Genomic DNA, 56799 nt, shown 5'->3' with positions numbered 1-56799 from the left:
TCGGCACCCGCGGCCCCCACTCGGTGTGGGCGTACTCCAACGGCTCGGCGGTGGTGACGATCATCTGCGGCGCGCGGCGCAGCACCTGATCGAAGTCTTCCAGCGGCGGCAGGCCGGCGACCGCGGCGCGCAGCGCGTTGATCTTGGGCATCGAGACGCGGGTCGCCGCGTCGAGCACGGTGCGGGTGACCGAGGCGTCGCGCATCCGCCCGAGTGGCCCCCGCATCGGCCGCAGCCCCGGCCCGAACGGCGGCCAGCCGCGCGAGCGCAGCACCGGCGTGTAGGGCGAGATCGCCGCCCACGGCAGCCCAGAGGCCTCGGCGACCGCTGCCGCGCCCCAGGTGTTGACGTCGGTGAGCACCAGGTCGGGGCGCTCGCGCTCGAGCAGCGCGCGCAGGTCGGGGCCGTCGAGCCGGCCGCGCGCGCAGTACAGCTCGCTCAGCCGCACGAGGCTGTCGAAGGGCCTCGCGGCACGCCAGTCGTCGAAGTCGATCTCGCCGATGGCCGGGTCGATGGCGTCGGCGTCGAAGCCGAGCATGCGCATGCGGTCGACCTCCGCCGGGAGCGTGCGCATGCGGATGCGGTGGCCGCGGCGCTGCAGCTCGAGCAGGATGCCGGCGAACGGGAAGGCGTGCGCGAGCGCCGGGCTCGTATAGGCCGCGATGAGGGCCACGCGGTGCCTCCTTGCAATGCCACGGCGGATGCAGTGGCTGGGGACCGTGCATGCCGGGGCTGGGATTCGTGCCGCGAGCGTCGATCGCGGCCAAGGGTCAACGCTAGTGCTCTCGCGCCCGCGACGGAACCACCGAGCGTGCGGATGTGCTGCGGCTACACGGGCGCGCTCGCCTGCAGCCGCTCCTCGATCAGGTCGGCCGCTCTGGGCGCTCCGCCGGCCGCCTCGAGACCGGCGGCGACGGCCGCGACCCCCGCGCGCATCCCGCGGGCGCGGTGCACCGCTCCGCGCAGCCGCTCGGGCGTCAGGCGGGAGCGGTGCAGCCGCACGCCCGCGCCTGCGTGCTGCACGCGTGCGGCGATCTCCAACTGGTCGCGGCCGTAGGGCACCGCCACCACCGGCACGCCGTGCGCGAGCGCCTTCTGCGTCACGCCCAGCCCGCCGTGCGTGACGGCGACCGTCGCGCGCTCGAGCAGCACGCTGTGCGGCACGAAGCGCTCGATGCGCGCGTTGCGGGGCAGCGGGGCACCGAGCCGCGCGCCGTGCGCCATGGTGGCGACGACCGTGACCGGCTCGTCGGCGAGCGCGTCGAGCGCCACGCGCACGATGTCGGTGTCGCCCTGGTATTCGGTGGCGGTCGCCACGAGCACGATCGGCCGGTCGACCTCGGCGAGCCACGCGGGAGCGGGCGCGGGCGGCTCCCAGGCGGTCGGACCGACGAGCTGCAGGCGCGGCGCCCAGTCGTCGTGCCGGTACTCGAGCGGCTCGGCGGTGGTGACGAGCGTGAGCGGCGCGCGGCGCACCATCGCGTCGTAGGAGTCGACCGGCGGCAGCCGCGCGATCTCGGCGCGCAGCGCGTTGAGCATCGGCGTGGTCGTGCGCATCGCCGGCCGATAGATGAGGCGATCGATCAGCGCGTCGCGCAGCCGGCCGCCGAGCCCGTTCGCGGGCGTCAGGCCGGGGCCGTAGGGCGGGCAGCCGCGCGATCGCATCGCCGGCGGGTAGGTCGCGAGCGACACCCACGGCAGCCCCGTGCTCTCGGCGACGGCTGCGGCGCCCCACGTGTTGACGTCGGTGAGCAGCAGGTCGGGCTGCGCCTGCCCGATGAGCGCGCGCATGTCGGGCGCCTCGTGCCGGGCTCGCTCGCTGAAGGTCTCGCACATGCGCCGGTAGTTGTCGAGCACGCGACGCGAGCGCCAGTCGTCGAACTCCACGGCCGCCACGCTCGCGTCGACCGCGTCCGCCTCGAAGCCGAGGTCGCGCATCCGCCCGACCTCGCTCGAGAGCGTGCGGATGCGGATGCGGTGGCCGCGCCGCTGCAGCTCGAGCAGCACGCCGGCGAAGGGCAGCACGTGGCCCAGCGCGGGACTCGTGTAGGCCGCGATGGTCGCCATGGCGTGACTCCAGACGGGGCAGCGACGCTGCGTGAGTGCCCCGCCGCTCACTGTACGTCGGCGGGGCAGCGCTCGCTAGGCGGTCTCGGCGGTGATGCCGGCGGTGGAGGCGATCGTCTCGCGCATCTTCTTCTCGAACGCCTCGTAGAACATCGACAGCGGGAACTCGTCGTCCATCACCAGGTCGGTCAGCTGGCGGGGCACACCGTCGAGCGGCAGGTCTCCGGCCTTCCACGCGGATGCGGGGTGCGGCTCGACCACGGAGGAGACCAGCTCGTAGGCGGCCAGCCAGTGCGCGACCTTCGGGCGGTCGATCGACTTCCAGTACAGCAGCTCGATGGCCTCGCCGAGCTTGTTGACGACGTCGGGCACCTCGTCCCAGTCGAAGGCGAGCTGCGTGTCGGTCCAGTGCAGCACGCGGTGCTGGTGCAGCCAGGCGAACAGCAGCTGGCCGCCGAGACCGTCGTAGTTGCGCACGCGCGAGCCGGTGATCGCGAAGCGGAAGATGCGGTCGAAGATGACGGCGTACTGCACGTGCTTGGCGTGCTTCGCCAGCGCGAGGTCGGCATCCGTCGCCTTCTCGTCCGCGGCGATGCGGCGCTCGATCGCGACCGACTCGCGGAATGCGGTCAGGTCGCAGCGCAGCTCCTCGAGGGAGTAGAGGAAGAACGGCATGCGCTGCTTGATCATGAACGGGTCGAAGGGCAGGTCGCCGCGCATGTGCGTGCGGTCGTGGATGAGATCCCACATGACGAAGGTCTCCTCCGCCGTGCGCTGGTCGGCGATGAGCTCGGCGGCGTCGGCGGGCAGCTCGAGCTTCGTCACCTCGCACGCGGCGTCGACCACGCGGCGGAAGCGCGCGGCCTCGCGGTCCTGGAAGATGGCGCCCCACGTGAACGAGGGGATCTCGCGCATCGCGACCGTCTCGGGGAAGAGCACCGCCGAGTTGGTGTCGTAGCCGGCGGTGAAGTCGATGAAGCGCAGCGGCACGAACAGCGCGTTCGAGTAGTCGCCGGCCTCGAGCTCGGCGATGAACTCGGGCCAGATGACCTCGACCAGCACGGCCTCGACGAGGCGCTTGGCCGAGCCGTTCTGCGTGTACATCGGGAAGATCACCAGGTGCTTGAGGCCGTCGACGCGGTGCTGCTGCGGCTGGAACTGCATGAGCGCGTCGAAGAAGTCGGGCTCGCCGAAGCCCTCGGCCGCCCAGCGCTCGAAGTCGATCGCGGCCTGCTCGAGATAGTCGGCGTCGTGCGGGAACTCGGGGGCGATGTCGCGGATGCCCTGCACCAGCTCGGTCACGTGGGCGCGGGCCGCGTCGTGGTCGCCCGGCTCCTCGATGGAGCCGTTCTTCGACTGCATCGGCTGCAGCGCGGTCGCTGCCGCCTTGATCTGCAGCCAGGCGGCGTGCTGGCGGAGGTCGGCTGCGGTGGCCTGGGTCATCGTCACGGGGAGCCTCCTGGAGGGATTCGCGGGTGGGCGATCGGGGCGCGGTGGCGCTCGATCGGTGCGTGTTTCCAGCGTAGAGGCCCCTTGGCGCAGATATCTTGCGCTCCGGGCCGCCTTTGCCGCCAGTTCTGAGCGTTGCGCGTGAGGCCGCCGTCGCCCGCAAGGGAGTTGCGTCGGGCGGGTGTCAGCGGCCGGGGGCACGCTTCGGCTCAGCGCACCCTCGCCCGATCCGGGGAGCGCTGCAGGATCTGGCGGACACCTCTGGCGCTCTCGCCCGGACGGGCATACCCTCAAGCCTTGGAGCAGCCTTTGGACGTCAACCCCAGCAACGACCACCCGGTGCTCGCAACCGGAATACCGGTCGCGATCGTCGTGGGGCTGCACGTCGCCATCAGCACGGCCATCATCGCTCGGGTCGATCCGGACGTGCCCGAGCTGATGCCCTACTGGTTGGCCTCTGTGCTCACGCCCTCCCTGGCCTGGGCACTGCTCGTGATCGGGCGCGCGGCGGTCTGGCGGCGGCCCTCCGCCTTCTGGCTCGGCGCCTCCGCCGGCGTCGTCGTCGTCCTGGCCTTCACGACGTCGCTCGGGCTCTTCCTCGGCAACGCGCGGCTCGGCGACATCAGTGCGCGGGGTGTGCCGCTCGCGCTGGTCTTCTCCTCGTGGGTGCTGCTGGGCTGCGCCGTGCTGGTCGCGATCGTGCTGCGGGTGCTCGGCAAGCACGCCGATGCGCCGATCGACGCTGCTGCTGAGGCGCCGCGCCCGCTGCCCAGCGTCGCTGGCGCCAGCGTCGCCGATCGCGCCAGCGTCGCCGATCGCGCCAGCGTCGCCGATCGCGACAGCGTCGCCGATGGTGACAGCGCCGCCGATGGCGATGCTGCGCCGGTCGGGCAGTCGCGCGCCGACGCCCGCTAGCTCAGACCAGCGCCTGCGCGATGAGGAAGCCGGCCCAGCAGCCGGCGGCCGCCAGGATCGGCGGCACGATCGCCCAGCGCTGCCGCGTGGCGGCGGCCGCGGCGCCGATCCCATTGCCCACCAGCGCGCAGCCGAGCAGCGAGATCCAGTAGGTGAGCCGCGCGGGCTGGACATCCGAGCCGGCGGCCTCGGCCGCCTGCATGAGCCCGCCGTCGCCGATCGGCGCGGCCAGCAGCAGCACCAGCACGTTGACGAAGATGAGCACCCACGCGGCCATCCGCCAGCGGTCGGCGGTCGTCCACTCGCGCTGCGGCTCGAGCTCCTCCCACTCCTCGTGACTGAGGCCCTCTGGCCCGCCCGACGCATCCGTCATCAGAAGATCATCGGCCGGTCGTCGTCGAGCTCGGTGTCGAGATCGAGGTCGACGACCACCGGCACGTGGTCGCTGGGGGCGTCGCCGGAGCGCTCATCGCGGTCGATCGACGCGCGGCCGACCAGCTCGGCCAGCTCGGGCGTGCCGAGCACGAAGTCGATGCGCATGCCCTCGTCCTTGTTCCAGCGGCCGGCCTTGTAGTCCCAGTAGGTGTAGCCGGGGGCCCGGTCGCGCACGACGTCGACGAGACCCGCCTCGAGCAACCCATTGAACGCATCCCGCTCGGGCTGCGACACGTGCGTGGCGCCGTCGAAGACGCCGATGTCCCACACGTCGTGGTCGAGCGGGGCGATGTTGAAGTCGCCCATCAGCGCCAGCGGCTGCCCGCGCCACTGATCGAGCAGCCCCGTCAGCACCCGCAGCCACTCGAGCTTGTAGCCGTAGTGCGCGTGCGTGAGCTCGCGGCCGTTGGGCACGTAGAGGCTCCACAGCCGCACGCCCTCGACGGTCGCAGCCATCGCGCGCGCCTCGACCACCGGGTCGCCGGTGTTGGCGTAGCCGGGCTGGCCGGGGAAGTCGCGCTCGACATCGGTCATCGGCAGCCGCGAGGCGATCGCGACGCCGTTCCACTGGCTGAAGCCGTGCGCCTGCACCTCATACCCGGCGGACTCGAAGGCCGCGTAGGGGAACTGCTCGGTCTTGCACTTGATCTCCTGCATGGCGAGCACGTCGACGTCGCTGCGCTCGAGCCAGTCGACGATGCGGGCCGAGCGGGCACGCACGGAGTTCACGTTCCAGGTGGCGATGCGCATGCTCCGAGCCTACGGGCGCAGCGGAGGATTCCGCATCGTGGGCGGGCCGTCGGTGGCCTGGCATGCGAAGGGGTACAGACTGGGACGATGGGACACGCGCGCGACCGCTACCTCCAGGCCCTCGACCTGTTCTCGGCAGAGGCGCGGGCGTCGGCTGATCGACTCGGGCTGCCGTCGGCGTGCGACGAGTGGTCGATCGCCGACGTCATCCGCCACACGACCGGCGTCCAGGGCGAGTACGGCGGCTCGGCGCTGCTGGGCCGGGCGCTCGGCGCGAACGACGTGACGGCCGATCACGCCTCGATCACGGCACCCTCGACCGACTGGGATTCGGTGACTGTCTGGGAGCAGCTCGCGACGCAGCTGCGCGGCGCCGCCCACGAGGCGGGCGAGGATTCCTTCCGCGCGCTGCCGCTCGCGACGCTCGACATGGCCCTGCACGCGTGGGACATCCGCTGGGGCGCGGTGCGTGTGGGGCTGGCGGCCAACCTCGAGTTCCCCGCCCAGCTGCTGGAGTGGATGGAGGACTATCGCGATCGCGCCGACGAGTCGGCGATCCGCAGGCCCGGCATCTTCGGCGACCCCGTCGAGCCGCCGGCCGACGCGACCCGGTCCGAGCGCTTCGCCGCCTGGACCGGCCGGCACCCGCGCGTCAGCTTCGTGCCGCTGCGCGACCACCCGGCGACCCCCAGCTCGGCGAGCGCGGCGAGCGCCGCCGGCGCGACGGAGGCGGCCGCCGGCTGATGCATCCCGGCACGCGCGCCCAGTAGCCTTGTCGCCGTGACCGCGCGCGACCAGCTCATCCAGCTCATCCGTGACGAGGCCGTCTTCCACGGCGACTTCGTCCTCACCAGCGGCAAGCGCGCCAGCTACTACATCGATCTGCGCAAGCTCTCGCTCGACCACCGCGCGGCGCCGCTGATCGGCGACGTGCTGCTCGACCTGATGGCGGACCTGCCCGACATCTCGGCCGTCGGCGGCCTCACGATGGGCGCCGACCCGCTCGCCAATGCCGTGCTGCACCGCGGCCTCGCGCGCGATCTGGCCGTGGACGCGTTCGTGGTGCGCAAGCAGCCGAAGGACCACGGCCGCGGCCGCCAGGTCGAGGGCCCCGAGCTGGCCGGCAAGCGCGTGGTCGTGCTCGAGGACACCTCGACCACCGGTGGCAGCCCGATCGCGGCGATCGAGGCGCTGCGCAAGGTGGGGGCAGAGGTGGTGGCGGTCGCGGTGATCGTCGACCGGGCGACCGGTGCGCAGGCGGCGATCGAGGCGACGGGCGTCGAGTACCGCGCGGCGATCACGCTCGACGACCTCGGCCTCACGCCCCAGTAGTCGACTCTCAACGTGTCAGGTGTGTGTTCGCCGCACCGTGTGCGGCGAACCGCTGCCTGACACGTTGAGATCTGCGGATCGACAGCCGCGACCGTGCCAGAATTGGCTATCTGACAAGCGGATGCGGGGGGTCACGTGGGCGGAGTGCTGATCGGCTTCGCCATCATCGGCTTCGTCATCCTGGTCGGCTGGCTGCTCGCTCGCTTCCGCATCGTCTCGCAAGAGGGCCGCCTGGTCCTCAACAAGACCTCCTTCTTCGCGGCCAGCCCCGCGCTGCTGTTCACGGTGCTGGCGGAGTCCGACGTGCAGCTGCTCTTCTCGAGCGTGCTCGCCGTCGCGCTGCTCGCCTTCGTCGCCGTCGCGCTCATCTACATCGCCGTTGCCCGCATCTGGCTGACGAAGGACGCGAGCCGCATCGCGCTCGCCGCAGCCGCCTCCGGCTACAGCAACGTCAACAACATCGGCCTGCCGGTGGCGATCTACGTGATCGGCGATGCCAGCTTCGTCGGCCCGATGCTGTTGCTGCAGCTGCTGGTGATCGCCCCCGTGCTCCTGCTGACCCTCGACATCCTCACCAGTGGTCGCGCATCCGTCGCCGGCATCCTCACGCAGCCGCTGCGCAACCCGATGCTGATCGGCTCGCTGCTGGGAGCGCTGGTCGCCGCCTTCGACATCCAGCTGCCTGCTCCGGTGCTGGCGCCGCTCGAGATTCTCGGCGGGGCGGCGGTGCCGCTGATGCTGCTCGCCTTCGGCATCTCGCTCGGCGGTGAGCGGCCCCTGCAGCCGGGCACCGGCCGGCGTGAGGTGTGGCTGGCGGTCGCGCTGAAGAACGCGGTCATGCCGGCGGCGGCGTTCCTGCTCGCGCGCTTCGTCTTCGGCATGGACGATCAGCTCGTCTACGCCTGCACCGTGATGGCGGCGCTGCCGAGCGCGCAGAACATGTACCAGTACGCGCTGCGCTACGACCGCGCGACCGTCATCACGCGCGACATCGTGCTGCTGACGACCGTGCTGGCGCTGCCGGTGATGCTGCTCATCGCCTGGCTCGTGAAGCCCGCGTAGGGGTGATCCGTCCGCGCTCCGAACGCAGATGCGTCAGGGCGCGCTCAGCACGCGCGCATAGGTTGGGCGGATGACGCAGCCCGCACCGCAGCCCGAGTACGCGCAGCCCCAGCAGGCGCCGATCCAGCACGCGTCGCACCAGCAGGCGCCGGGCCAGTACCCGCAGCGGTACGTTCCGCATGCGTCGATGCGGCCGGCGGCCGATCGCCCGCGCAAGGCGCTCGCCATGGTGGCGCTCGCCCTCGCCGTGCTCGTCGCACTGATGGGGCCGATCCAGGCGCTCATCACGATGGCGCTCATCCGCAGCGGCACGGCTCCGTCCATGATCGGCATGGCCGGCGGAGTGATGGGGCTCGTCGTCGGCGCGCTCTCGCTGGGCGCGCTCGGCTTGGGCATCGGCTCGGTGCTCCGCCGCGAGCGACCCCGCGTGCTCGCCGGGGTCGCCATCGGTGTCGGCGCCCTCGGGCTCGTCGGCCTGCTCTCCGCCGGTCTGCAGACGCTCGTCTTCGCCTTCTGACCGTCCGCCGCGCTCGATCGCCCTCGCGCGTGGGGAATCTTCGCGCTCGCCCGCCTGTTGTCCCTATCGTTGGAATTTGAACAAGTGGAGGGGCGATGGCCGACAGGACCGCGACGATCGTCGTCATCGGCGCCGGCCAGGCCGGCCTCTCCGCTGGCCACCACCTGCAGCGGCGCGGCTACCTGAGCGCCATCCAGCATCCGCACGCCGAGCGCAGCTTCGTGATGCTCGACGCCGATGCGGCACCGGGCGGCGCCTGGCAGCACCGCTGGGAGTCGCTGCGCATGGCGACCGTCAACGGCATCTTCGACCTGCCCGGCTTCGAGCAGCCGCCCGCCGATCCGGCCGAACCCAGCCGCACCGCCGTGCCCCGCTACTTCGCCGCCTTCGAGCGCGAGCGGCAGCTGCCCATCCTGCGCCCCGTCATCGTCACCGCGGTCGAGCGCACCGACGACGAGCCCGACGGCGAGCTGCTGGTGACCACCGCCGACGGTACCTGGCGCACCCGGGCCGTCATCAACGCATCCGGCACCTGGAACAGCCCGCGGCTGCCCGTCTACCCGGGGGCGGATGCCTTCCGCGGCCGCCAGCTGCACACCCGCGACTACGTGTCGGCGGATGCGTTCCGCGGCCAGCGCGTGGCGGTGGTCGGTGGCGGCATCTCGGCCGTGCAGCTGCTGGAGGAGCTCTCGGCGGTCACCGACACGCGCTGGTACACCCGCCGCGAGCCGGTCTTCCTCGAGGGTGACTTCGAGCCGGAGACGATCGGCCGCGACGTGATCGAGCGGGTCACCGCCGACGCAGAAGCGGGCCGCCCCACCGGCAGCGTCGTCTCGTACACGGGCCTGCTCTGGACGGACTACGCGCGCCGCGCCGAGGCCCGCGGGGCGCTCGAGCGGCGGCCGATGTTCTTGGCTCTCGAGCCGCACGGCGTGCGCGAGGCCGACGGCAGCTTCACGAGCGTCGACGCGATCCTGTGGGCGACGGGCTTCACGGCCAACCTCGCCCATCTCGATCCGTTGTCGCTGCGCAACGAGCTGGGCGCCGTGCAGGTGCGGGGCACGCGCGTGGTCGTCGAGCCGCGCGTGCACCTGATCGGCTTCGGGCCGAGCCAGTCGACCGTCGGTGCCAACCGCGCCGGCCGGGCGGCGGTCGCCGAGCTCGACCGGCTGCTGGGCCGCGAGCGCGTGCTCGCCGCATCCGCCTGACTCCGCCGCCGGAGGCAGTCGCTGCCGCATTCGCCGACGCCGGCCGTGCGCGCGCGGCGTAGCGTGGCAGGCATGAGCTGGTCGTCGCGCTTCTTCAAGCCGCCGCCGTTCATCGTCGCCGGCGATCGCTTCACGGCCTGGCTCGGCCTGCTGGTCGGATGGGTTGCCGTCGGCTTCGGGGCGAGTTCGGCATCGCGGGCGGCCGGCCTGCTGCTCTCATACCGCGACGGCGCGTGCGGCATCCACTCCGACACCGTCTGCCAGGTGGCCGGCTGGGGCGGGCTCGCGATGGGCGTGGTGGCGCTCGCGGGCGGGACCGCGCTGTGGATGCTGATGGCGCGCGGCTTCGGCCCGCCCACCACCTGGTGGGTACTGACGCTGCTGCTCGCGGCGCTCGCCTTCGCGCCGTTCTTCGCCGCCGAGGGCGCCGAACTACCGCAGTGGTGGCTGCCGATCTCAGTGGTCGCGGCGGTGCTGGCGATCGCACTCGCCGTGCTCGCCGGGCGCCGTGGGAAGGCAGCCCGCTACGGCTGGATCCGGCTCGACGGACTCGACGCGCGGGAGGTCCCGCACCGCCCCGTCGACAAGGTGGTCATCCCGCTGGCCGGAGCGGCAGCCGCGCTCGCCGGCGCCGCGTTCGGCGCGCACGTGATCAGCCTGCTCGCGGAAGCCTGAGAGCGCTCGCGTCGAACTGGCGGCGGTCGGCCACCTCAAGCCGTTTGCGTGACGGTTGGTGCTCCCGCTGTGCCAAAACGCGGGATTCCAACCCGCTGTTGAGGAAAACTTCAGCCCGCGAGGCCGGGCTCCTGAGCCTGTCGTGATTCGCTAACGCTGTTAGCAAACGTTGTTCAACAACGGTCGGCCGAGAACCCCAGCTCGCTTCCGACGATGCGATTCAAGGACGGTAGTCATGTCGTTGCGGATCAATGCCTCACGAGCGGTCGCCAATCTGATGGCGCTGTTCCTGGTCCTCGCGCTCGCAGCCGCGATGCTGCTTGCACCGGCGGCGACGGCCATGGCGGCAGACGACGCGCCGACTGGTGACCCGGCTGTCACTGAGCCAGCCTCCGGGTCGGCCGAGCCGGCTCCGGCGGATCCTCCCGCGGGCACATCGGCCGTGACCGAGCCGGCGATGGAACCCGTAGTCCAAACCGACACCGCGCTTGCGGCCGAAACCGCTCCTCCGGCCGAGACTGCGCCCCTCGCTGAGACCGCTTCTCCGGCTGAGACCGTGCCTCCCGCTGAGAGTGTCCCGCTGGCTGAGTCTGCTGCAACTGAGGCCGATCCCGTACTCACAGAGTCGGTACCATCCGTGCCGCTTCCGTCTGCACCGATGCAGTTAGTGCAAGCTTCGGTCGCGCCGCTCGCAGCATCGCTCATCACACCGATGGCTGCGCCTGACGGGGCGGCAGCTCTCGGCTACTACACGTCAGATTTTGACAACAATGATCCGACGGGCTGGTACGAGGCCGGCAGCGCAGCTCAGGCTTCAGAGATCTATTCCTTCACTACCGCGTATACACAGAGTGGCGGGGTTTGGACACTTGGCGCGACGTGGACGAGGCCGAACAGCACCGGCAACAAAGGGTGGTCCATCGAGTACACCGTGGCGCCGGAACGGTGGGGCACGACATCTTCAGGGGCGGCTCTCGTGCCGCAGCCCGATCGCTCGCAGGGCGGCGTCGTGTTCATCATCAAAAATCAGGGCTACACGACCGAGCGTTGCGTTTACACGGCGACAATCTACCCTCTCGGGTCGACAAACTATCCGGGTACATGCGAATCAGTCGGGAGCGTCGTGACGGCGCTGGACGGTGGCAACACGATGGTCCTGAGCCTCCCGCTCCCGGCGGAGCTCGTCGGCGCGCAGGGGTGCCCATCCACGCTCGGCTCCACTGGCTATATCCGTTCCTGGACCGGTGAGTCGCGCCAGATCCAAGCTTGGGCCGCGCCCGTGTCCGTCGATCCACCATCGACCTGCGGCTCGATCAGCATCACGAAGGCGTCGGATGTCGTCGCGACCAGCTCCCACCAGTTCGGGTACACCCTCGACCGCAGCAGCGACCTTCCTGTCATCGGCACGCCCGTGGGTACCCCACAGACGCTCACCGTCAACGGCACCGTGGCGATCGGCGAGACCGACACCATCACGACCGTGCCGGCAGGCACGGACTTCACGCTGGTGGAGACCGCGATCCCGGCGAACGTCCCGTGGTCGCACCTGTCGACCGTCTGCACGGTGGAGGGTGGCCAACGCTACGAGTTGACGGTCTCCGCTCCCACGTTCAAGGTTGAGCCGAACACGAGGACGAGCTGCGTGATCACGAACACGACGTCGAAGCTCACGGTCACGAAGATCGCGATCGGCCAGCAGGATCAGGCCTTCGGCTTCGACCTCGATGGGGTTGCCGGGTCCGATCTCAGCATCGTCGGCACGTCTGCACCTGGCACGAGGTCGACAGCGGTCCTCTTCAAGCCGAATACCCCGGTGACGGTCACCGAACTGCTAGACGACGTCAACGCCGGCAGCGATGCGGCTTGGACGCTGACGCGCGTCACTGTCAACGGAGTTGAGGTCACACCCGCGGCGCGGAGCGCCGTGGTGACCACCCAAGCAGGCGCGACCGTCAACGTGACGTTCACGAACATCCAGACCGCATCGGTCGTCGTCGACAAGCAGTGGGTCGTCAATCAGGTCACCTACGACCACGGTGCGCAACCCGACGGCCTCGATGCCGCGCTCAAGCTGACCGGGCCGGGCAACGAGCCCGCCTCCGAGCAGGCCTGGTCGGAGGAGCGGACCGGCTACGTCGTCGGTGACACCGTGGTGATCAGTGAGACGACGACGATCGATCCGCTGATGATCGGGTGCACCCTGACATCGTCCACGATCACCGACCCGTTGGGTCAGACCGTGCCGGCGGCCGGCTACACGCTCACGCAGGGCAAGCAGACCTTCACGGTGACGAACACCGTCGACTGCGACACCGACCTCACACTCGTCAAGAAGGTCGAGGGTGGGCCCGCCACAGCGGTCGACTGGACGCTGACGGCGACCGGACCGGGCACCGCGACTGCCGGACCGACGGGGCCGGGCACTGCAACCGGGCCGGTCGATCCTGAAGTGACCTACAACCTGTCGGAGACTCCCGGCGCGAATACGGCCGCGCGCACCGCGCTCTATCGGCAGCAGGGCACATGGGCTTGCTTGGCGCTCGACGCGGTCGGCGCCCCGCTTGATCCGCAGCCCACTGGTTGGACTGACGCGCCGGATGCGTCGGTGACAGTGCTGCTCGGCATGCACGTGCGGTGCACCGTCACCAACGCGACCGCGCAACTGACGATCTTCAAGGCGATCGAAGGCGGTGTGCTGACGCCCGACATGTTCGAGCTGACGGCGACACCGGCAGTCATGGAGGGTCTGGCGGCCGAGTCCGTGGACGGCGGCGCTCCCGACGACGGCGCTGTTGCAGATGCGGACGGATCCAGCACGTTCGACGTGCGGCCCGCCCACGACTACGTGCTCAGCGAGGCGACTCCTGGCAACGTCAACCTCGCCTACATCGGCCTGCGGCTCGAGCGATGGGTGAACAACCAGTGGCAAGAGGTTCAAGATCCCTCGGCAGCGATCCAGGTGGCGATCGGCGGCCACGACTTCTACCGATTCGTCAACGCAGCGCCCACACCGCTCGCGCTACCGCTGACCGGCGGCATCGGCGCCGACCTGTTCGGCTACGGCGGCGGCGCGCTCCTGCTCGCCACGCTGCTCGCGGCGGTCGCCGTCGTCCGCAGATCCACCTCGACGACTGCCCGTCCAGGAGGCCGTCATGTCTGAACAACTTCTCTCCACATCCCGGTCGCAGTCCTCTGCGCATCACCCGAAAGGAAACGCCGCCATGGCAACCACCAAGAGGAGCCTGACGGCGCGAGTCGCCGCCGGGCTCGGAGCGGCCGCGTTCGCGACCCTCACCGTCCTCGGAGGGGCACTGCCCGCATCCGCCGCACCGAACATCGTCGCTCCGACGGACCCACCGCCGTCGATCACTATCCACAAGCACGAGCAGCCAGCGGTCCCCGGTCCGGTCGGCACCGGCAGCCCCACGGATCCTGTCGCCGGCGACCCGATCGACGGCGTTGTGTTCACCATCGAACGCGTTGAGAGCCTCGATGTGTTCGACAACGCGGACTGGGCGATGCTCCCGACGCTGACGGCCACCGATGTCATCGACGACGACGTTGCGTACCCGCTCGGTGCTCCGGTCACCGCGACCACGGGCGCGGATGGCGTCGGCACGGGCGCGGTCACGACGGTCGTCGAGCTCGGGGTGTACCTCGTGAGGGAGTTTTCAACTCCCGCCGGGGCAGGCATCGTCATCGAGTCGGCGCCGTTCCTCGTCGTCGTGCCTCAGCCACAGGTCGTCGGGAATGTGACGGACTGGAACTACAACGTTCACGTCTACCCGAAGAACACGGTCGCGAACGTGGTGAAGAGCACGCCGCCGGCGGTGCAGCAAGGTCTGGGCAGCACGGTTCCGTGGACGATCACCACGAACGCGCCGATCGCCTCGCAGGGCACGGCCGTCACCTCGTACGCGATCCAGGATGTCCTGGACCCGCGGCTCGACTATGTCGAGGACTCGGCAGTCGTGACCGTCGGTGGCAGCACCCTCACCACGCCCACTGACTACACGATCACGCCGCTCGCTGGGGCCGGTGGCACGCTCGTCGTCAACTTCACCGATCCCGCTGGCTTGCAAGCACTCGAGGACGCGAACGGCGGCCAGGTCGTGCTCACGTTCGACACGACCGTCGTCTCGCTGACGGCTCCTGGCGAGCCGACCGGTGTGATCGACAACATCGGTTCGGTGTTCGTCAACGACTCGCAGATCGACTCGAACACCGTGACCGACTACTGGGGCGGCATCGAGATCAAGAAGGTCGACGACGACGCTCAGAACCCTGAGGCACTGGCGGGAGCGAAGTTCCGCGTCTATCTCACGACGGATCTGCTGTTCGAGCACCCGATCGCCATCAACGGCGTCTCGGAGTGGACGAGCGACGCGAACGGCATCGTGACGATCCACGGTCTCCGCACCAACCAGGCGGGAACGCTGGAGTACGTCTTCCGCGAGGTCGCGGCGCCCGCCGGCTACACGCTCGGCGGAACGACCTCCTGGACGCTCCCGGTTGTTTCGGGCACGGACGCCGAGATCGAGCTGCAGGTCGTCAACCCGCAGGTGCGGCCATACGAGCTGCCCCTGACGGGTGGCTCGGGTGAGGCAGCCTTCATGATCGGCGGCTTCGGCCTCCTGACCATCGCGATCGGCACGGCGCTGATCCGACGCCGCAAGGCGCAGGCCGAGCACTGATTCCATTCGGCTCCGTGGCAGAGGCACCCACCTCTGCCACGGAGCCGAACCCGTCGCGCGAAGGGCGATGATGACCCGCACGATCGAGACGCCACCGGGCGAGCGGCGCGCGCAGCGCGCACGAGCCGGGGTGGCGTCGTTGGTGATCGCGGTCATGGGGATGCTCGGCACGAGCATCGCGCTCTACCCAGCGGGAGCCGGCTGGTTCTCGCAGCTCGAGCAGTCGTTCCAGGTCGAGGACTACAGCGAGGTGATGACCGAGCTCGGCCCAGTCGGGCGTGAAGAGGAGCTCGCGTCGGCCCGCGCCTACAACGCGACCCTGAGCGGCGGCGCGCTGATCGACCCCTACGGCGGGACGCCGCTCGCCGACCAGCAGGCGATCGTGCGCGCGTACCAGGAGCAGCTCGATCTGGGACCTGCTGACGTGATGGCTCGCATCCGCATCCCCTCCATCGCGGTCGACCTGCCGATCTACCACGGCACCGACGAGGCCACGCTACGGCGCGGCGTCGGCCACCTGCTCGGCTCGGCGATGCCGGTCGGGGGCGACGGCAACCACACCGTGCTCACCGCGCACCGGGGCCTGCCCGAGGCCGTGCTGTTCAGCGATCTCGACAAGGTCGAGACCGGCGATGTCTTCGAGCTCGAGGTCTACGGCGAGGTGCTCGTCTATCGGGTGCGCGAGGTGCAGGTGATCGAGCCGGGCAACACCGATCTGCTGCTGCCGGAATCCGGCGGCGACCTCGTGAGCCTCGTCACCTGCACGCCGCTGGGCATCAACAGCCACCGCATCATCGTCACGGGTGAGCGCATCGCCACCCCCGCCGCCGACACCGCCGCAGCCGAGGAGCTTGTGATGCCCGAGGTCCCTGGCGCGCCCTGGTGGTCGGTGCTGCTCGCTGGCGGCTGGGCCCTGTCGGTCGGCTACCGCAGCCTCGTCACGCCCCGGCTGCCCACGCCGCGCCGCTGAGCGCGCGGCCTCGACGCATCCGCCGTCAAAGTGCGGCGGGCAACAGCCGCCAAGGCTCAGACGTCGGCGTGCGGCTCGTCGAGCTCGGAGACGACCGGCTTCGGGTCGACCAGGTCCTGCACGCTCTCGAGCATCTCGTCGGGGCGGAAGGGGTAGGTCTCAACGAGCGCCGGGTTCGAGATGCCGGTCATCACGAGCACCGTGTGCAGGCCCGCCTCCATGCCGGCGATGATGTCGGTGTCCATGCGGTCGCCGATCATGCCGGTTACCTCGCTGTGCGCACCGATCTTGTTGAGCGCCGAGCGGAACATCATCGGGTTCGGCTTGCCGACGATGTAGGGCACGCGACCGGTCGCCTTCGTGATGAGCGCGTTGATCGCGCCGGTGGCCGGCAGGATGCCGTCGGCGCTCGGGCCCGTCGCATCGGGGTTGGTGGAGATGAAGCGGGCGCCGGCGGCGATCAGGCGGATGGCCTTCGTGATCGCCTCGAACGAGTAGGAGCGGGTCTCGCCGATCACCACGAAGTCGGGATCGGTGTCGGTCATGGTGAACCCGATCTCGTGCAGCGCGGTGATGATGCCCGCCTCACCGATCACGTAGGCCGAGCCGCCGGGCGCCTGGTCGCGCAGGAAGTCCGCGGTGGCGAGCGCGCTCGTCCAGATGCGCTCCTCGGGCACATGGAGGCCGGATGCGCGCAGTCGCGCCGCGAGGTCGCGGGGCGTGAAGATCGAGTTGTTCGTGAGCACCAGGAACTCGGTGCCGGCGTCCTTCCACTGCTGCAGCAGCTCCTTGGCGCCGGGGAGCGGGCGGTCCTCGTGTACCAGGACGCCGTCCATGTCGGTCAGCCAGCATTCGATGTCAGCGCGCGTGCGGTTGGGCATGAGGCCAGGCTACGCGTGGCGGATGTCCGTCGCGTCAGCGGGCCGACATTCCGATCTTGAGCAAGTCTCAAGCAAGTTTGAGGAAACCTCTAGTCGAACACTGTTTCATGTCGTTCGGTTTTGAATCTCTGGCGGAGCCTTGAGCCTCCACTGTGCACTCCGCCCTTCCGTCCTGAGGTTCGCTCAATACGTTCGTAGACGAAGCGATCAGCACCGGAGACCACCGACGGCCCGCCCTCGAAGCGCCCAGCGCGATCGCCCCACTCACGACTCTCCAGGGATGGAACCTCATTGGTCACGCACACCTCTGCACGCTGCCGGCGCTCGTTGCGAGCGACGGCAGTGCTTGGTGCTGTTGTGGTTGCGCTGAGCCTTCCCTACCTTCACGCGGTGCCGACGGCCCTCGCATCGATCGCCGACGCTGCAGAGGCTGAGGCGAGCTCGACCCCCGAACCGACCGCGACAGATTCCGCGGCTGATTCCGTGGCGGCAGAGACGCCGGAACCTACGGCGCCCGCAGAACACACTGCCCCACCTGTGCCGGCGGTCGCTCCTACGCAGACGCCAGCGCAGTCGCCGTCTGCAGAGCCGACCTCGCTGCCGTCGCCTCCGACGGCAGCTGCACCCGCCCCGACCGTCGGCACTTTGGCTGTCAACTCCGCCGAAACCGGCGTAGACCCGCCCTACCTGCATTGGCGAGTGTCGCCGACACAGGCAGGAACGACATTCGAGATCGAGCAGCAGATCGTCGAACGGCGGTGGATCATCATCTGGCCGAGGTGGGTTGAGCAAGGCTGGACCAGCACAACGACGATCACCGACTGCGTTGTTGCGGGCCAGTGCTCGCCCACGGGTGATCTCGATCCGGATCCCGGTGAGTTTCAGGTGGCGTATGTGGGATCCGCCAATCGTGTCCAGGCGGATACGAGCAACCGGCGGCACGAGTACCGGGTGCGGCCCGTGGGCGAGCCGGCCGGAACGTTTTGGGAGAGCACCGAGTGGAGGTACTCCCGATACGGAGACCGCCCCAACGGCATCGGTGACCTCGAGACGTTCCACCTCGGCACCTACCCGGCGGCCTCATGCGTTTCGGGGACAATCTATGCCCTGTCGTCCGCTGGAGTGGTGACTCAGATCAGCCGGCCGTCCGGTCACGGGGACGCGGTGCTATCGCGATTCGACACGATCCCGCAGGTCTCTGGCGGAGGCGGCCTGAATGCCCTGGGCATCGGCCCCGGCGGCACGTCGATGTTCGTGGCTGAGCGCACCGGTAACGCCTACGGCGTACAAGCGATCCACACCTACAGCGTGGCCAGCGGCTGGCAGCGGGTCACGTTCTCGGCCGTTGCCTCGGGCACGGTGGTAGTCGGTGGTGCGACGAACCTGATGGATGGTCGCTACTACTTCGGTGGATACCGTCAGGTCGGCAACTCCACGTTCTTCGACGTTTGGGTGTTCGACCCTCAGAGCAACGCCCGCCCGGTACTGCGAGGAACCGTCTCGGTCCCCCTGAACGCCACCAGCAATGGTGACATCGCGTTCGACGCCGCGGGCAACCTGTTCATGCTGCAGAACCAGCAGTCCACTGCGACCACGCGGATATACACGATTCCAGCCAGCATTCTCACGGCTGGCGACGCAATGGTCGCACAGACCGTCTCTTCGTTTACCGGCATCCGAGATGTCAACGGGTTCGCTTTCGAAGCGGATGGGCACAGCTATCTCAGCAACGGGACTGACGTCCGCATCTACGACCCCTCAAGTGGGTTGCAGCCGGGAGCAGTCACAACCGAGCTTTCGGGCACGGTCGACCTAGCGGGATGTCTATCCCCGGTGACGCTCACGGTCCGGAAGGACGTCGTCTCGCGCTTCGCCAGTTCCGACCAATTCACCCTGACCGTTGCGCGCGGCAGCACGACGCTCGGAAGCGTCAGAACGACTGGCAACCAGTCGGGCGTTCAGCAAGAGCAGGTCGGTCCGATCACGGTGGCGAGCGGCCAGGCGTACTCCATCCGCGAGTCCGTTTTGGCTAACGGCGACAGGTACAGCTCGACGTACACCTGTGTCGATGAGCGAGGCACGGTCATCGCGTCAGGCGAGGGAAGATTCGACACCATCACAATGCCGCCACGCGGTGGTGCCAGCGTCGTTTGCACGTTCCGGAATGCGCCTTTGATCGCTGGCGTCGTTGTGCGCAAGATTGTCGAGGACACCTCAGGTGTTCAGCGCCCCGACGATGGCTGGATCCTTGCTGCGGCGAGCACTGCCACTGCCGGAACTGTCACAGCCAGTCCGGTCGCTGGTCAGGTATCGGACGCAAACGGCGAGGTTTCGTGGGTACTGAACTTCGGAAGCGCGAGCGCACGTGCCCTTGTCGCGATCTCAGAGGTGCAGCAGCCAGGCTTCGAATTTGCCTCCGGCTCCTGCGTTGTCACGACTGCTGCTGGCGTCACCAACACGGTCACGCTCAACGCCGCTCAAGGCACCCAAGATGACGTCGTCGCCGGAATAGCTCCGGGTTGGAGCGTTGAGTGCGAGATTACCAACCGTGTGCTGCCGACGACGCTCGCACTGGTGAAGTCGATCTCGTTCGGCGATTCGACGCTCGCATCCGCCTGGCAACTGTCTGCCATCGCCGTCGACGGCGCGGCCGCGCTGCCGGGGCCTTCTGGATCGTCGGGCGTCAGTGCGCCGATTAGCCCAGGCGCCACCTACGAGCTCGCTGAAGATGCTGGCCTCGCCACCTACATCGCGGATCCGACAATTGGTTGGTTTTGTGAGACGACTAACGGAACAAGAATCGAGGTAGTCAACGACCGAGTCGTTGTGCCGACAGCTGGTCTGAACGTCGTCTGCACTGTCACGAACACGACAGCCCGACTTTCGCTACTGAAGCTCGTCGAAAATGACCTCGGCGGTGGCTTGGACGCCAGCGCGTTCGAATTGTCCGCCACACCGTTTGCGCTCGCGGCCGGCACGCTACCGGTGCTAGCCGACATCCCCGGCAGCGCCAGTGTGTCACGTGACAACACGATGTATGTACGCCCCGGTCACCGCTACACCCTCACGGAGGACATGGGCGACTACGCCTACCTCGGTACCGAACTGCAACGGTGGGATGGTGAGCCGGCTCAGGTCGACCATGCGAGTCCCCACTGGACGACGGTCGATGAGGTGGTGACCGTCGAAGCCGGCGATCACGCGATCTATCGCTTCGTCAACCGCCCGGCACCCGCGCTCGCACTTCCCCTCACCGGCGGCATCGGCGCCGACACTTATCTCTTCGGCGGCGCAGGCGTGCTCCTGCTCGGTCTGCTCACCGCCGCAGTTCTCTTCGCGCAAACGAGGATCCGTTCCAGTCGCAAAGGCAGCTGACATGAACTCCACCAGACCCCAGTCCACCTATCTCTCTGCACCACTCATTCAGGAAGGAACTGCCGCCATGGCATCCACCAAGAAGAGCCTGACGGCGCGTGTCGCCATCAGTTTCGGAGCCGTCGCACTCGCCACGGCCACCGCCCTCGGCGGGGCCCTGCCCGCCTCTGCCGCAACACCGCCGAACGTCGACACTGCGATGCAAGACCAGGCTGAGTTGACAATCCACAAGTTTGCGGAGCCGGTCGTGCCGCTTGCGACGGAGTCAAACGGCTTGCCGGCCGCGGCAGGTGTCCTCGACGGACTCACCGCACTCGACAACGTCGTGTTCACGGCGACGTTGGTTCCCGGCACCGACCTGACGACTGCTGCAGGCTGGGCTCTCGCGGACACCATCGCCGAGCAGGACGATCCCGTTGCCTATGCAGATGGACTCGTCGATTCCCTTCCCGCAACCCGTTCGGGCATGACGGTCGACGGCCAGATCCACTGGAAAGGCCTGCGGCTCGGTGTGTACCTGGTGGAAGAGGCAACATCGCTCACCGATAACATCACTCGCGCGTCCGAGCCGTTCCTGGTCTCCTTGCCGATGGCGAATCCCAACGACGACACGTGGCTGTACTCCGTACACGTCTACCCGAAGAACTCGGTCGCAGCGATCACAAAGGATGTCGACGAAACCGGCGCGCACGAGCTCGGTGAAACGGTGAGGTGGACGATCGATGTCAGCGTGCCCGAGATGCCTTCCGGCGAGATGATCTCGACCTTCATCGTGACCGACCAACTCGACTCCCGACTGAGGTACCAGAGCGCGACGCCGCGCGCCACGGAGATGGTTGCCGGTGTCGTCACCGACGTGGCGTTGGCCTCCAGCCACTTCAAGACGACCCACGCAGACGGTCTCGTCACTGTGGAGTTCACTGAAGCTGGCCGCGGTGTTCTGTCTGGGCTCAACGAGGGGCACGTCTACGTCGACGTTGTCACCGCCGTCACGCGTCTCGAGGCCGACGCGCCTGATCAGCACGGCATCATCGAGAACGTTGGCTCGGTTCGGATCGATGACGCTGTCATCGCGTCCGACCCCGTCGAGACTCGCTGGGGCATCCTCACCATTCACAAGGCGGAGACCGACAATTCGGGGTCGGCGCTCGAGGGTGCCGTGTTCGAGCTCTACACGGTCAACCCCGCATTGGCGGAGAACGCAGCTGCTGCTCCGATTGAGACCCTCACGACCGGTGCAGCTGGCAACATCATGTTCCCAGGCCTTCTCGAGGGCACCTACTGGGTGAAGGAGACGGTCGCGCCGCTCGGCTACCAACTTCCGGTCGACCCCGTCACCGAGGTTTCTGTTGTCGCTGGTAATGCGGCCGGTGTCACGGTGATCGTCGAGAACACCAAGGTCCCGGCCTATGAGCTGCCCATCACGGGTGGCACCGGCCAGGCCGCGTTCATGATCGGCGGCTTCGGTCTGCTCGCGGGCGCGCTGGGCTTCATGCTCGTGCGTCGCCGCAAGGCGAAGGCTGACGCCTAAGCCGCATCAAGACCGCCCCGCGGCAGAGGCTCATCCCTCCTCTGCCGCGGGGCTTCCCCTTCCACGGCCAGCACGCAGGAGACACCGTGAGCACTCTCGTCGCACCAGCACCGGAACGCCCGGTCGCTGCACCGACCGCGCGCACTCGCCGCCGCCGCGGCACCGGCTCATCGCTTGTTGTCGCGCTGATGGTGACGCTCGGCGTCAGCGTGCTGCTCTACCCCGCGGCCGCCGGATGGTTCAGCCAGCTCGAGCAGTCGCAGCGCGTCGACGACTACGCCGAGGTGATGACAGAGCTCGGGCCCGAGGGGCGCGAGCAGGAGCTCGCCGACGCCCACGCCTACAACGACACCCTCACCGGCGGCGCCCTCATCGACCCCTACGGCCAGACGCCGCTCAGCGACCAGCGGGCGATCGTCGCCGCCTACGAGCAGCAGCTCGACCTCGGCCCCGCCGACGTGATGGCGCGCATCCGCATCCCCTCCATCGCCGTCGACCTGCCGATCTACCACGGCACCGACGAGGCCACGTTGCGCAAGGGCATCGGCCACCTGCTGGGCTCAGCGCTGCCGGTCGGCGGCGCCGGTACCCACAGCGTGCTCACCGGCCACCGGGGCCTGCCTGAGTCGGTGCTCTTCAGCGACCTCGACCGGGTGGCCGTCGGCGACGCCTTCGAGCTCGACGTCTACGGCGAGGTGCTCACCTATGAGGTGCGCGACGTGCAGGTCATCGAGCCGGGCGACACCGACATCCTCACCCCCGCATCCGGCCGCGACCTCGTCAGCCTCGTCACCTGCACGCCGCTGGGCATCAACAGCCACCGCATCATCGTCACCGGCGAGCGCATTCCGACCCCGGCCGCGGAAGCTGCCGAGGTCGCGATGCCCGACATCCCGGGCCCGCCGTGGTGGGCGGTCGGTCTCGCCTGCGGCTTCGCCTTCGCCGCCGCCTATCGATCGCTCACCACACGCCCGGCACAGCAGCCGCGCCTCCCTTCGGTGCGCGTCTCGACCGGCGGCAACCTGATCGTCTGACGCCTACCCTGGAGTCGTGCAGCCAAAGCCCGACGAACCGCAGCTCGAGGTCGGCGTCGGGCCGTGGCAGGGCGAGTGGCCGGCCGACGAGCGCTACGACCCCGAGCTGCTCGAGCACGGCGACCGCCGCAACGTCGTCGACGGCTACCGGTACTGGCGCCTGGAGGCGATCGTCGCCGACCTCGACACCCGCCGCCACGCCTTCCACGTCGCGATCGAGAACTGGCAGCACGACCTCAACATCGGCTCGATCGTGCGCACCGCCAACGCCTTCGCCGCCGCGGCAGTGCACGTCATCGGCAAGCGCCGCTGGAACCGCCGCGGCGCCATGGTCACCGACCGCTACCAGCACGTCGTGCACCACGAGACGACGGATGCGTTCCGCACCTGGGCGCGCGAGGCCGGCCTGGTCGTCGTGGCCGTCGACAACACCGCCGGCAGCGTGCCCGTCGACGCGGCCCCGCTGCCCGAGGCCTGCGTGCTGCTGTTCGGGCAGGAGGGGCCGGGGCTGACCGACGAGGCGATCGCTGCCGCCGATGCGCACGTGGCGATCCGGCAGTTCGGCTCGACCCGCTCGATCAACGCGGCCGCGGCCGCCGCGATCGTGATGCACGAGTGGGTGCGCGAGTGGGCGCTCTGACCGGAGCCCCTTTCGGTCTCCGTGCGCCCAGCTCGCCGAGGCCCGTCCCGGGTCGAGATCGACGTCAGCCGATGAGGCTCGGCTGCAGGTCGCGCAGCGTGCGGTGATCCATCATGCGCGCTACCCCCGCGATCGCCGCCAGCACGCCGATGCCTAGGAAGCCTGCGAGCACGAGCGCGTCGTTCGCCGCGATCGACGCCTGCCCGCCGTACATGGCCTGGCGGATGCCGTCCACGGCGTAGCTCATCGGCAGCAGGTGGTGGAGGGCCGCGAGCGGCGCCGGCAGCGTCTGCCACGGGAAGGTGCCGCCAGCGGTCACCAGCTGCAGCACCATGAGCACCAGCCCCAGGAACTGCCCGACTGAACCCAGCCAGACGTTGAGCGCGACGATGATGGCGGCGAAGGTCACCACCGTGAGCATCATCAGCCCGACGGTGGCCCATGGCCAGGCGATGTCGAACCGCAGCCACAGGGCGATGAGCCCGAACAGCGCCGCCATCTGCGCGACGCCCAGCAGCGCGGGCGTGAGCCAGGCGGCGAGGCCGACCCGCACGGGCGAGCGGAGCGCCGTGATCGCGCGCCGTGACAGCGGCTTGATGATGAGCATCAGCGCGTACATGCCAATCCATGCCGCGAGGCTCAGGAAGAACGGGGCGAGCCCGGCGCCGTAGGTGCCGGCGGAGGTCACCGCATCGGCGTCCGTCGTGACCGGGTCGGCGATCGTCGAGGCCTGGTCGGAGCGCAGCGCCGGTGTCGAGGCGGGCACCTGCGCGACACCGTCGGCCAGGCCGTCGCGCAGCTGCGCAGCCCCGGAACGCAGCTCGTCGACGCCGTCCCGCAGCGCTGCGGCCCCATCGCCGAGCTGGCCGAGACCCGCGACCAGGCGGGTCGCGCCGTCGTCCAATGCGAGCGCGCCATCGTGCGCGGCGGCGGTGCCGTCCGCCAGCCGAGATGCGCCGGAGGATGCCTGCGCGATCCCGTCGGTGAGCGCCGGGGTCGCCGCGGCGAGCTGCGCGGCTCCGTCGGCCAGCTGCGAGCTGCCGCTCGCCAGCTGCTGCAGCTGCGCGTTCGCCTCCTGCACGCGCGCATCGCCGGCGACGATGTCGGCGCCGAGCGCATCGAGCGGCTCGAGCGCGGCCGCGAGCTGCGCCTCGTCGAGGCCAGCGGCGGTGAGCTGCGCGAGGATCTGTGCTCGGGCATCCGGGACATCGCCCGCCAGGCCACCGGTGACGCCCGCGACCCGGTCGCCGAGGGTCGCCACCTGCGCGTTGCCGTCGGCGACCCGCCGCGCTCCATCGGCGAGCTGCTGCGCCTGGGCGGGGAGGTTCGCGGTGCGCTGCTGCAGCGTGCCCAGGCCGTCGGCGAGCTGCGCGGCACCGCTCTGCAGCTGCGTCGTGCCATCCACGAGCGATGCTGTGCCCGACTGCAGCTGCGTCGCGCCGTCCGACGCGGTGGAGGTGCCGGTCGTGAGCTGCGTCGCACCGTCGAGCGCGCTCGTCAGACCATCGGCGAGCTGCCCGGCACCGCCCTCGGCGTCGAGCAGGCCGTCGCGCAGATCGCTGATGGCCAGCAGCATGCGCCCGGCCGCCTCCTCGCCCACGGCCGCCACCACGCTCTGGCGGAACTTCGCGGTCGCCTGCGTGCCGATCGTCGATGCCAGATAGCTGTTCGCGTCGTTCGTCGTGAGCGTGACCGTGGCCCGATGCGGGTCGTCACCCGAGACGCTCTGCAGGTCTGCCGAGAAGGTCGCAGGCAGCGTCAGCGAGAAGTCGAAGGTTCCGTCGGCGACGCCGGCCGCGGCCTCGGCGGCGCTCACCCGATGCCAGTCGAAGGTGGCCTCCGCGATCACGCGGTCGGCCACCTCATCGCCCTGGTTCTCGCCGTCGAACCCGGCATCCTCGACCACCAGGGCGGCCGGCAGCTCATCGAGGTGCGCGTAGGGGTCCTGGTTGGCCCACAGGTAGACGCCGCCGTAGAGCAGCGGCACGATGGCGAGCGCCAGCAGCGCGAGCCTGGCCATCGGCGTCGACACCAGGCGCCGCAGCTCCGCCGCGATGAGCTGGGGGATCTTCACGCGTTGGACTCCTCGTCGTTCGTGAGCGCCGCATCCGCAGCGCTGCCCGCGATCGCCAGCACGGCGTAACCGCGCTCGGCCAGCCGCTGGGCGATCGCCCACCACTGACCGGGCTGCCCGCCGTGCCGGTCTGGACTGACGATCACGATCGCCTCGACGTCGTCGCGCAGGGTGGCGAGCTCGGCCAGCACCCGCACGCGCACGGTGGGGGAGACGTCGGCGATGGGGATCGCCAGGTGCTCGGCGACGCCGAGCTGCTCGGCCCAGCGCCGCACCTGCAGCGGAGTGCCGGGGATGCCGGCGTAGAGCAGCTCCTCGGCGATCGCGCCGCCCAGCGAGACGTTCGGGTCGGGGTCGGAGACGCCCGGCGCATCGACGAGTGCGGTGCGGCGGCGGATCTCGCGCCGTGCGCGGTCGTCGCCGTCGAGCAGCACCCGGCCGGTGTCCGCCTGCATGCGACCGGCGGCGATCAGCCCCAGCACGGTCGGGCGCTGCTCGGTCTCGCAGACGGCGCGCGTGACCTCGCCCGAGGCGAAGGCGCAGCTGGTGGTCGGCAGGGCGATGCCCTTGCCCTTGCTGATGCTCTGGAGCTCGATGCGCATGACGGGGTCCCTCCTTACTGGAGCGGCGGTGCGGATGCTGGGGTCGCGAATGCAACGGAGTCGATGCTAATCTGAACTGACTGGTCAGTACAACTATGTGTGCGGTCGGTCGCCGATCCTGGAGGTGTGCAGTGGCAAGGCCCAACCTGAGTCGCGCCAAGGTGCTCGACGCGGCAGCGGAGCTCGCCGCCAGCGGTGGCGTCAGCGCCACCACGGTCGACGACATCGCGGCCGCCGCGGGCGTCGCCAAGGGCAGCGTCTACTACTCCTTCGCCTCCAAGGAGCAGCTGTTCGAGACGCTCATCGAGGAGTCGGTCACGCGCCTGGCCGAACGGCTCGGTGAGTCGGTGGCGGAGGCTCTGCCCGGCGAGGGGCGCCCGGCCGCCCGAGCGCTGGCCCGGGCGTTCCTGCACGCGGTCGAGGAGCGGCCGCTGCGCACGAAGGTGGTCTTCGCCGAGCTGCTGCGCACCGACCGTCCCTGGAGCGAGACGCTCGGGGGCCATCGCACGACGGTGCTCAGCCGCATCTCGGATGCGCTGCGGCGCGACGGCTCACCGGCGTCGCCGCTGCACGCCTCCGCGTTCTTCGGCGCCCTGGTGATGGTCGCATTCGAACGGCTCGCGTTCGAGCCCGGCCTGACGGTCGAGGCGGCGGTCGACGCGGTGGTCGGGTAGCAGCGGCGCACGCCGCCGCCCGCGCGTGCCGCCGCTACGCAGGCAGCGGCTCTGCGCGCTGCGGTTCTGGCTGGCAGCGCGGGCACCACTGCACCTGCCGCAGCGCGCCGTCCTCGAGCGCGAGCATCGCATCCTCGATGCGGGTGCCGCAGCGCCGGCACGGCTGGCCGCCGCGGCCGTACACCCAGGTGCGCCGGCCGCGGCGGGTGTCGCCGGTGAAGGTGCGCTCGGTGCGGTCGCGGTTGGCGACCATGAGGCGCCGAGCGAGCGCGACGAGCGGCTCGATGGCGACCTCGCCGATGGGCGTCGTCGGGTGCGCGCCGCGCAGGAAGCACAGCTCGCCCCGGTACACATTGCCGAGGCCGGCGACCGCGCGCTGATCGAGCAGCGCCACACCGACCGGCGCACCCGTGGCGCGCAGCCGGGCGGCCGCTTCCGCTGCCAACGCCTCATCCCACGCGGGATCGAGCAGGTCGGGGCCGAGGTGCGCGACGGCGTCGAGGTCGTGCGCGCGCGGCAGCAGCTCGAGCACCGGCAGGCTCGAGCCGACGATCTCGTGGGCGGCGGTCGCGAGCACCGCGCGGATGGTGTGCGCGGGCACGGGCGCGCGCCGGCCGGACTCGAGCACATGCCACAGGCCGTCCATGCCGGCGTGCGAGTGGATCGTCCAGTGCTCGCCCCGCATGAGCAGGTGCTTGCCGACGCTGCGCACCTCGTCGATGCGCTCGCCCGCGAGGTCGGCCGTGGCGAGCGCCGGGATCCGGAAGTCGCTGCGCACCAGCCGCTGGCCCGCCATCGCCGCGCCCAGCCGCACGGCCGCGCGGTAGATGGTGTCGCCCTCGGGCATCAGGGACCCATCCGGAAGCCGCGCGGCGTGCGGTAGAGCCCCGCCTGCTCGAGCAGCGGCGCCAGCGCCGAGTCGAGTGAGCCGTGGTCGTCGATGTGCTCGATCGCGCGGCGGCGGCCGCCCATGCGCGCGACCGCGTCGGCGAGGCTCTCGAGCGCCCGCACGAGCGTCGCCGGGTCGTCGTCGAAGGTCAGCAGCGAGCGCCCGCCCCGCTCGAGGTGCAGCACGGCGCGGCCGGCTGCGATGGTCGTCAGCGCGCCGACGCGGCGCGTGGGGCGGTGGCCCCCGCGTCCATCCGGCCAGGGCAGCGCGGCGCCGAAGGGATTGGCGGGGTCGACGGCCGAGACCGTCGCGACCGCGTCGGAGGGGCCGCTGGACTGCCGCGCGCGCAGGGCGTCGACGACCGGGGTGTCGGCGAACTGCGCCGCGCCGAGCGCGTCGACGAAGTAGCCGCGGCGCGTGTGGCCGGCCTCCTCGAACGCCTTCAGCACCTGGTAGACGCCGTGGAAGCCGCCCGGCACGTCCTCGGCGACCACGCTCCCGCGGGTGACGACGCCGTAGCGCGCGAGCAGCGCATCCGCCGTCTGCGCCGCCCGCTCGGTCGGCGATCCCGCCGGCGCGGAGGCGAGCAGCCAGCGGCCGCCGAGCGTCGGCAGGGCGTCGGCGCGCGACGGCCGCGCGAGCCCGATGCGGCGGCGGTTCGCGGGCGCCGATCGGCGGCTCGGGGCAGGGACGCTGCGGGCGCGCACCCCGACCAGGTGGGCGCGCATCGGGGCGATCGTGTCGTTCGTGACGCGGCCCGCCCAGATGAGCGGCCACAGCACCTCCGACAGGTGGGCGAGATCGAGCGCCGTCGCGTCGCTCAGCTGCCGGGCGAACAGGGCGCCGCCGTCGGCGAGCGCCTGCAGCACCGCGGCCGCGTCGGGGTCGTCATGGTCGAGGTCGCGACGCTGCTCGACGGTGTCGGCGCCGCGCAGCACGATGCGGCCGTCGCGGCCCGAGAGGGCGCCGGCGCCGGCCCAGGTCACCAGGCCGCTCGCGGTCAGCTCGTCGAGCATGCCCTGCCGGTAGCCGCGCACGCGCGCGGGCAGGATGAGCGTCTCGAGCGCGCTGAGCGGCAGCGGCACCCCGTCGAGCCGGTCGAGCGCCTCCAACAGGGCGTCGGGGCCGGTCAAGGGTCGGAGGACGTGCTGGTGCGCGAGCAGCTGGTCGGCGAAGACCGCGTGATCGACCGGCTCGACGTCGCTGCGCAGCGCCTGCAGGCTGCGGCGCTTGAGGCGCGAGAGCACCTGCGCGTCGATCCACTCCTCGCCCGTGCCGTGCGCGCGGTAGGCGCCCGGCGTGACGCGGCCCTGCGCGGCGAGCGCCCGCAGCGCGGAGCGCGCGACCGCGGGCGGCAGCGTCAGTGCGGCCGAGAGCTCCTCGATCGTGAAGGGGCCATGGGTGCGCGCGTAGCGGGAGACCACGTCGCCGATCGGGTCGGCGACCGGCTCCAGGAACGCGGATGGCACACCGGCCGGCGGCGGCACGCCGAGCGCGTCGCGCAGCCGCCCGACATCCTCGATCGCCGCGAGTCGCTCGGCGTCGCCCATGCGCACCCGCACCGCCCGTCGGGCGACGACGAGCTCGTCGGCGATCGCGGCGGCGCCGGCGAGGGTGAGGTGCGCGGCCGGCTCGGCCGACGCATCCGCGCTGGATGTGTCCGACGCGTCTGCGGCGGATGTGTCCGACGCGTCCGCGGTGGGCCCCTCCGGCGCATGCGAGGCGGGCGTCTGCGGCGCGCCGGTGCGCTCGAGCCGGACGGCGAGCTCGTCGACGGTGAGCGGGCCCAGCAGCCGCAGCAGATCGGCGGCGCCCTCGATGCCGCGCGCGCGCCGGTCGGGCGCGAGCCGCTGCAGCTCGAGCTCCGTGCGCTCGAGCACCGCCGGGTCGAGCAGCTCGCGCAGCGCCGTCGAGCCGAGCACCTCGGCCAGCAGCGCCGGATCGAGGGTGAGCGCGGCGGCTCGGCGCTCGGCCAGCGGCGCGTCGCCCTCGTAGAGGAACTGCCCGACGTAGCCGAACAGCAGGTGATGGGCGAAGGGGGAGGGGCTGGGCGTATCGACCTCGACCACACGGATGTCGCCGTGCTGCAGCCGCTCGGCGATGGAACGCAGCGCCGGCAGGTCGTAGACGTCCTGCAGCACCTCGCGCAGCGCCTCGAGCACGATCGGGAAGTCGGGGTAGCGCTTGGCGACGTCGAGCAGCTGCGCCGCCCGCTGCCGCTGCTGCCACAGCGGCGCCCGCCGGGCGGGGTCGCGCTTGGGCAGCAGCAGGGCGCGCGCGGCGCACTCGCGGAAGCGGCTCGCGAACAGCGCCGTGCCGCCCGCCTCCGTCTCGACGAGGGCGACCAGCTCGTCGGGCTCGAAGCGGATGAGCTCCGCCCCGGGCGGCTCGGCGTCGGAGTCGGGGATGCGGATGACGATGCCGTCGTCGGAGGCCATCGCCGCGGCGCCCGTGTCGCGGTCCTCGCGCAGCCGGCGATCGATCGCGAGCGCCCACGGCGCGTGCACGCGGCGGCCCCACGGCGAGTGCACGATGATGCGCCAGTCGCCGAGCTCGTCGCGCGTGCGCTCGATCACGAGCTGCGCGTCGGTCGGCACCGCGCCGGTCGTCGCGAGCTGATCGCGCACGTAGGCGTCGAGGTTGCGCCGGGCGCGCTCGTCGGAGTGCGGCAGCTCGATGCCCTCACCGGCGGCGAGCGCGGCGGTCGCGCGGCCGATCGAGGCGCCCAGGTCGGCGGGCCGGCCCTCGTTGTCGCCGTGCCAGAACGGCAGCTTGCCCGGCTCGCCGAACGCGGGCACGACGAGCACCCGGTCGTGCGTGATGTCGACCACCCGCCAGCTCGTCGCGCCGAGCGCGAATACGTCGCCGGCGCGCGACTCGTAGACCATCTCCTCATCGAGCTCGCCCACGCGCGCGCCGGGCTTGCCCTCCTGCCCGGCGAGGAAGACGCCGAACAGGCCGCGGTCGGGGATCGTGCCGCCGCTCGAGACGGCGATGCGCTGCGCGCTCGGGCGGCCGGCGATCGTGCCCGCCTCCCGATCCCACACCACCCGCGGGCGCAGCTCGGCGAACTCGTCGCTCGGGTACACGCCAGAGACGAGATCGAGCGTCGCGTCGAAGGCGCTGCGCGGCAGCGTCGAGAAGGGTGCGGCGCGCCGCACGGTCTGGAACCAGTCGTCCACACCGAGCTCGTCCATCGCCGCGGCCGCGACGGTCTGCTGCGCGAGCACGTCGAGCGGGTGCCGCGGCGCGCGGATCGGCTCGAGCTCGCCGCGGGCCATCCGGTCGGCGACGACGGTCGCGTGCAGCAGGTCGGCGCGGTGCTTCGGGATGATGACGCCGCGCGAGGCGTCGCCGACGTTGTGCCCGGCGCGGCCGACGCGCTGCAGCCCGCTCGCTGTCGACGGCGGCGCCTCGACCTGCACCACCAGGTCGACCTCGCCCATGTCGATGCCGAGCTCGAGGCTCGAGGTCGCCACCACGCAGCGCAGCCGGCCCGACTTCAGCTGATCCTCGATCTCGGCGCGCTGCTCCTTCGAGACCGAGCCGTGGTGGGCGCGCGCGAGCGGCGGCGCCTCCGCGTCGGTGCCAGCGGCCTCGCGCGCCGCGGCGCGCTCAGCGAGGCGCAGGCGGATGTGCTCGGTCACGTCGCGCAGGACGACGCCGTCGCCGCTCGTGCCGGCTCCCGCATCCGTCGCCGGGCTCTTCGCCGCCGGGGCGCCCGCCGCCCGATCGGCCCCTGCCTGCTCGGCCTCGTCGAGCCGCTCGGCATCGAGCTCGTTGAGTCGTGCCGTCAGCCGCTCGGCGGCCCGGCGCGCGTTGACGAACACGATCGTCGAGCGGTGCCGGTCGATGAGCTCGAGCACCTCGCGCTCGATGTGCGGCCAGATCGAGGGCGTCTCGGGCTTCGTCGAGCCGAAGGCGCTGCCGGTCGGTGCCGCCTCGGCGGCGCGCGAGCCGCGCAGGTCGGTCATGTCGTCGACGGGCACGGTGATCGTGAGCTCGATGCGCTTCTCGCTCGGCGGCGCGACCACCGTCACCGGCGCCGAACCACCGAGGAAGGCCGCCACCTCGTCGATCGGGTTGACCGTCGCCGAGAGGCCGATGCGCTGCGCCGGCTGCGGCAGCTGGGCGTCGAGCCGCTCGAGGCTCAGCGCCAGGTGCGAGCCGCGCTTGGTCGGCACCACCGCGTGCACCTCGTCGACGATGACGGTCTCCACCGTGCGCAGGGTCTCGCGCGCGCGGCTGGTGAGCAGCAGGAACAGCGACTCGGGCGTCGTGATGAGGACGTCGGGCGGATGCTTCGCCTGCTGCCGCCGCTCCTCCTGGGGAGTGTCGCCCGTGCGCAGGCCGATGCGCACCGGCGGCACCTCGGCGCCATCGGCGCGGCTGCGCGCGGCGATGCCGGCGAGCGGTGCGCGCAGGTTGCGATCGACGTCGACGGCGAGCGCCTTGAGGGGCGAGACGTAGAGCACGCGCACGCCCGGCTCGCGCTCGGCGTGCGGCGCCGCGTCCTCGCGATGCAGCCGGTCGATCGCCCAGAGGAACGCCGCGAGCGTCTTGCCGGAGCCCGTCGGCGCGACCACGAGCGTGTGGTCGCCGCGCGCGATCGCGGTCCACGCCTGCTCCTGCGCGGGGGTCGGAGCGGCGAACGCGCCCGCGAACCACGCACGGGTGGCGGGGGAGAACAGCTCGAGCGCGTCGGCCATCCGCTCAGTACAGCACAGCGCGCTGGGGCGCTGCCGGGCGCTCGGCCGATGGCTCGCCGGCGGGAGCGGCGGCGGCCCGTCGCGCGTCGGGGGTCAGTCCGTGCCGAGGTCCATCGCGGCGCGGTCGATCCACTTCTCGACCGCCTCGGGGTCCTCGTCGGTCGAGGCCATGATCTCCTCGGCCCGGCCCGCCTCGAGCGCGCCCAGCAGCTTCGCCGTCTCGCCCTGCACGAGCCCGGCGGCCGCGTAGCCCTCCAGGCGCGAGCGCGAGTCGGCGATGTCGAGGTTGCGCATCGTCAGCTGCCCGATGCGGTCCTCGGGCCCGAACGCGGCGTCGCCGACGCGCTCCATCGAGAGCTTGTCGGGGTGGTACGAGAAGCCCTCGCCGCGGGTGTCGACGATCGTGTAGTCCTCGCCGCGGCGCAGCCGCAGCACGACTTCGCCGGTGACCGACGAGCCCACCCAGCGCTGGATGGATTCCCGCAGCATGAGCGACTGCGGGTCGAGCCAGCGGCCCTCGTACATGAGGCGCCCCAGGCGGCGGCCCTGCTCGTGGTAGGTCGCGATGGTGTCCTCGTTGTGGATGGCGTTCAGCAGCCGCTCGTAGGCGATGTGCAGCAGCGCCATGCCCGGGGCCTCGTAGATGCCGCGGCTCTTGGCCTCGATGATGCGGTTCTCGATCTGGTCGCTCATGCCCAGGCCGTGACGGCCGCCGATGGTGTTGGCCTCCATGACCAGCGCCACCGCATCCGGGAACTCGACGCCGTTGATCGCCACCGGGCGGCCGGCCTCGAAGCGGATCGCGACGTCTTCGGTCGCGATGGCCACCGACTCGTCCCAGAACTTCACGCCCATGATGGGCTCGACGACCTCCAACGACTCGTCCAGGTGCTCGAGCGTCTTCGCCTCGTGCGTCGCGCCCCAGATGTTGGCGTCGGTCGAGTAGGCCTTCTCGGTGGCGTCGCGGTAGGGGTAGCCGTGCTCGACGAGCCACTCCGACATCTCCTTGCGGCCACCCAGCTCGGTGACGAACTGCGCGTCGAGCCACGGCTTGTAGATGCGCAGGCCCGGATTGGCCATCAGGCCGTAGCGGTAGAACCGCTCGATGTCATTGCCCTTGTAGGTCGAGCCGTCGCCCCAGATCTCGACATGGTCCTCCTTCATGGCGCGCACCAGCAGCATGCCGGTGACGGCACGGCCCAGCGGCGTGGTGTTGAAGTAGGTGCGGCCGCCGGAGCGGATGTGGAAGGCGCCGGTGGCGAGCGCGACCAGGCCCTCCTCGACCAGCGCGTCCTTCGCATCCACCAGCCTCGCGCCCTCGGCGCCGTACTCGCCGGCGCGGCCCGCGACCGCCTCGATGTCGGGCTCGTCGTACTGCCCGATGTCGGCGGTGTAGGTGAAGGGGATCGCACCGTTGTGGCGCATCCACGCGACGGCGCAGGAGGTGTCGAGACCGCCCGAGAAGGCGATGCCGACGCGCTCGCCGACGGGCAGGGAGGAGAGGACCTTGGACATGCCCTCAATCCTACGGTCGGGCGGATGCGTCGGGTTCCGCCGGCGGGTTCGGCGGATTCCCAGGACACACCCCTTGCCGGGTGCAGGGCGCCATGTCACGATTGCGTAACGGGGTACAAAGTGATGTGCCCCATTCGGCACTTCTGATCACGGTTGGGGGATGCATGCTGCAGGTGGATGAGCGCATCGAGATCGCGGCTCCGCGCGATCGGGTGTTCGAGATGTGGACCGCCGTCGGGCAGTTCCCCTCGTTCATGACGGGTGTCGACCTGGTGCATCTGGAGACCGAGGAGCGGATGCGCTGGCGCGTCTCCGTCGCGGGCGTCGACCCCGTCTTCTACGCGGTGATCACCGAGCTGGTGCCCGATAGGCGCATCGCCTGGGTGAGCGTCGACCAGACCACGATGGGCTGGTGGATCGACCTCGAGGACGCCGGGCCCGAGCGCACGTGCATGACCGTGCGCGCGATCTGGTCGCCGCGCGGCTCCACCACGTGCGCCACGACCGCGCACGAGCTCGACGAGCGCACCATCCGCTGCGACCTGCAGCGGTTCCGGGCGCTCGTGGAGCGGGCGTTCGTGGAGGGGACGCTCGAAGAGGCGGCGTAGTCTGCCGCGACACCGACGACAGTAGGGAGCACAACCATGGCTGAACTCACCGACCGCATCGACGTCGAGGCACCGATCAGCGCCGTCTACTCGCTCTGGACCCAGTTCGAGCGGTTCCCGGAATTCATGGGCGGCGTCGAGTCCGTCACGCAGCACGGCGACGACATGCTGCACTGGGAGGTGTCCATCGCAGGCATCGAGCGCGAGTTCGACGCGAAGATCACCGAGCAGCACATGGATGAGCGCGTCGCGTGGCAGAGCGTCGACGGCGAGACGCACGCCGGCGTCGTCACGTTCCACCGCATCGATGACGCCCACACCCGCGTGATGCTGCAGATGGACTGGCAGCCGCAGGGCGCCGTCGAGAAGATCGGGCAGATGCTCGGCATCGACGACCTCCAGGTCGGCCGCGACCTGCGGAGGTTCAAGGAGCTCGCCGAGGGCACGTCCCCCGACGCGGCCGTCGACGCCGGCTGGGAGGGCGACATCGAGCGCCCCACCGACGCCTCCGGCAACTGACGCCTCGGGCGCAGGCGCCGCGCGCCCGGCCGGGCCGACGCATCCGTCATCGGATCGCGCCGCCCGACCGGGCGCGCCGGCACTCAGGGCCGGGTGACGGCCGCCGCGAACTCCGCAGCCCGCAGCCGCAGCTCGTCGATGCGCCGATCGCGCGCCGCCTCGCGGTCGTAGCCCTCGTAGGCGAGCACGGGCAGCGCCCGCACGTTCTTCGAGCACTGGAACCGCTCGCACACGAGCGTGCCGATCGTGTCGCCCTTGCGGCCGGCGGGGCCGGCCCGCTTCGCGCTGAGGAAGACGACGTCGTTCGGCAGCTGCACGTCCTGGCACCAGCTGCACTGCGCGCGGGCGCGCGGTGCAGACTCGGCCTGCTGGAACAGCACGCCGACGAGATCGCCGTCCAGCGTGGGGAGGACCGCGTAGGCGCGGCGCGGGAGCTTCTGGTCGCGCCAGCCGAGGAAGTCGAGCGATGCCCAGTCGATCTCGTCGAGGTTGTCTGGCGGGGTGATGAGCGATGTCTCCTTGCGGCTGGCGTTCACGAACGCGCCGCGGAGCTGCTGCTCGCCGATGGGGAGCATGAGGAAGGGCCTTCCGTTGCGCCGGCGCGAGGTCGCTGCCGGCGAGCTGAGTGATGGGTGGGGGAGGGGAGCAGCGCTCACCTGCCGACGACGGGGTTGCCGCCGTCGACCTCCTCACGCCCGAGGGGCATCACCGAATCACGCACCGGGCCAGCGTACGCGCCCGCGGGCGACAGCGCATCCGTCATCCCACCGGATCCGGCCATGCCCCGCGAGGCTGCGTGCGGCGAAGCACACGGCTGCGGGGCGTACGGTCGCGCTATGGGCATCCAGCACTGGAGCACGATAGAGGCACCGATCGACGAGGTCTTCGCGTGGCACGCGCGGCCGGGCGCGCTGCAGCGGATGCTGCCGCCGTGGCTGCCGGGCAGGGTGCGGCGCGAGGCGGCGTCGCTCGCCGACGGACGGGCCGAGCTCGCCCTGCCGGGCGGCCAGGTGTGGGCCGCGCAGCACGACCCGAGCGGCTACCGGGAAGGCCGCGCCTTCGTCGACGAGCGCGTCGGCGACGGGTTCGACTCCGCGGCGCTCGCGGCGGTGCGCTGGCGCCACGAGCACCGCTTCGAGCCCGTGACGCTGGTGGCCGGCGGCGAGGGCACGCGGGTGCACGACATCGTCGACGCCCCGGTCGGCTCGCAGCTGCTGCGCCCCATGTTCGTCTACCGCCACCGGCAGCTCGCCGATGACATCGCGCGCCATCACGAGCTCGCGTCGGCGCCCATGACGATCGCGATCACCGGTTCGAGCGGCCTGGTCGGCACCGCCCTGGCTGCCTTCCTCACCACCGGCGGGCACGAGGTCGTGCGCCTCGTCCGCCGCGAGGCCGAGGAGGGCGAGCGGCGCTGGGATCCGGCCGCGCCGTCGCCAGAGCTGCTGGAGGGCGTCGACGCCGTCGTGCACCTGGCCGGCGCCTCGATCTTCGGCCGCTTCGACGACCAGCACCGCCACCGCATCCGCTCCAGCCGCATCGGGCCCACCGCCCGGCTCGCCGAGCTCGCGGCCGCCAGCGGCGTGCGGGCCTTCGTCAGCGCATCCGCCATCGGCCGCTACGGCGCCGATCGCGGCGATGCGCTGCTCACGGAGGGCAGCGGTGCCGGCGCCGGCTTCCTCGCGGAGGTCGTCGAGGAGTGGGAGGCGGAGACCAGCGCGGCAGCCGACGCCGGCGTGCGCGCGGTGCAGGTGCGCACAGGCTTGGTGCAGGCGGCCCGCGGCGGCATGCTGCAGGTGCTGCGGCCCATCTATGCAGCGGGGCTCGGCGGCCCGCTCGCCGGCGGTGCGCACTGGCAGTCGTGGATCGCGCTCGACGACCTGGTCGACATCTACGCCCGCGCGCTGACCGACGATCGCCTCGAGGGACCGGGCAACGCGGTCGCGCCGGAGCCCGTGCGACAGCGGCAGTTCGCGGCCGCGCTCGCCGCGGCGCTGCATCGCCCGGCGCTGCTGCCCACGCCGTCGCTCGGCCCGCGCGTGCTGCTCGGCCACCAGGGCATGCAGGAGCTCGCGCTCGCCGACCAGCGCGTGCTGCCCGCGAAGCTCGCGGCGCTCGGCCACCGCTGGCGCCACCCGCAGCTGGAGGACGCCCTGCGGCACCAGCTCGGCCGTCAACTCGAGGCCGGCAGGCCGTGACCGCCGAGCATGCAGCGCGCGCCGCCCCGCTGGCGGGCGTGCGCGTGGTCACGATCGCGGTGAACCTCCCCGGCCCGGTCGCGGCCGCACGGCTCGTGTCCCTCGGCGCAGCGGTGACCTCGGTGCTGCCGCCCGCCGGCGACCCGCTGCAGGGCGCAGCGCCGAGCTACTTCGACGCGCTGCACGTCCGCCAGCGCCTGCTCACGCTGGATCTCCGGCAGGATGCCGGCCGGCGGGAGCTCGAGGCGCTGCTCGCCGACGCGGACGTGCTGCTGACCTCGCATCGCGCTCGCACGCTCGCGAAGCTCGGGCTCGCCTTCGCAGACGTCAGCGCGCGGCACGCGCACCTCTGCCAGGTCGACATCGTCGGCCACGGCGCCGGCGACGCCGACGTTCCCGGGCACGACCTCACCTACCAGGCGGCGACGGGCCTCCTCGACCCGCAGCGCATGCCGGTCGCGCCCTACGCCGATCTCGCCGCTGCCGAGCAGGCGTCGACGGCGGTGCTCGCGACCCTGCTCGCCCGCAGCCGCGACGGCGCCGGGGCCCGCATCGAGGTCGCGATCGCCGCCGCGGCCGAGCAGCTGGCGATGCCGCTCCAGCACGGGCTCACCGGCGCGCACGGGCCGCTGGGCGGTGCGCATCCGCTCTACGCCGTGTACCCGGCATCGGAGGGGCACGTCGCGCTCGCTGCGCTCGAGCCGCACTTCAGCGCCCGCCTGGTGCAGCTGCTCGAGCTCGAGGACGTCGCCGCCGACCCGCCCCGCCTCGGGCGCGCGCTCGCCGAGTCCTTCTGCACCAGGACCGCCGAGGCGTGGGAGGCGTGGGCGCGAGCCCACGACCTGCCGCTCGCCGCGGTGCGGACCAGCCGAGCGGCCGCAGAGCGCTGATCGCGTGCCGCACGGCCCGGCAGCGGGCGGCCCGGCGGTCCGGGCGCGCGGGCGCCGCTCGATAGACTCGGGTGTACGCGAACCCGTCGAAGGGAAGCTCCATGCCAGGAATCGTCATCGTCGGCGCCCAGTGGGGCGACGAGGGCAAGGGCAAGGCCACCGATCTGCTCGGCAGCCGCACCGACTACGTCGTCAAGTTCAACGGCGGCAACAACGCAGGGCACACGGTCGTCGTCGGCGACGAGAAGTACGCGCTGCACCTGCTGCCCTCCGGCATCCTCACCGAGGGTGTCACGCCCGTGATCGGCAACGGCGTGGTCATCGACCTCGAGGTGCTCTTCGACGAGCTCGAGGCCCTCTCGGCGCGTGGCGTCGATGTGTCGAAGCTGCGCATCTCCGCGAACGCGCACGTCATCACCGACTACCACCGCACGCTCGACAAGGTGACCGAGCGCTTCCTCGGCAAGCGCTCGATCGGCACCACCGGGCGGGGCATCGGCCCGACGTACGCCGACAAGATCAACCGCGTCGGCATCCGCATCCAGGATCTCTTCGACGAGTCCATCCTGCGGCAGAAGATCGAGGGCGCCCTCGACGTCAAGAACCACATGCTCACGAAGGTCTACAACCGCCGCGCGGTCACCTGCGACGAGATCTTCGACGACCTCACCTCCTACGTCGAGCGCATCCGCCCGATGGTGGGCGACACGGGGCTCGAGCTCTCGCGCGCGCTGGATGCCGGGCAGACTGTCGTGTTCGAGGCCGGCCAGGCGACGATGCTCGACATCGACCACGGCACCTACCCGTTCGTGACCTCCTCGACCGCCACGTCCGCCGGCGCAGCGCTCGGCTCGGGCGTCGCGCCGTCGCGCCTCGACCGGGTCATCGGCATCGTCAAGGCCTACACGACGCGCGTCGGCGCCGGCCCGTTCCCGACCGAGCTGTTCGACGAGTGGGGCGAGCTGCTGCGCAAGCAGGGCTTCGAGTTCGGCACCACCACCGGCCGCCCGCGCCGCTGCGGCTGGAACGACACCATCATCACCCGCTACGCCTCGCGCATCAACGGCCTCACCGACATCGTGCTCACGAAGCTCGATGTGCTCACCGGCATCGAGCAGATCCCGGTGTGCGTCGCCTACGAGGTCGACGGCGAGCGCTTCGACGAGATGCCCGTCTCGCAGTCCGACTTCCACCACGCGAAGCCGATCTACGAGAACCTGCCCGGCTGGAGCGAGGACATCACCGGTGCCCGCGAGCTCTCGGACCTGCCCGCGAATGCGCAGGCCTACGTGCGCTTCCTCGAGGAGCGCTCGGGCTCGCGCATCTCGGCGATCGGCGTGGGCGCCGACCGCGAGGCCATCGTGCAGGTGCACGACCTGATCGACTGATGCACCGCCGCGCCCCGTTCGGCATCAGAAGACGGGCGGATGCGCCGGGGCGCGCAGGCGGGCAGGCTCGCCCTCGTCCTTGACTGTGACACGGTGACAAGGTGCAGGCTGTGCTGCAGGAGGTGCTCCCCATGCCCACGACCCAGCAGGACAGCCAGCCCGAAAGCTCGCACCACAGCGCGCATGACGTGCAGCGCGCCGCCGGAGGGGCCGGCCTGCACGCCGCACTGACCCACGGGGATTCGTCGGTGCGGCTGCAGGCGGCGCTGACCGCCGGCACCTACCCCGACGATTCGCGGCTGGGCGCGCTGATCGCCCGCTTCGGCGCGGAGCCCGACTTCTACGTGCGCGACATGCTCACCTGGGCGGTCACGCGGCATCCGGCGACCGCCACGCTGCCACTGGTGGAGGCCGAGCTGGCATCGCCGGTCGCGCAGGCCCGGGCGCAGGCCCTGCACACGCTGTCGAAGCTCGGCGAGCCGTCGAGCTGGCCGGCGCTCGAGGCGGCGCTGCTGCACGACGCCGACGCCGAGGTGGCGCGCGCCGCGTGGCGCGCGGCGGTGACGCTGGTGCCGGCGGGCGAGGAGGCGCGGCTGGCAGCGCACCTGATCGCCGAGCTCGGCCGCGGCGATGCGGAGGTGCAGCGCAGCCTCAGCCGTGCGCTCGTCGAACTGGGTGACGCCGCGGTCCCCGCGCTCGAGGAGGCTGCCGCCGCCGGGAAGGAGCGGGTGCGGGTGCACGCCGTCGCGACCCTGGCGCTGCTGCGCGACCCCGACAGCAGCTTCGCCGGCCATCTCGAGGAGGCCACGCGGGCAGTCATCCGCCGCGATGCGCCGCAGCCGGTCGACACGGGAGCCGAACCGACGCCGGAGGACGTGCACCGGCCAGGCTCTGCGGTCGGTGCCGGCTGATGCTGATCGGCGAGGTCGCCCGCCGCTCGGGGGTCAGCAGCCGCATGCTGCGCCACTACGACCGGCTCGGTCTCGTCGTGCCCTCCGCGCGCACGAGCGGCGGCTACCGCGAGTATGCGCGAGCTGATGTCGAGCGGCTGCTGCGGGTCGAAGCGCTGCGCACCCTCGGGCTCTCGCTCGGCGAGATCGGCGCGCTGCTCGATGACGAGCGCTCCTCGCCCGCGGCGCTGGTGCCGCGGCTGATCGCGCAGGCCGAGGCGCGCATCGCGCACGAGCGCCAGCTGCTCGCACGGCTGCGCGGCATCGAGCAGGCCGGCTCCACCGATTGGGAGGGCGCGCTGCAGATCGTCAGCCTGCTGCGGGGCCTCGGGTCCGAGCAGCCGCTCGATCGCCAGCGAGCGGCGCTCGACGCGGGCACCGGCGGCACGCTCGGCGGCATCGCGCTGGCCGAGGCGGTCCTCGGCGAACAGGAGCAGAACGTGGCCGGCACGCTGCGCTGGGCGCTCGCGGCGGGCGATGCGGCGGCCGCGCTGCCGCCGCTCGCCGCAGCGCTCGCATCGGCAGAGCTCGAGGTGCGGCGCCGGGCGGTGGATGCGCTCGCCGACCTGCGGGGACCGGGGGCGGATGCGACCCTGCGGGTCGCGCTCGAGGACGCCGACCCGGTGGTGCGCGGTCGCGCGGCGCTCGCGCTGGCTGGCCGCGGCGACCACGCCGCCGAGCCGGTGCTGGTCGCCATGGTCGTCGAGGGTGAGCGCGACGTGGATGCGGCCGAGGCGCTCGCGAGCCTCGCCGAGGCCACGGGACCCGAGCCCAGCATCCGTCACCTGGTCGCGCGGCTGGAGGGCGCCGGGCCTGAGGTGCGCCGGCGCATCGCGCAGGCGCTCATCGAGCTGCCGGGACCTGTCGCGACTGCCGCTCTTCGGCGGCTCGCGGGCGACGACGAGCCCGGCGTGGCGATGACCGCGAGGGCGGCGCTGCGGCTCCTCGGCTGACGCGGCGTGCTCGAAGCGCTGCGCTGCGCTGTCGCGGCGTGCTCGAAGCGCTGCGACTACTGACCTGACGCGCCGTGCTCGAAGCCGATCAGCCAGCGCAGGCCGAAGCGGTCGACCACCTGGCCGTCGCTCGCGCCCCACGGGCGCTCCTGCAGCGCATCCAGCACCGTGCCGCCCTCGCAGAGCGCCTCGTACCAGCGCGTGAGCGTCTCCGGATCGGCGGTGCCGAGCAGCGCGACGCTCGCGCCCCGCATGTCGAGCGGCTCGTCGTCGCCGACCGCGTCGGTGCCGTAGAAGCTCACGGGGCCGACGAGCATGCCGTGCCCGATCGCATCCGCCGGGCCGTCCGTGCGACCCATGTCGGCGAGCGTGTGCAGCTCGAGCTCGCCGCCGAAGACCCCCTGGTAGAAGGTGAGCGCCTCGCGGGCGGTGCCGGGGAACCAGATGTAGATGGACATCGCTGTCATGGGTCGAGCCTTTCGTCGGTGCGTGTCGTCGGTCGCGGCAGTCGGAGTCGGCAGTCACTGGTGGCAGCCTGTGGGGGCAGTCAGTGACGACTGTCAGTGCTGACGGTCAGTGGTGGTGGTGCGCGGATGCGTCGACCGGCGTCGCACCCGGCCGGCTCCACTGCGGCGTCGGGCGTCCATCCGTGCGCCAGGCGGTGAAGGTCGCATCCTGCGGCCAGCCGGCGGGGGAATCCTCCCACGCCTCGCGCCGGCCGTAGGCGGTCATGTCGGCGATCGCCATCGAGCTCATCATCGCCTCGACGCCGCGACCGGTGATCCAGTTGGTCGCGAAGATGCGCTCGCCCCGGCGCAGCAGCGCCACGTAGGCGCCCTCGGTCTCGGGCCCGAGCAGCGGGTCGTCGACCTCGCGGTTCGAGAACCACGGATGCGTGTAGCCCATGAACGCGCGGAAGGGCGCGAGCTCGTCGATCGGCCCCCTGCTGAGCACGGCGAACGAGATGCCGCGGGCGTTGGGGTACGAGGCGTCGTGGAAGTCCCAGATCGTCGCGGTGCAGCCCTCGCACTGGCCCTCGATCGGCTGCCCGTCGTGCCACATGTGCTTGTACAGCACGAGCTGCGGGCGGCCGTCGAAGAGCTCGAGCAGCCGCACCGTGCCGTGCTCGCCGACGAGCTCGACGCTCGGCACCTCGGTCATCGGCAGCCGCCGCCTGGCGGCGGCGATCGCATCGCCCTCGCGGGTATGGGCCTTCTCGCGCGCCAGCAGCGCCTCGCGCTCGCGCAGCCACGCGTCGCGGTCGACGATCGGGGGCGCGGGCACACTCTCATCGGTCAGCGTCATGCCGCGATGTTAACGCCGTTCACATCACCGCGGAACCCCGCCGCCCGAAATTTCAACGTGTCAGGTGCGCAGCTGCCGCAATAATTGCGGCGAGCGTGCACCCGACACGTTGAGATCGGGTCAGATGACGCCGAGCGCCAGCATCGCGTCGGCGACGCGGTTGAAGCCGGCGATGTTGGCGCCCGCGACGTAGTCGCCCGGGCGGCCGTACTCCTCGGCGGTCTCGTAGCAGAGGTCGTGCACGCCCCGCATGATCTCGCCCAGCCGCTCGTCCGTGTGCTCGAAGGTCCACGAGTCGCGCGAGGCGTTCTGCTGCATCTCCAGCGCGCTGGTGGCGACGCCGCCGGCGTTCACGGCCTTGCCCGGCGCGAACGTCACGCCCGCCTCGCTGAAGAGCCTGGCCGCGCCCTGCGTGGTGGGCATGTTGGCGCCCTCGCCGACGAGTGTGCAGCCGTTCGCGATCAGCGTCGCGGCGTCATCCTCGTCGAGCTCGTTCTGCGTCGCGCACGGCACGGCGATGTCGCACGGCACGCTCCAGATGGTGTGCCCGTTCGACGAGAACGTCGAGCCCGGCCGGCGCTCGACGTACTCCGAGATGCGCGCACGGCGCACCTCCTTGATGTCCTTGAGCAGCTCCAGGTCGATGCCGGCCTCGTCGACGATGAAGCCGGAGGAGTCGCTGGCGGCGATGACGGTGCCGCCCAGCTGGTGCACCTTCTCGATGGCGTAGATCGCCACGTTGCCCGAACCCGAGACGACGACCCGCTTACCCTCGAAGGACTCGCCGCGCTCCTTGAGCACCTCGTCGAGGAAGTAGACCGTGCCGTAGCCGGTCGCCTCCTTGCGCACCTGCGAGCCGCCCCACGTGAGGCCCTTGCCGGTGAGCACGCCCGACTCGTAGTTGTTCGTCAGCCGCTTCCACTGCCCGAACATGTAGCCCAGCTCGCGACCGCCGACGCCGATGTCACCGGCGGGCACGTCGGTGTACTGGCCGATGTGACGCGAGAGCTCGGTCATGAACGACTGGCAGAAGCGCATGATCTCGCCGTCGGACTTGCCCTTGGGGTCGAAGTCGCTGCCGCCCTTGCCGCCGCCGATCGGCAGGCCGGTGAGGGAGTTCTTGAAGATCTGCTCGAAGCCGAGGAACTTCACGATGCCGAGGTAGACGCTCGGGTGGAAGCGCAGGCCGCCCTTGTACGGGCCCAGCGCCGAGTTGAACTGCACGCGGAAGCCGCGGTTGATCTGCACGGTGCCCTGGTCATCCACCCACGGCACGCGGAAGATGATCTGCCGCTCCGGCTCGACGATGCGGTTCAGGATCTGCGCGTCCACGTAGTCCGGCCGCTTGGCGACCACCGGCCCCAGGCTCTCCAGCACCTCGAAGACGGCCTGGTGGAACTCCGATTCGCCGGGGTTCCTGTGCAGCACGTCCTCGAAGACGGGCGTGAGGTGCGGGTGGAGCTGCGTCAACATCGGCCTCCTGGTGGTGTCAGACAACGGTCGATCCTACCGCGACGGCGTTTTCGTGCGTACGCGTCGCTTTCTTGCGCTCAGCCGCCCGCCGCCATGACGCCCGCGAGCCCGATGTCCGGGCGCCGGCCGGTGAGGATCCGCAGCGCCTCGACGCCGCGGTGACGAGCGGATGCGTTCACCGCGGCCAGGTGCAGCGCGTCGATCAGGTGCGCCGTCGGCGGCGTCCATTCGAGGCCCGCCGCGTCGGCGATGTCGATGCCGTGCACGGTGAGCTCGAACACGCGCGTGCGCAGGTACTCCTCCAGCGGCATGGCGACGCCGACGCCGGCGGTCGACGCCGTGCCGATCGCGATGCGCCGCTCAGGGTCGGCGGCATCGACCGCCGCGATGGCGGCGCTCGCGAGTCGGGCGAGGGCGTCCGGCAGGTCGGCACCGAGCTGCTGGGCGGCGGCCTTGCCCCGCAGCGCGATCGCCTCGTCGTCGCCCTGGCGTCGCAGCACCACCTCGAGGTACTCGCTCGCCGACTGCACCGTGGCCGCCGCGGGCTCCGGTGCCGCCAGGTAGTCGGTGACCGTGCTGATCGCGCGCGAGGCGTGGCCGATCAGCTCGCGCAGGCTCCATTCGCCCAGGCCCGGCCCGTCGAGGCGCTCGAGCGGCACGCGGTCGACCAGGGTGCAGAGCTCGAGGGCGGCCAGCTTGAAGTGCACGATCACCCCGGCATCGTCGCATTGGGGCGCCCCGGCCCGCCAGTCGGCGAGCACAATGGGCGCATGAGCAGCGACCGACCGGGCAGCGTCGACCACCCCGAGACCCTCGGCATCCTCGACCAACCCGTGCTGACGCATCCGCTCGTCACCCTCGAGCCGCTCGCGGCCTCGCACACGGGCGACCTCGTCGCCGCGGCGGCGGGCGGCGAGCTGTGGCAGCGCGCCTGGTACACCTCGGTGCCGGAGCCCGACGAGGCCGTCATGCTGGCGGAGATCGAGCGACGGATCGGTCTGCGCGACGTCGGCGCGATGGTGCCGTGGGCGATCGTCGTCGACGGGCGCGCGGTCGGCATGACCACCTACATGCACATCGACGCGGCGACGCCGCGGCTCGAGATCGGCTCGACCTGGCTGGCGGTGGCGGCGCAGGGCACGGGCGTGAACGCGGCGATGAAGCTGCTGCTGCTGGAGCGGGCGTTCGACCGGCTCGGCTGCGTCGCGGTGGAGTTCCGCACGCACTTCCACAACCGGCAGTCGCGCGACGCGATCGAGCGGCTGGGCGCGAAGCAGGATGGCGTGCTGCGCAGCCACGTGCTGCATCGCGGGCAGCTGCGCGACACCGTCGTCTACTCGATCGTCGCCTCCGAGTGGCCCGCCGTGCGGCTCGGGCTCGAGGCGCGGCTGGCGGTGCGCGGCTGAGCGTCAGCGCTCTCGCCGCACGCGCCCCTCGTGCCACACGGGCTGCTCGCTCTCGCGCACCTCGCCGTCGGCGCCGAAGATCAGGAACCGGTCGAAGCGCTCCGCGAACCAGCGGTCGTGCGTGACGGCGACCACGGTGCCCTCGAAGCGCTCGAGCGCGTCCTGCAGCGCCTCGGCCGAGAACAGGTCGAGGTTGTCGGTCGGCTCGTCGAGCAGCAGCAGCGTGGCGCCCGAGAGCTCGAGCAGCAGGATCTGCAGCCGCGCCTGCTGGCCGCCGGAGAGCTCCTCGAAGCGCTGCTGCGCCTGCCGCACGAGGCCGTAGCGGTCGAGCGCCGACGAGGCAGCCTCGCGACCCATGCCCTGCCGGTCGCCGTCGCCGCGGGCGAGGAGCTCGAGCAGGGTGCGCCCGACGTGCTCGGGATGCTCGTGCCGCTGCGCGAACAGGCCCGGCACCACCCGCGCACCCAGGCGCGCGACGCCGGTGTGCGGCACCGGCTCGAGCCGGGACCCGGGCTCGCTGACGTGGCCGAGCGTCGGATCGGGATCGGAGCCGCCGCGGGCGAGCAGCCGCAGGAAGTGCGACTTGCCCGAGCCGTTGGAGCCGAGCACCGCCACCCGGTCGCCGAGCCAGAGCTCCGCGTCGAACGGCTGCATGAGGCCCGTGAGCTCGAGGCGCTCGGCGACCACGGAGCGCTTGCCCGTGCGCGATCCGCGCAACCGCATCGTGACGTGCTGGTCGGGCGGACGGGCCTCCGGCGCGCCCGCGTCCTCGAAGCGGCGCAGGCGGGTGCGGGCCGCCTGGTAGCGCGACGCGAAGCCGTCGTTCGCCGAGGCCTTGGCCTTCATCGCCTCGACGAGACGCCGCAGCTTCGCGTGCTCCTCGTCCCACCGGCGCCGCAGCTCGTCGAGCCGCTCGAACCGCGCCTCGCGCGCCCGCCGGTAGTCGCCGAAGCCGCCGCCGTGCACCCACGCGGTGCTGCCCGCGGCGCCGCGCTCGAGGGTGACGATCCGGTCGGCCGCAGCGGCCAGCAGCGCCCGGTCGTGCGAGACGAGCAGCACCGCCTTGCGCGTCGAGCGCAGCGCATCCTCGAGCCAGCGCTTCGCGGGCACGTCGAGGTAGTTGTCGGGCTCGTCGAGCACCAGCACCTCGTGCTCGCTGCGCAGCAGGTACTCGAGCACGAGCCGCTTCTGCTCGCCGCCGGAGAGCGAGTCCACCGACCGGTGCCGGGCTCGTTCGAAGGGGATGCCGAGCGCCGCGACCGTGCATTCGTCGAAGCGCACCTCCTCGTCGTAGCCGCCCGCCTCCGCGTACTCGGCGATCGCTGTCGCGTAGCCGATGTGGGAGGCCTCGTCGTCGCGCTCGATCGCGGCGTCCTCGGCCTGCTCGAGCTGCTGCAGCACGGTGCGGATGCGCGCGGGCGCGACCGAGCCGAGCAGGCCGGCGACCGTGAGCCCGGGCTGGCCGACGCCGACGAGCTGGTCCATCACGCCGAGGGCGCCGTCGCGGTGCACGACGCCCGAGAGCGCCGGGAGCTCACCGCGAACGATGCGCAGCAGCGTTGTCTTCCCCGCGCCGTTCTCGCCGATGAGTGCGGTGGTCGTTCCTGCCGTGACGTGGAACGAGACGTCGTCGAGCAGCGGTTCGCCATCCGGCAGTGCGAAGGCGACCTGGTCGATGTGCAGGTGCGGCATGGTTCTCACCGCCGCTGGGCCGCGGCACGGGCACCCGTGGGGGACGAGCCGATCAGGCTAGCACTGCGGCGGCGAAAGACCCGGCGCGACCGCCGCGGATCAGCGAGCGTTCTAGGCTGGAGGCATGGCCACCCCCGAGGAGCAGCTGCAGCGCTACCGGCGCTCGATCGACAACGTCGACGCGGTGCTGCTCCACACGCTCGCCGAGCGCTTCAAGCTGACGCAGTCGGTGGGCGAGCTAAAGGCCGAGCACGGGATGCCGCCGAGCGATCCGGCGCGCGAGCGCGAGCAGATCGCGCGGCTGCGGCGGCTGGCGGAGGACGCCGATCTCGACCCCGAGTTCGCCGAGAAGTTCCTGAACTTCGTGATCGCCGAGGTCATCCACCACCACGAGCGGATCGCGGGCAGCGACTAGCGGTCAGTGCGCGCGGCGGTTGTGCTCGCGCACCATCGCGGCGGTGCGGAAGAGGTCGCTGATCCACCAGATCGCGGCCGCCGCCGGCACCGCCAGCAGCCACAGGGGCGCGGCGCTGTCGCCGGTCTGCACGACCACTGCGGCGGCGGCGGCGAACGACAGCATCATCTGCACGATGCCCGAGCCGAGCCTGCCGAGGTAGTAGCGGTGCGCGCCCAGCAGGCCGAGCGCGATCAGCAGCACGTAGGCGGTCGCCATCTGCTTCGACGGGCGGCCGGTGGGCTGCGCGGCGGCACCCTCCCAGGCGATCGGCCGCCCCGGTGCGCCGCCGCCGGCGGCCGGGCGCGGCAGCGGCCCGGTGCCGCGCACCGGGCGCTCGTCGTCGCCGCCGTTGGCACGCTTGGCCCGCCCGCCGACAGTCGGGTCGAAGGTCAGCGAGCGGTCGAGCGTCGGCCGCTCCGGCCGCGCCTCCGGCTGCGCCACCTCGCTCGGCTCGGCCCAGGGTGCGTAGGCGCCCCAGTGGGTGCCGCTCCACCAGCGGCGCCTGCCGTCGGGGTCGTCGTGCCAGCCGGGGGCATCGGGCTGGGGATCGCTCACGTCGTCCACTGTATGACGGCGCTTGCCGGCGGCGGAACCGCTTCGGCGAGCCCTGAGCCTCAGGCGCGCTCGGCGGCCGCCGCGATGTCGTCGAGATCCTGCTGCATCATCTTCCGCGTCACCGACATGCCGATGCCGGAGGTCAGCTTCGCCATCGCCCGCTGCAGCCACGACGGCGAGACATAGCTGCCGCTGAAGCGCATCCGCAGCAGCGTGCCCTCCGACTCGGCGGTGCCGCCGGCGCCCTTCCCGCCGGCGAGCGGCTCGAGCGTGAACTCGGTGCGGTACGCCAGGCCGTGGGCTTCGGCCGCGATCATGGTCGAGCGCCCCTCGTCGATGCCGACGACCTCCATCTCCTCCGTCGACTCGCCGCCCATCGCCTTCCGCGTCTCCCGCCAGCGGGTGCCGATCGACCAGCCCATGCCCGCGAGCCGCTCGATGCGGCTCACACCCGACAGCACCGCCTCGGAGCCCTCCAGGTCGGTGATGACGCGCCACACCGCATCCGTCGACGCATCGATCGAGCGCTCGAGCGTCAGCGCGATATCGCTCATGCCGGCGGCCAGACGCCGATGACCAGCGCCATCGCGGTGATCACGAGCAGCTCGTTGAGGGCGGTGTGGCCGGTGACGCGGAAGCCGCGCGGGTCGAAGGCGTCGTGCACGACCACGCGCGCGAGGGTGAAGCCGACGAAGAGGATCCAGGCGGTGATGAGGGTGTTGAGCAGGAAGCTGCCGCCGTAGAACTCCTGCGAGAGCCAGGCGGCGCCGGCGAGCACCCAGGCGGTCGCGAACGCGCACACGATGATCAGCGGGTACACCCACGGCTTCGGCCCGCTGCCGACCGTCTCGTCGGTATGGCCGATCGCCTTCATCCACGAGGCGCCGAGCACCTTCGGGTGGTAGTAGACGAAGCCGACCAGCATCGCGGCGACCGTCGCGAGCAGGACGGCCCAGATGTTGATGGCGGGCACGGTGAGCTCCATGGCTGAAGCATAGATTGGACACTGCACGCCATGGCGTCCGATCTCAACGTGTGAGGTGTCGCTCCGCCGCACACAGTGCGCTGGACGCGCACCTCACACGTTGAGAATCCGGTCGGGTCAGGCGAAGCGGGCCAGCGGTGCCCGGTTCGCCGCACGCAGCTCGTCGAGCGAGAGCGTCGCGACGTCCTGGATCTCGACCGTGGCGCTGGTCGCGTCGGTGACGCCGATGCGCAGCACGGGTACGCCGCGCGCCTCGCACATGCCGCTGAACTTCACCTCGTCCTCGCGGGCCACGGCGACGATCGCGCGGGCGCCCGACTCGGAGAAGAGCGCAGCGGTCTCGTCGATGCCATCGCGCTCGGTGAGGCCTGAGAGCCAGATGCGCGCGCCGATGCCGAAGCGCAGCGATGCCTCGACGACGGCCATGCCGAGCCCGCCCTCCGAGAGGTCGTGCGCGGCGGTGGCGAGGCCTTCGAAGGCGATGCCCTGCATGAGGCCGGCGAGCCGCTTCTCGGCCGCCAGGTCGACGCGCGGCGGGACGCCGCCGAGGTGGTCGTGGATGGCGCCGGCCCACGCGGAGCCGTCGAGCTCGTCGCGGGTGGTGCCGAGCAGGAACAGCGCCTGCCCGTCGTCCTGCCAGCCAGAGGGGATCCGCCTGTCGACGTCGTCGATCAGGCCCAGCACGCCGACGACGGGCGTCGGGTGGATCTGCGTCTCGCCGGTCTGGTTGTAGAACGAGACGTTGCCGCCGGTGACCGGGATGCCGAGCTCGACGCATCCGTCTGCCAGGCCGTCGACCGCCTCGGCGAACTGCCACATGACCGCGGGGATCTCGGGATTGCCGAAGTTCAGGCAGTCGCTGATGCCCACCGGCGTCGCGCCGGTGACGGCGACGTTGCGGTACGACTCGGCCAGTGCCGCCTTCGCCCCCTCGCGCGGGTCGAGCTGGCAGTAGCGGCCGTTCGCGTCGACCGAGACGGCGAAGCCGAGCCCCGACTCCTCGTCGATGCGCACCATGCCGGCGTCGTCGGGCATCGACAGCGCCGTGTTGCCGAGCACGTAGTCGTCGTACTGGTCGGTGATCCAGGATGCGTCGGCCAGGTTCGGGGTGCCGGTGAGGGTGCGCAGCTGGTCGCCGAGGGCCGCGCCGCTCACGCGCGGCAGCGCGGCGGCGGTGTCGGCCTGCAGCGCGTCCTGCCAGATCGGGCGCTCCATCGGGCGGTCGTAGACGGGGGAGTCGATCGCGACCGTCTTCGGGTCGACGTCGACGATCGTCTCGCCTGAGTGCGTGATGACCAGGCGGCCGTCGCGGGTGACCTCTCCCAGCACGCTCGTCTCGACATCCCACTTGGCCGTGATCGCCAGGAACTCGTCGAGCTTCTCAGGGCTGACGATGCCCATCATGCGCTCCTGCGACTCCGACATGAGGATCTCCTCGGCCGTGAGCGTCGGGTCGCGCAGCAGCACGTGGTCGAGCTCGACCTGCATGCCGGAGTCGCCGTTGGCGGCCAGCTCGCTGGTCGCGCAGGAGATGCCGGCGGCGCCCAGATCCTGGATGCCCTCGACCACGCCCGCGGCGTAGAGCTCGAGGCAGCACTCGATGAGCACCTTCTCGGCGAAGGGGTCGCCGACCTGCACGGCCGGGCGCTTGGCGGGGCCCTCGTCGTCGAACGACTCTGACGCGAGGATGGAGGCGCCGCCGATGCCGTCGCCGCCGGTGCGGGCGCCGAAGAGCACGACCTTGTTGCCGACGCCGGTGGCGTTCGCGAGGTGCAGATCCTCATGCCGCAGCACGCCGACAGCGAGCGCGTTCACGAGCGGGTTGCCCTGGTAGACGGCGTCGAAGACCGTCTCGCCGCCGATGTTGGGCAGGCCGAGGCAGTTGCCGTAGAAGGAGATGCCGCCCACGACGCCGTGCACGACCCGAGCGGTGTCGGGGTGGTCGATCTCGCCGAAGCGCAGCGCATCCATCACCGCGACCGGGCGCGCGCCCATCGAGATGATGTCGCGTACGATGCCGCCGACGCCGGTGGCCGCGCCCTGGAAGGGCTCGACGAACGAGGGGTGGTTGTGCGACTCGATCTTGAAGGTGACGGCCCAGCCCTCGCCGGCGTCGATGACGCCGGCGTTCTGGCCCATGCCGACCATCAGCCGCTCCCGCATCTCGGGGGTGACCTTCTCGCCGAACCGGCGCAGGTGCGTCTTCGACGACTTGTAGGAGCAGTGCTCGCTCCACATCACCGAGTACATCGCGAGCTCGGCGCTCGTGGGGCGGCGCCCGAGGATCGTGCGGATCCGCTCGTACTCGTCGGGCTTCAGGCCGAGCGCCGCGAAGGGCTGCTCGCGCTCGGGGGTCGATGCGGCGACCTCGACGGTGTCACGGGGGGTCTTGGTCACGGGTCTCCTCAGACGACTCGGGGGATGCGTCGATCCTATCGAGGCTCGCGCGCCCGTTCAGGGGGCGGATGCGAGCGCGCGATGCCGAGCGGCTGCCGCGGCGACCCCGTCGTGGGCGAGCTCGGGGTCAGGCGAACCACTCGGTGGGCGGGCCCGCCTGCAGCAGCAGGAAGAAGACGATCGCGACCAGGATCACCACGGCGATCACCAGCAGCACCGCGTGGTTGATCGCCCAGCGGAAGAGCCGGTCGATCGGGCGCTGGTCGCGGGGATCGTCGGTGGCCTGCATGCGCCAGTCGCCCTCGAGCATCCCGCGGCGCTCGAGGCGGCGCTCCCACGGGATCGTCGCGTACGGCACGATCGCCGTCACGATGCCCAGCAGCACGGTGCCCGCGCTCCAGCGCTGGTTGTGGCCGACCACGAGCTGCATCGCGCCGTAGGAGAGGAAGACGAAGCCGTGGATCGGCCCGGCGATCGGCACGAGCGTGTCGAGCTGGAAGGCGTACTTCGCGATGATCGCGATGATCAGCAGCGTCCAGGTGACGGCCTCGGCGATCGCGAGGAAGCGGTAGATCCGCTTCGGAGCGAGGCGGGACGAGGTGGTGCGCGAGGCGTCTGTCATGTAGCCAGTCTACATCTGGGCCTCAGGCCGCCACGGCCTCCAGCGCGCTCTTGAAGATCTCCAGCCCGTCGAGGCCGGCCTTCATGCGCGTGGTCGTCGGGCCGAAGCCGAGCTCGACCGCGTGCTCGGGGTGCGGCATGAGGCCCACCACGTTGCCGGCGGCGTTCGACAGCCCGGCGATGTCGTCGATCGAGCCGTTCGGGTTCTCGCCCAGGTAGCGGAACGCGACGAGGCCCTCGCCCTCGAGGCGCTCGACCTCCTCGGGCGTCGCGACGAAGCGGCCCTCGCCGTTCTTCAGCGGGATGACGATCTCCTGGCCCTCGTCGAAGCGGTTCGTCCAGGCGGTGTCGGTGCGCTCGACGCGCAGGCGCTGGTCGCGGCGCACGAACAGGCCGGTCTCGTTGCGCACCAGGCCGCCGGGCAGCAGGTGCGCCTCGGCCAGCATCTGGAAGCCGTTGCAGATGCCCAGCACGGGCATGCCCCTGTTCGCCGCGTCGACGACCTCCGTCATGATCGGCGAGAGTGCGGCGATCGCGCCGCAGCGCAGGTAGTCGCCGTAGGAGAAGCCGCCCGGAAGCACGAGCGCGTCGACGCCGTGCAGGTCGTGCTCGCCGTGCCAGAGCGCCACCGGCTCGTGGCCCGCGAGCCGCACGGCCCGCTGCGCGTCCCGGTCGTCGAGCGTGCCCGGGAAGGTGATGACACCGACCTTCACTTGCCGACCTCCGCCTCGTCGACCACGTGCACGCCGACGACGTCCTCGATCACGGTGTTCGCGAGCACCTCGTCGGCGACCGTGCGCACCTGCTCGAGCAGCGCATCCGTCACGTCGCCGTCGATGCGCAGCTCGAAGCGCTTGCCCACGCGCACGTCGCCGACGGCCTCGTGGCCGAGCCGGGCGAGGGCGCGCGAGACGGCCTTGCCCTGCGGATCGAGGATCTCTGCCTTGGGCATGACGTCGACGACGATGAGGGCCATGGGTCGCTCCCTGCGAATGAGTGGATGGGGGTGCACCACCAGTCTACGGAAGGACGCGGTCGGCGGATGCGCGCGTCGCGTCCGCGCGCGGGGTCGCGGCGATGCCCGGGTGCTGCCCCGCGCGGCGGGCTAGTGTTCTGCCATGACGTTCAGGGGCGACGCGAACTTCGACACCAGCGCGGTCAGCAAGGGCGGCGGTGGCGGCGGCATCGGCGGCGGCACGATCGCGGTCGGCGGTGGCGGCATCATCACGGTGATCCTCGTGATCGTCTCGATGATCTTCGGCGTCGACCTCACGGGGCTCGCGCCCGGCGACCCCATCCAGCCGCAGTCGCAGGAGCAGTCGCAGGGGTCTGAAGAGGTGACCGGCTGCACCGGCGCCGACGCCAACGACCCGGCCAACGTCACCTGCCGCATGGAGGGCGGGGCCGACTCGATGTCGGCCTTCTGGACGGCCACTATGCAGTCGAACGAGCTGGAGTACGCCGATCCCACCGTGCAGCTGTTCGACCGGCAGGTCTCGACCGGCTGCGGCGACGCCACGAGCGCGGTCGGCCCGTTCTACTGCCCGCCCGACCAGCGCATCTACCTCGACGAGACCTTCTTCGCACAGATGCGCGACCAGTTCGGCGCTCAGGGCGGCAACCTGGCGGAGATGTACGTGCTCGCGCACGAGTGGGGCCACCACATCCAGAACGTCACCGGCCAACTCGGCCGCGTGCAGCAGGGCGACACCGGGCCGCAGTCGTCGGCCGTGCGCAGCGAGCTGCAGGCCGACTGCTATGCCGGCGCTTGGATCGCCGCCGCACCGCAGACCGCCGACGACGACGGCAGCGCGCCCGTGATCGAAGCGGTCACCGAAGAGCAGATGCAGCAGGCGCTCGACGCCGCGCGAACCATCGGCGACGACCGGCTGCAGCAGATGGGCGGCGGCGGCGTGAACCCCGACGGCTGGACGCACGGCTCGAGCGAGCAGCGCCAGACGTGGCTCTCGAACGGCTTCAACGGCGGCGTCGGCGCCTGCGACACCTGGAACGCGCCGCAGGTCTGAGTCAGTCGGCGGTGAGCCGCTCCAGCAGCTCGCCGTAGCGGGCGGCCGTGCGCTCGACGATCGCCGGCGGCAGCGCGGGAGCCTCGCCCTCGCCCGCCCAGTTGTCGGCCAGCCAGTCGCGCACGATCTGCTTGTCGAACGACTCGACGCGGCCCTGGGCCAGCGCCGCCGCATCCCAGTAGCGCGACGAGTCCGAGGTGAGCACCTCATCGGCGAGCAGCAGCTCGCCCGTCACCCGGTCGCGGCCGAACTCGAACTTCGTGTCGGCCAGCACGAGCCCCGCCTCAGCGGCGATGACGGCGGCCCGCCGGTAGACCGACAGGCTCAGCTCGCGGATCGCCTCGGCGTCCTCCCGCCCGACCAGCTCGACGGTGCGCTCGAACGAGACGTTCTCGTCGTGCTCGCCCTGCGGCGCCTTCCATGCGGGCGTGTAGATCGGCTCGGGCAGCTCGACGCCGTCGGCCAGGCCCGCGGGCAGCTCGACGCCCGAGATCGAGCCGACCTGCTGGTACTCCTTCAGCCCCGAGCCGGTGACGCGGCCGCGCACGACGCACTCGATCGGCAGCATGTCGAGGGTGCGCACGAGCATCGCCCGATCGGCGACGGATGCGGGGGTGCGGGCATCGGCGTCGGGCGCGAGCTGCGAGGGCAGGCCGAGCCGCTCCGTCCACCACAGCGACAGCGAGGTCAGCAGGGCGCCCTTGCCGGGGATGGCCGGCTCGAGCACCTGGTCGAAAGCCGAGACGCGATCGGAGGCGACCATCAGCATCTCGGGCGCGCTCTCGAGCGACTGCCCCTCGGCGACGTAGAGGTCGCGCACCTTGCCGCTGTAGGCGAGGCTCCAGCCGGGCAGCTCGAGACCCGCCTCCGCCGAGCTCATGCCCCGGCCGCGATGTCGGTGCGCGCCTGGCCACCGAGCAGCTCGATCTTGCCGAGCGCCTCGTAGGCGCGCTCGCGAGCCTGGGCGAGCGTCGCGCCCGTGCCGACGACGTTGAGCACCCGGCCGCCCGTGGCGGTCAGCCCCTGCTCGCCCTCGCCGGTCGCGGCGTGCAGCACCTGCACGCCGTCCACGGCGGCTGCGGCGTCCACGCCGGCGATCAGGCGGCCGGTGACCGGCTCGGCCGGGTAGCCCTCGCTCGCGAGCACCACCGTCACCGCCGCCGAGTCGCGCCACACCAGTGGCGCGGCGGTGCCGAGGGTGCCGTTCGCGGCCGCCAGCAGCGCATCCGCCAGACCTGACTCGATGCGCGGCAGCACCACCTGCGTCTCGGGGTCGCCGAAGCGGGCGTTGAACTCGATCACCTTCACGCCCGACTTCGTCACGATCAGGCCGCAGTAGAGCAGCCCGGCGAAGGGCGTGCCGGCCTCGGCCATCGCGCGGATCGTCGGCTTCGCGACCGACTCGACCACCTCGTCGACGAAGGCCTGCTCGCTGCCGAATCGCTCGGCGAGCCACGGCAGCGGCGAGTATGCGCCCATGCCGCCGGTGTTCGGGCCGGCGTCGCCGTCGCCGAGCCGCTTGTAGTCCTGCGCGGGGGCGAGCGGCACGACCGATTCGCCGTCGGTGAGCACGAACAGGCTCACCTCGGGCCCGGCCAGGTACTCCTCGATCAGCAGCGGGCCGTCGGGCAGGAAGGCCTCGGCGTGCGCCTCGGCCGCCTCGCGGTCCGCGGTGACGATGACGCCCTTGCCGGCGGCGAGCCCGTCGGCCTTCAGCACGAACGGGGGCTTGGAGGCGTCGAGCGCAGCCCGCACCTCGTCCATGGTCGTGGCCGTGGTGTCGATGCCGGTGGGCACGCCGGCGCGCGCCATGACCTCCTTCGCGAACGACTTCGAGCCCTCGATGCGCGCGGCCGCCTGCGTCGGTCCGAAGACCGGCACGCCCGCCTTCTGCAGCGCATCCGCCACCCCCGCCACCAGCGGCGCCTCCGGGCCGATCACGACCAGGTCGAAGCCGCCCTCGGTGGCGAGCTCGGTGACGAGCTGCGGCGACTTGATGTCGAGCCGCACCGTCTCGACGTCGCGCTTGATGCCGGCGTTGCCCGGCGCTGCGGTGATGTCGTGACCGCCCTCCGCCAGGAGTGCCGCGATGATGGCGTGCTCGCGCGCGCCGCTGCCGAGAACCAGGATTCGCACCGGCCCAGTCTATGAACGATGCGGGACGGCCGGGCCGCCAGCTCGGATGGATCGCCTATGAGCCACCCCGCATCACCCGATGGCTACCCTCGGAACGTGGCCAAGCGCATCCCCGATACCGATGGCATGGACGCCGTGCGCGCCGCTCTGGCGCCCGGCGCGGAGCGTGCGCAGACGGCGCTCGCGGTGCGCTACACGCTGCAGTGCCTGGCCGATCGGGCACCCGGCAAGAGCGTCGAGA

Annotated in this window: 52 protein-coding genes (2 of these 52 only partly in view); 26 read left to right on the top strand and 26 right to left on the bottom strand. The window is 71.4% G+C overall.

Annotated features, from left to right (window positions below; translation table 11 throughout):
* The 3 genes from BM288_RS05470 to BM288_RS05460 form a co-directional block, all read right to left on the bottom strand.
* Positions 1-673 carry the 5' portion of a glycosyltransferase gene (locus BM288_RS05470; RefSeq protein ID WP_092916731.1) on the bottom strand. Its footprint begins 563 nt before the window's first position, so 673 of the gene's 1236 nt are visible here — the first part of the coding sequence; the start codon lies at positions 671-673; the stop codon falls past the left edge of the window.
* A gap of 155 nt (positions 674-828) precedes the next feature.
* A complete protein-coding gene (locus BM288_RS05465) occupies positions 829-2067 on the bottom strand; it encodes a glycosyltransferase (RefSeq protein ID WP_092916729.1) in 1239 nt (412 codons plus the stop codon).
* Between the two features lie 75 nt (positions 2068-2142).
* Positions 2143-3510, bottom strand: a complete 1368-nt coding sequence (locus tag BM288_RS05460; protein WP_092917724.1) for a DUF6421 family protein — start codon at positions 3508-3510, stop codon at positions 2143-2145.
* Between the two features lie 303 nt (positions 3511-3813).
* Here BM288_RS05460 and BM288_RS05455 point away from each other — a divergent pair, with 303 nt between their 5' ends.
* On the top strand, positions 3814-4431 hold the full coding sequence (locus BM288_RS05455) for a hypothetical protein (RefSeq protein ID WP_143103032.1): 618 nt from the start codon (positions 3814-3816) through the stop codon (positions 4429-4431).
* Position 4432: 1 nt separating this feature from the next.
* Here the strand turns inward: BM288_RS05455 and BM288_RS05450 are convergent, their stop codons facing one another.
* On the bottom strand, positions 4433-4804 hold the full coding sequence (locus BM288_RS05450; protein WP_092916725.1) for a hypothetical protein: 372 nt from the start codon (positions 4802-4804) through the stop codon (positions 4433-4435).
* Positions 4804-5616 carry an exodeoxyribonuclease III gene (locus BM288_RS05445; protein WP_092916723.1) on the bottom strand — a complete coding sequence of 271 codons (813 nt, stop codon included), beginning with the start codon at positions 5614-5616 and terminating at the stop codon, positions 4804-4806. The genes BM288_RS05450 and BM288_RS05445 overlap by 1 nt, the downstream gene beginning before the upstream one ends.
* A gap of 87 nt (positions 5617-5703) precedes the next feature.
* On the opposite strand from BM288_RS05445, the gene BM288_RS05440 reads away from it, so the two are divergent.
* From BM288_RS05440 to BM288_RS05400, 9 genes are all read left to right on the top strand, one after another.
* Positions 5704-6360, top strand: coding sequence for a DinB family protein (locus tag BM288_RS05440; protein WP_092916721.1), 657 nt, complete (start codon positions 5704-5706; stop codon positions 6358-6360).
* A gap of 36 nt (positions 6361-6396) precedes the next feature.
* On the top strand, positions 6397-6948 hold the full coding sequence (pyrE, locus tag BM288_RS05435) for an orotate phosphoribosyltransferase (protein ID WP_092916719.1): 552 nt from the start codon (positions 6397-6399) through the stop codon (positions 6946-6948).
* Between the two features lie 135 nt (positions 6949-7083).
* Complete coding sequence (locus BM288_RS05430; protein ID WP_092916717.1) at positions 7084-8010, top strand: AEC family transporter; 927 nt, start codon at positions 7084-7086, stop codon at positions 8008-8010.
* Positions 8011-8080: 70 nt separating this feature from the next.
* Complete coding sequence (locus tag BM288_RS05425) at positions 8081-8527, top strand: hypothetical protein (protein ID WP_092916715.1); 447 nt, start codon at positions 8081-8083, stop codon at positions 8525-8527.
* Between the two features lie 95 nt (positions 8528-8622).
* A complete protein-coding gene (locus BM288_RS05420; RefSeq protein WP_092916713.1) occupies positions 8623-9735 on the top strand; it encodes an NAD(P)-binding domain-containing protein in 1113 nt (370 codons plus the stop codon).
* A 72-nt stretch (positions 9736-9807) separates the two neighbouring features.
* Positions 9808-10410 (top strand): hypothetical protein, encoded by a 603-nt coding sequence (locus BM288_RS05415; protein WP_092916711.1) that lies wholly within the window; start codon positions 9808-9810, stop codon positions 10408-10410.
* A 235-nt stretch (positions 10411-10645) separates the two neighbouring features.
* A complete protein-coding gene (locus tag BM288_RS14265; protein WP_143103031.1) occupies positions 10646-13570 on the top strand; it encodes a hypothetical protein in 2925 nt (974 codons plus the stop codon).
* Positions 13571-13631: 61 nt separating this feature from the next.
* Positions 13632-15104, top strand: a complete 1473-nt coding sequence (locus BM288_RS05405; protein WP_177220264.1) for a SpaH/EbpB family LPXTG-anchored major pilin — start codon at positions 13632-13634, stop codon at positions 15102-15104.
* 70 nt (positions 15105-15174) lie between these two features.
* Positions 15175-16074 carry a class C sortase gene (locus tag BM288_RS05400; RefSeq protein WP_177220263.1) on the top strand — a complete coding sequence of 300 codons (900 nt, stop codon included), beginning with the start codon at positions 15175-15177 and terminating at the stop codon, positions 16072-16074.
* Positions 16075-16130: 56 nt separating this feature from the next.
* Here BM288_RS05400 and BM288_RS05395 read toward each other — a convergent pair whose 3' ends face one another.
* Entirely contained in the window at positions 16131-16955 is an 825-nt protein-coding gene (locus tag BM288_RS05395) for an HAD-IIA family hydrolase (protein WP_092916703.1), read from the bottom strand.
* 645 nt (positions 16956-17600) lie between these two features.
* Between BM288_RS05395 and BM288_RS05390 the strand changes: the two genes are divergently transcribed.
* From BM288_RS05390 to BM288_RS05375, 4 genes are all read left to right on the top strand, one after another.
* Complete coding sequence (locus BM288_RS05390) at positions 17601-20330, top strand: prealbumin-like fold domain-containing protein (protein ID WP_143103030.1); 2730 nt, start codon at positions 17601-17603, stop codon at positions 20328-20330.
* 67 nt (positions 20331-20397) lie between these two features.
* Positions 20398-21861: a SpaH/EbpB family LPXTG-anchored major pilin gene (locus BM288_RS05385; RefSeq protein WP_177220262.1), complete on the top strand. Its 1464-nt coding sequence runs from the start codon at positions 20398-20400 to the stop codon at positions 21859-21861.
* Positions 21862-21947: 86 nt separating this feature from the next.
* Positions 21948-22895, top strand: coding sequence for a class C sortase (locus BM288_RS05380; protein WP_143103029.1), 948 nt, complete (start codon positions 21948-21950; stop codon positions 22893-22895).
* A gap of 16 nt (positions 22896-22911) precedes the next feature.
* The gene (locus tag BM288_RS05375; RefSeq protein ID WP_092916695.1) at positions 22912-23535 is read left to right on the top strand and encodes a TrmH family RNA methyltransferase; all 624 of its coding nucleotides are present in this window, start codon (positions 22912-22914) and stop codon (positions 23533-23535) included.
* A 64-nt stretch (positions 23536-23599) separates the two neighbouring features.
* Here the strand turns inward: BM288_RS05375 and BM288_RS05370 are convergent, their stop codons facing one another.
* Positions 23600-25609 carry a YhgE/Pip domain-containing protein gene (locus tag BM288_RS05370; protein ID WP_092916693.1) on the bottom strand — a complete coding sequence of 670 codons (2010 nt, stop codon included), beginning with the start codon at positions 25607-25609 and terminating at the stop codon, positions 23600-23602.
* Positions 25606-26211 carry a hypothetical protein gene (locus BM288_RS05365; RefSeq protein ID WP_092916691.1) on the bottom strand — a complete coding sequence of 202 codons (606 nt, stop codon included), beginning with the start codon at positions 26209-26211 and terminating at the stop codon, positions 25606-25608. Before BM288_RS05365 ends, BM288_RS05370 begins: the two co-directional genes overlap by 4 nt.
* Before the next feature lie 131 nt (positions 26212-26342).
* Between BM288_RS05365 and BM288_RS05360 the strand changes: the two genes are divergently transcribed.
* Positions 26343-26885, top strand: coding sequence for a TetR/AcrR family transcriptional regulator (locus BM288_RS05360; RefSeq protein WP_177220261.1), 543 nt, complete (start codon positions 26343-26345; stop codon positions 26883-26885).
* Positions 26886-26919: 34 nt separating this feature from the next.
* Here BM288_RS05360 and BM288_RS05355 read toward each other — a convergent pair whose 3' ends face one another.
* From BM288_RS05355 to argG, 3 genes are all read right to left on the bottom strand, one after another.
* Positions 26920-27732 carry a DNA-formamidopyrimidine glycosylase family protein gene (locus BM288_RS05355; RefSeq protein ID WP_092916687.1) on the bottom strand — a complete coding sequence of 271 codons (813 nt, stop codon included), beginning with the start codon at positions 27730-27732 and terminating at the stop codon, positions 26920-26922.
* Positions 27732-32483: a DEAD/DEAH box helicase gene (locus tag BM288_RS05350; RefSeq protein WP_092916685.1), complete on the bottom strand. Its 4752-nt coding sequence runs from the start codon at positions 32481-32483 to the stop codon at positions 27732-27734. Before BM288_RS05350 ends, BM288_RS05355 begins: the two co-directional genes overlap by 1 nt.
* Positions 32484-32576: 93 nt before the next feature.
* On the bottom strand, positions 32577-33998 hold the full coding sequence (gene argG / locus BM288_RS05345; RefSeq protein ID WP_092916683.1) for an argininosuccinate synthase: 1422 nt from the start codon (positions 33996-33998) through the stop codon (positions 32577-32579).
* Positions 33999-34162: 164 nt separating this feature from the next.
* Between argG and BM288_RS05340 the strand changes: the two genes are divergently transcribed.
* Together BM288_RS05340 and BM288_RS05335 are read left to right on the top strand one after the other, a co-directional pair.
* On the top strand, positions 34163-34606 hold the full coding sequence (locus BM288_RS05340) for an SRPBCC family protein (RefSeq protein ID WP_177220260.1): 444 nt from the start codon (positions 34163-34165) through the stop codon (positions 34604-34606).
* A gap of 36 nt (positions 34607-34642) precedes the next feature.
* Positions 34643-35125, top strand: coding sequence for an SRPBCC family protein (locus BM288_RS05335; RefSeq protein WP_092916679.1), 483 nt, complete (start codon positions 34643-34645; stop codon positions 35123-35125).
* 83 nt (positions 35126-35208) lie between these two features.
* On the opposite strand, the gene BM288_RS05330 is transcribed toward BM288_RS05335, so the two are convergent.
* Positions 35209-35700: an FBP domain-containing protein gene (locus tag BM288_RS05330; protein ID WP_092916677.1), complete on the bottom strand. Its 492-nt coding sequence runs from the start codon at positions 35698-35700 to the stop codon at positions 35209-35211.
* Between the two features lie 261 nt (positions 35701-35961).
* Here BM288_RS05330 and BM288_RS05325 point away from each other — a divergent pair, with 261 nt between their 5' ends.
* From BM288_RS05325 to BM288_RS05305, 5 genes are all read left to right on the top strand, one after another.
* The gene (locus BM288_RS05325; RefSeq protein WP_092916675.1) at positions 35962-37323 is read left to right on the top strand and encodes a TIGR01777 family oxidoreductase; all 1362 of its coding nucleotides are present in this window, start codon (positions 35962-35964) and stop codon (positions 37321-37323) included.
* Positions 37320-38213, top strand: a complete 894-nt coding sequence (locus BM288_RS05320; protein ID WP_092916673.1) for a CoA transferase — start codon at positions 37320-37322, stop codon at positions 38211-38213. Before BM288_RS05325 ends, BM288_RS05320 begins: the two co-directional genes overlap by 4 nt.
* Positions 38214-38314: 101 nt before the next feature.
* Positions 38315-39601, top strand: a complete 1287-nt coding sequence (locus BM288_RS05315) for an adenylosuccinate synthase (RefSeq protein ID WP_092916671.1) — start codon at positions 38315-38317, stop codon at positions 39599-39601.
* A gap of 131 nt (positions 39602-39732) precedes the next feature.
* Positions 39733-40512, top strand: a complete 780-nt coding sequence (locus tag BM288_RS05310; RefSeq protein ID WP_143103027.1) for a HEAT repeat domain-containing protein — start codon at positions 39733-39735, stop codon at positions 40510-40512.
* Positions 40512-41504: a MerR family transcriptional regulator gene (locus BM288_RS05305; RefSeq protein ID WP_092916669.1), complete on the top strand. Its 993-nt coding sequence runs from the start codon at positions 40512-40514 to the stop codon at positions 41502-41504. Before BM288_RS05310 ends, BM288_RS05305 begins: the two co-directional genes overlap by 1 nt.
* Before the next feature lie 56 nt (positions 41505-41560).
* On the opposite strand, the gene BM288_RS05300 is transcribed toward BM288_RS05305, so the two are convergent.
* The 4 genes from BM288_RS05300 to BM288_RS05285 form a co-directional block, all read right to left on the bottom strand.
* The gene (locus BM288_RS05300; protein WP_092916667.1) at positions 41561-41971 is read right to left on the bottom strand and encodes a VOC family protein; all 411 of its coding nucleotides are present in this window, start codon (positions 41969-41971) and stop codon (positions 41561-41563) included.
* 106 nt (positions 41972-42077) lie between these two features.
* Positions 42078-42809 carry a DUF899 family protein gene (locus BM288_RS05295; protein ID WP_092916665.1) on the bottom strand — a complete coding sequence of 244 codons (732 nt, stop codon included), beginning with the start codon at positions 42807-42809 and terminating at the stop codon, positions 42078-42080.
* Between the two features lie 120 nt (positions 42810-42929).
* Entirely contained in the window at positions 42930-44282 is a 1353-nt protein-coding gene (gdhA, locus tag BM288_RS05290) for an NADP-specific glutamate dehydrogenase (RefSeq protein ID WP_318255421.1), read from the bottom strand.
* Positions 44283-44359: 77 nt separating this feature from the next.
* Complete coding sequence (locus tag BM288_RS05285; protein ID WP_177220259.1) at positions 44360-44995, bottom strand: maleylpyruvate isomerase N-terminal domain-containing protein; 636 nt, start codon at positions 44993-44995, stop codon at positions 44360-44362.
* A gap of 57 nt (positions 44996-45052) precedes the next feature.
* Between BM288_RS05285 and BM288_RS05280 the strand changes: the two genes are divergently transcribed.
* The gene (locus BM288_RS05280; RefSeq protein ID WP_092916661.1) at positions 45053-45688 is read left to right on the top strand and encodes a GNAT family N-acetyltransferase; all 636 of its coding nucleotides are present in this window, start codon (positions 45053-45055) and stop codon (positions 45686-45688) included.
* A 3-nt stretch (positions 45689-45691) separates the two neighbouring features.
* On the opposite strand, the gene BM288_RS05275 is transcribed toward BM288_RS05280, so the two are convergent.
* Positions 45692-47380: an ATP-binding cassette domain-containing protein gene (locus BM288_RS05275; protein WP_092916658.1), complete on the bottom strand. Its 1689-nt coding sequence runs from the start codon at positions 47378-47380 to the stop codon at positions 45692-45694.
* Positions 47381-47504: 124 nt separating this feature from the next.
* Between BM288_RS05275 and BM288_RS05270 the strand changes: the two genes are divergently transcribed.
* Positions 47505-47795 (top strand): chorismate mutase, encoded by a 291-nt coding sequence (locus BM288_RS05270; RefSeq protein ID WP_092916656.1) that lies wholly within the window; start codon positions 47505-47507, stop codon positions 47793-47795.
* 3 nt (positions 47796-47798) lie between these two features.
* Here BM288_RS05270 and BM288_RS05265 read toward each other — a convergent pair whose 3' ends face one another.
* From BM288_RS05265 to purS, 7 genes are all read right to left on the bottom strand, one after another.
* Positions 47799-48392, bottom strand: a complete 594-nt coding sequence (locus BM288_RS05265) for an NINE protein (RefSeq protein ID WP_092916654.1) — start codon at positions 48390-48392, stop codon at positions 47799-47801.
* Between the two features lie 59 nt (positions 48393-48451).
* On the bottom strand, positions 48452-48946 hold the full coding sequence (locus BM288_RS05260; protein ID WP_092916652.1) for an SRPBCC family protein: 495 nt from the start codon (positions 48944-48946) through the stop codon (positions 48452-48454).
* Positions 48943-49377, bottom strand: coding sequence for a DUF1761 domain-containing protein (locus BM288_RS05255; RefSeq protein WP_092916650.1), 435 nt, complete (start codon positions 49375-49377; stop codon positions 48943-48945). Before BM288_RS05255 ends, BM288_RS05260 begins: the two co-directional genes overlap by 4 nt.
* A gap of 117 nt (positions 49378-49494) precedes the next feature.
* Complete coding sequence (gene purL, locus BM288_RS05250) at positions 49495-51774, bottom strand: phosphoribosylformylglycinamidine synthase subunit PurL (protein ID WP_318255349.1); 2280 nt, start codon at positions 51772-51774, stop codon at positions 49495-49497.
* Positions 51775-51901: 127 nt separating this feature from the next.
* Complete coding sequence (locus tag BM288_RS05245; protein WP_092916646.1) at positions 51902-52396, bottom strand: DUF3817 domain-containing protein; 495 nt, start codon at positions 52394-52396, stop codon at positions 51902-51904.
* Between the two features lie 22 nt (positions 52397-52418).
* Complete coding sequence (purQ, locus tag BM288_RS05240) at positions 52419-53108, bottom strand: phosphoribosylformylglycinamidine synthase subunit PurQ (protein ID WP_092916644.1); 690 nt, start codon at positions 53106-53108, stop codon at positions 52419-52421.
* Positions 53105-53371: a phosphoribosylformylglycinamidine synthase subunit PurS gene (gene purS / locus BM288_RS05235; RefSeq protein WP_092916642.1), complete on the bottom strand. Its 267-nt coding sequence runs from the start codon at positions 53369-53371 to the stop codon at positions 53105-53107. The genes purQ and purS overlap by 4 nt, the downstream gene beginning before the upstream one ends.
* A gap of 142 nt (positions 53372-53513) precedes the next feature.
* Here purS and ypfJ point away from each other — a divergent pair, with 142 nt between their 5' ends.
* Positions 53514-54422 carry a KPN_02809 family neutral zinc metallopeptidase gene (gene ypfJ, locus BM288_RS05230; protein ID WP_092916640.1) on the top strand — a complete coding sequence of 303 codons (909 nt, stop codon included), beginning with the start codon at positions 53514-53516 and terminating at the stop codon, positions 54420-54422.
* A gap of 1 nt (position 54423) precedes the next feature.
* On the opposite strand, the gene BM288_RS05225 is transcribed toward ypfJ, so the two are convergent.
* Both BM288_RS05225 and purD read right to left on the bottom strand, forming a co-directional pair.
* The gene (locus tag BM288_RS05225; protein ID WP_092916638.1) at positions 54424-55302 is read right to left on the bottom strand and encodes a phosphoribosylaminoimidazolesuccinocarboxamide synthase; all 879 of its coding nucleotides are present in this window, start codon (positions 55300-55302) and stop codon (positions 54424-54426) included.
* A complete protein-coding gene (purD, locus tag BM288_RS05220) occupies positions 55299-56558 on the bottom strand; it encodes a phosphoribosylamine--glycine ligase (protein WP_092916636.1) in 1260 nt (419 codons plus the stop codon). The genes BM288_RS05225 and purD overlap by 4 nt, the downstream gene beginning before the upstream one ends.
* Before the next feature lie 96 nt (positions 56559-56654).
* Between purD and BM288_RS05215 the strand changes: the two genes are divergently transcribed.
* A protein-coding gene (locus BM288_RS05215) for a sterol carrier family protein (protein ID WP_092916634.1) crosses the window boundary here: on the top strand, positions 56655-56799 show its 5' end (the start). 230 nt of this gene lie beyond the right edge of the window; the window shows 145 of its 375 coding nt (coding positions 1-145); it begins with the start codon at positions 56655-56657; its stop codon lies beyond the right edge, outside the window.

It is taken from the genome of Agrococcus baldri (assembly GCA_900114805.1).
GTDB classification, from domain to species: Bacteria; Actinomycetota; Actinomycetes; order Actinomycetales; family Microbacteriaceae; genus Agrococcus; species Agrococcus baldri.
This window is presented reverse-complemented; position numbering and strand designations above follow the sequence as displayed.

Coding starts and splice junctions, on each gene's coding strand:
- BM288_RS05365 (WP_092916691.1), bottom strand. CDS start 26,211: ATGCGCATCGAGCTCCAGAGCATCAGCAAGGGCAAGGGCATCGCCCTG.
- BM288_RS05440 (WP_092916721.1), top strand. CDS start 5,704: ATGGGACACGCGCGCGACCGCTACCTCCAGGCCCTCGACCTGTTCTCG.
- BM288_RS05280 (WP_092916661.1), top strand. CDS start 45,053: ATGAGCAGCGACCGACCGGGCAGCGTCGACCACCCCGAGACCCTCGGC.
- BM288_RS05330 (WP_092916677.1), bottom strand. CDS start 35,700: ATGCTCCCCATCGGCGAGCAGCAGCTCCGCGGCGCGTTCGTGAACGCC.
- BM288_RS05425 (WP_092916715.1), top strand. CDS start 8,081: ATGACGCAGCCCGCACCGCAGCCCGAGTACGCGCAGCCCCAGCAGGCG.
- BM288_RS05400 (WP_177220263.1), top strand. CDS start 15,175: ATGACCCGCACGATCGAGACGCCACCGGGCGAGCGGCGCGCGCAGCGC.
- BM288_RS05260 (WP_092916652.1), bottom strand. CDS start 48,946: ATGAGCGATATCGCGCTGACGCTCGAGCGCTCGATCGATGCGTCGACG.
- argG (WP_092916683.1), bottom strand. CDS start 33,998: ATGTCCAAGGTCCTCTCCTCCCTGCCCGTCGGCGAGCGCGTCGGCATC.
- BM288_RS05225 (WP_092916638.1), bottom strand. CDS start 55,302: ATGAGCTCGGCGGAGGCGGGTCTCGAGCTGCCCGGCTGGAGCCTCGCC.
- BM288_RS05335 (WP_092916679.1), top strand. CDS start 34,643: ATGGCTGAACTCACCGACCGCATCGACGTCGAGGCACCGATCAGCGCC.
- BM288_RS05420 (WP_092916713.1), top strand. CDS start 8,623: ATGGCCGACAGGACCGCGACGATCGTCGTCATCGGCGCCGGCCAGGCC.
- BM288_RS05325 (WP_092916675.1), top strand. CDS start 35,962: ATGGGCATCCAGCACTGGAGCACGATAGAGGCACCGATCGACGAGGTC.
- BM288_RS05465 (WP_092916729.1), bottom strand. CDS start 2,067: ATGGCGACCATCGCGGCCTACACGAGTCCCGCGCTGGGCCACGTGCTG.
- ypfJ (WP_092916640.1), top strand. CDS start 53,514: ATGACGTTCAGGGGCGACGCGAACTTCGACACCAGCGCGGTCAGCAAG.
- BM288_RS05405 (WP_177220264.1), top strand. CDS start 13,632: ATGGCAACCACCAAGAGGAGCCTGACGGCGCGAGTCGCCGCCGGGCTC.
- gdhA (WP_318255421.1), bottom strand. CDS start 44,282: ATGTTGACGCAGCTCCACCCGCACCTCACGCCCGTCTTCGAGGACGTG.
- BM288_RS05385 (WP_177220262.1), top strand. CDS start 20,398: ATGGCATCCACCAAGAAGAGCCTGACGGCGCGTGTCGCCATCAGTTTC.
- BM288_RS05305 (WP_092916669.1), top strand. CDS start 40,512: ATGCTGATCGGCGAGGTCGCCCGCCGCTCGGGGGTCAGCAGCCGCATG.
- BM288_RS05255 (WP_092916650.1), bottom strand. CDS start 49,377: ATGGAGCTCACCGTGCCCGCCATCAACATCTGGGCCGTCCTGCTCGCG.
- BM288_RS05245 (WP_092916646.1), bottom strand. CDS start 52,396: ATGACAGACGCCTCGCGCACCACCTCGTCCCGCCTCGCTCCGAAGCGG.
- BM288_RS05395 (WP_092916703.1), bottom strand. CDS start 16,955: ATGCCCAACCGCACGCGCGCTGACATCGAATGCTGGCTGACCGACATG.
- BM288_RS05350 (WP_092916685.1), bottom strand. CDS start 32,483: ATGGCCGACGCGCTCGAGCTGTTCTCCCCCGCCACCCGTGCGTGGTTC.
- BM288_RS05300 (WP_092916667.1), bottom strand. CDS start 41,971: ATGACAGCGATGTCCATCTACATCTGGTTCCCCGGCACCGCCCGCGAG.
- BM288_RS05315 (WP_092916671.1), top strand. CDS start 38,315: ATGCCAGGAATCGTCATCGTCGGCGCCCAGTGGGGCGACGAGGGCAAG.
- BM288_RS05340 (WP_177220260.1), top strand. CDS start 34,163: ATGCTGCAGGTGGATGAGCGCATCGAGATCGCGGCTCCGCGCGATCGG.
- BM288_RS05460 (WP_092917724.1), bottom strand. CDS start 3,510: ATGACCCAGGCCACCGCAGCCGACCTCCGCCAGCACGCCGCCTGGCTG.
- BM288_RS05275 (WP_092916658.1), bottom strand. CDS start 47,380: ATGCCGCACCTGCACATCGACCAGGTCGCCTTCGCACTGCCGGATGGC.
- BM288_RS05270 (WP_092916656.1), top strand. CDS start 47,505: ATGGCCACCCCCGAGGAGCAGCTGCAGCGCTACCGGCGCTCGATCGAC.
- BM288_RS05415 (WP_092916711.1), top strand. CDS start 9,808: ATGAGCTGGTCGTCGCGCTTCTTCAAGCCGCCGCCGTTCATCGTCGCC.
- BM288_RS05310 (WP_143103027.1), top strand. CDS start 39,733: ATGCCCACGACCCAGCAGGACAGCCAGCCCGAAAGCTCGCACCACAGC.
- BM288_RS05355 (WP_092916687.1), bottom strand. CDS start 27,732: ATGCCCGAGGGCGACACCATCTACCGCGCGGCCGTGCGGCTGGGCGCG.
- BM288_RS05445 (WP_092916723.1), bottom strand. CDS start 5,616: ATGCGCATCGCCACCTGGAACGTGAACTCCGTGCGTGCCCGCTCGGCC.
- BM288_RS05450 (WP_092916725.1), bottom strand. CDS start 4,804: ATGACGGATGCGTCGGGCGGGCCAGAGGGCCTCAGTCACGAGGAGTGG.
- BM288_RS14265 (WP_143103031.1), top strand. CDS start 10,646: ATGTCGTTGCGGATCAATGCCTCACGAGCGGTCGCCAATCTGATGGCG.
- BM288_RS05295 (WP_092916665.1), bottom strand. CDS start 42,809: ATGACGCTGACCGATGAGAGTGTGCCCGCGCCCCCGATCGTCGACCGC.
- purS (WP_092916642.1), bottom strand. CDS start 53,371: ATGGCCCTCATCGTCGTCGACGTCATGCCCAAGGCAGAGATCCTCGAT.